Below are 57010 nucleotides of genomic sequence, written 5' to 3'. Positions count from 1 at the left end.
GGCGCAGCTCGACGAGTACGACGTGTGGGACCGCTACGACGCGGACCGGGACGGGAACTTCGACGAACCGGACGGCTATCTCGACCACTTGGTGATCGTCCACGCGGGCAAGGACCAGACGTGGGGCGGCGGCAGGCAGGGCAAGGACGCCGTGTGGGCGCACCGCTGGTTCGCGTACTGGAACCAGGCGGGCAGCGCCGGCCCGGAGGGGAACAAGGCCGGCGGCACGCAGGTCGGCGACTCGGGCGTCTGGGCCGGTGACTACCTGACCGGCGGCGAGAACAGCGGGGTCGGCCTGTTCGCCCACGAGTACGGTCACGACCTGGGGCTTCCGGACATGTACAGCTCGGACGGTGACAACAGCGTCAACTTCTGGTCCCTGATGTCGTCAGGCTCGTACCTCGCCAAGGGCCGCAACACCACGGGGGACTTCCCCGGCGACCTGGACGCCTGGAGCAAGCTCCAGCTGGGCTGGCTCGACTACACCGAGGCCGACGCGGGTCGCAGGACCCGGGCCGTGCTGGGCGTCTCGGGCTACAACACCGAGGACGCGCAGGCACTGCTGGTACATCTGCCCCCGTCGACGACGTCCACCGATCTGACCGATCCGTACGAGGGCGGCAGCCAGTGGTGGAGCGGCACCGGGGACTACATGGACAACACCCTGACCCGGACGGTGGACCTCACCGACGCCACCGCCGCGGCGGGGGCACGTCTGGACGCGCGGGTATGGCACGACCTGGAGCAGGACTACGACTTCCTGACGGTCGAGGCGTCGACGGACGGCGGCGCCCGGTGGACCGCGCTGCCGGGGACGATCGGCGGCCGCCCGGTGCCGACACGCGGCGTCTCGGGCGCGTCGGGCGGCTGGACCGAACTGCAGGTGCCCCTGGACGCCTACGCCGGCCGGGCGTTCCAGCTGCGGATGCGCGTGACGTCGGACAGCAACACGCACGGCAAGGGCGTCACCCTCGACGACGTCCGGATCACGGCCGACGGCCGGGAGCTGCTGCGTGACGGCGCCGAGCAGGGCGCGAACGGCTGGTCCGCGGTGAAGTGGTCGCGCACGCAGGGCCGCACGGGCGTCGCGGAGCACCCGCGGGCGTACCTCGTCGAGAACCGCCGCTACACCGGTTACGGCGCCTACCTGAAGACCGGCCCCTACAACTTCGGCTGGAGCGCGGACCCGGCGCGGCCGGAGAAGAAGGACACGGTCGAGTTCTACCCGTACCAGGAGGGCGTCCTGATCTGGCTGTGGGACACCGCGTACAGCGACAACACCACCAAGGCGCACCCGGGCGCCGGCATGCTGCTGCCGGTCGACGCACGGCCCGACGCGCTCCGCCACGCGGACGGGACGCTGCTCAACGCGCGGGCGCAGACCTTCGACGCCACGTTCTCCCTCGGGTCGAGCGACGAGATCCTGCTGCACCGCAACGGCGCTCCCGTGGTCGTACCCGAGCGGCCGGGCGTGCCGGTCTTCGACGACCGCACGGGTACGTACTGGAACGCCGACCTGCCGCAGCTCGGCGTGAAGGTCCCCGACACCGGGACCCGGATCGCCGTGGTGAAGGAGGCGAACGGCGGCCGACGCACAACGGTCCAGGTGAGTCCGTCGCCGTGATCCGGTGAGTCCGTCGCCCTGATCCGGCCCTGGGAAGCGGCCCGGTGTCCGGGCGGGTGTTCGCCCCCGCCCGGACCTCGACGGCACCCGCGTCGCCTACGCCACGGGGAACGCCCCGCACCCCACCCGTTCCGGCCGGATCAGCCCGGACGAGGGGAGTGACCCGGTTACGCGCCGAGGGGGCAGTGAGTCGATCTCGAGGTGCTGACCGGCGTCCGGGTTCACTCGGTGCTGCCGGCGTCCTCGGCGAGGACGCGGTGGACGGTGGCGACCGAGGGCCGCTTCACCGGACACGGTCCGGTAGGGGCTCGCGACCTCTCAGAACCGACCGTCCATGAGAATCACCGTCCGCGGCGCCCGTGACGCTCAGTTCACGGTGGGGCTTCGGCGTTCGACGAGGACGACGTCGCGCCATGTGCCGTGGTGGCGGCCGATGCGCTCGCGGGTGCCGATGACGCGGAACCCGGCTCGGCCGTGCAGGGCGAGGCTGACGGTGTTCTCCGGGAAGATGCCGGACTGCACCGTCCAGATGCCGGCGGCGTCGGTGGAGGCGACCAGGGCGGTCAGCAGGGCCAGGCCCACCCCGCGGCCGCGGGCGTCGGGGTGGACATAGACGGAGTGCTCCACGACGCCGGCGTACGCGCACCGGTCGGAGACCGGAACCACGGCGGCCCAGCCCAGAACCCGGCTGCCGTCGAGGGCGACCAGGCGGTGGCCGGGCAGTCTGGCGGCGTCGAACGCCTCCCAGGTCGGGGCGGTGGTCTCGAAGGTGGCATCGCCCTCGTCGATGCCCAGTCGGTAGATCGCCAGGACCTGCGCGGCGTGCTCGGGCTGCATCGGGGCGATCCGTACGCCGGTCGCGGTGGCCCTCACGCCGCTGCCTCGATGCCGAGTTCGGCGAGCAGACCGCGGATCCGTCGCTCGATCTCATCGCGGATCGGGCGGACTGCCGCGACACCCTGCCCGGCAGGGTCGTCCAGCTTCCAGTCCAGGTACCGCTTGCCGGGGAAGTAGGGGCAGGCGTCGCCGCAGCCCATGGTGATCACCACGTCGGAGGACTGCACCGCCTCCACGGTGAGGACCTTCGGCGTCTCGGCGGAGATGTCGATACCGACCTCCTGCATGGCTTCCACCACGGCCGGGTTCACGGCGTCGGCCGGGGCGGACCCGGCCGAGCGGACCTGCACGTGGTCACCGCCGAGGTGGGTGAGAAAGGCGGCGCCCATCTGGGAGCGGCCGGCGTTGTGCACGCAGACGAACAGCACGGAGGGAACAGCGGAGGTGCTCATCGGGTCAGGGCGCTTTCTTCGGTGGGACGGGGTGGACCGGCGGGCTTCCGCCCGTCGCGGGGAACGGCGACGTCGTCCTCGTTCACGGCGGCCGGGCGGCCGAAGCAGACGGCGGCCAGGCCCAGGCCGGCGGCGGCGCCGAGGAGTTGGGCGGCGAGGAACGGTGCCACGGACACGGGGGCGATACCGGCGAAGGTGTCGGTGAACGCCCGTCCGATCGTGACGGCCGGGTTGGCGAAGGAGGTGGACGAGGTGAACCAGTACGCCGCCCCGATGTAGGAGGCGACCGCGACCGGCGCCAGGTGCGCGCGGGCCAGGCCGAGGATGAGCCAGACCAGCCCGGCGGTGGCCACGACCTCGCCCAGCCACAGGTGGCCGGCGGACCGGTCGTGGGTGGAGAAGTGCACCAGCGGCTTGCCGAACATGGCGTCGGCCAGCACCGCTCCCGCAATCGCCCCGACGATCTGGGCGGGCACATACGCCGCGACGTCGCGCAGGGCGGGGGCATCGCCCGTGCGGCGGCCGGTGAACCAGGCGGCGAGGGTGACCACCGGGTTGAAGTGCGCGCCTGAGACCGGGCCGAGCAGGGCGATCAGCACACCGAGGCCGAAGACGGTGGCCAGTGAGTTGGCCAGCAGCTGCACCCCGACGTCGTGGGTCAGTTCGGTGGCCTGGATACCGGAGCCGACCACGACCGCGACGAGCGCGGCCGTGCCGATCCCTTCGACGGCCGCCCGTCGGACCAGCGGCGCCGACGCGCTCACGCCGACACCTTCGCGGCCACGGCAGGGGTCCGGAGCAGGGCGGACAGCTTCGCCAGGGCCTCGGGCCGCACCCAGTAGTACACCCAGGTCCCGCGCCGCTCCGAGCCCACCAGCCCGGCTTCCCGCAGCACCTTCAGGTGATGGGAGATGGTGGGCTGGGAGACGTCGAACGGGCCGATGAGGTCGCACACGCATGCCTCGCCCCCCTCGTGCGAGGCGATCAGCGACAGCAGCCGCAGCCGGATCGGGTCCGAGAGCGCCTTGAACATCCGCGACAGCTCGGCCGCGGCTTCCTCGCCCAGGGGCTCGCGGACCATCGGCGCACAGCACACGGCCTCGTCCTGGCCGAGCACCGGCAGATCAGCTTGTTTCGACATCCCTCTATGTTGACAGTCATCTAATCCGGTGGCAAGCTCGACTGTATCGACAGATGTCGAAACAAGCCGTTTCCGGATGGGAGACCGCCATGTCCCGCGTTCAGCTCGCTCTGCGCGTCGCCGACCTCGGAGCCTCGATCGCCTTCTACTCCAAGCTGTTCAACACCGAGCCCGCCAAGCTCCGCCAGGGCTACGCCAACTTCGCCATCACCGAGCCTCCGCTCAAGCTCGTCCTGATCGAAGGCGAGGCGGGCGAGGACACCCGCCTGGACCACCTCGGCGTCGAGGTCCCCTCCACCGAGGACGTCACCGCCGCCACCGGACGGCTGAAGGAGGCCGGTCTGGCGACCTTCGAGGAGAACGACACCTCCTGCTGCTACGCCCTGCAGGACAAGGTGTGGGTCCACGGGCCCGGCAAGGAGCCCTGGGAGGTCTACGTCGTCAAGGCCGACGCCGACACCCTTCAGAAGGCCGACACCGCACCCGACGCCTGCTGCGGCACCACCGCCTGCTGCACCCCCGACGAGCAGGCCGTCGACCCGGCCCGGACCCCCGCCGAGGCGAAGGCCGCCACCGGGTGCGGCTGCGGCAGCCGACCGGCGCCCGGCCCGGCCACCCCTCTCGATGACCTGATGTGACGGATCCTGGTCATTGCAGTCATGTCTGATCGGGCGGAACGATCAGGGCATGTCCCGACCGCACCGCGTCGTGATCGTCGCCTTCCCCGAAGGTCAGCGGCGCTTGCCGCCCAGGCTGCGCTTCGGGCGCTTCTCCACGGGCTGGTCGCGGGCCTGGGCCCACAGGGACCTGACGTGTCCGAGGTGGCGGGTCATGCAGGCCTCGGCGGCTTCGGCGTCGCCGACGATCATCAGGTCGAGCAGTTCGAGGTGTTCCTCCGCCGACGGGAGGAGCATGCCGCGCTCGTCGAGGCCGGTGAGGCCGTACAGACGGGACCGCTTGCGCAGGTCGCCGACGGCCTCCACCAGACGCTCGTTGCCGGCCAGGGCCAGGAGCGAGAGGTGGAAGCGGCGGTCCGCCTCCAGATAGCCGATCAGATTGTGCTCACGGGCGTTGGCGACGATCTCCTCGGCGATGGGGCGCAGTTCCTCCAGCTGCTCCCGGGTCGCCGCCCGGGTCACCCTGCCGATGGTGGGGACCTCGATGAGCGTGCGGAGTTCCGTGTACTGGTCGAGGTCGCGTTCGCTCACCTCGGTGATCCGGAAGCCCTTGTTGCGGACGGGCTCGACGAGTCCCTCGCGCGCCAGGTCCAGCATCGCCTCGCGCACCGGTGTCGCGGAGATGCCGAAGTCGGCGGCGAGTCCGGGCGCGGAGTAGACCTGTCCGGGGAGCAGCTCTCCCGCTATCAGCGCCGCCCGCAGTGCGTGGGCGACCTGGTCACGCAGCCGCTCCTGGGCCGTGATCAGGTTGCGCTGCTTCAGATCGCCCATGATGGTCCTCCGGTGTTCGCGGACCACCAGCGTACAATGTCACGTTGCGCCGCCGGCGCCCGGCCACCGCTCGTACAGCGCCGCCGCGACCGCCAGATCCTCCCAGGCCATGCCCACGCTCTTGAAGAACCGCGGGCGGTCCTCCGGTGCCCGGACCCGCCCGGTGACGAGCTCGGCGAGGGTGCCGGTCGCATGGTGCGCCCCGATCGCTCCCTCCGACGCGGGAATCAGCAGATCCCCCGCCTCGCGCAGCGCGGCGGACCGGGCCTCCACGAAGACCGCCGAGCGGCACACGAGTTCGGTGTCGGTCTCCCGCGCGTCCGGTTCGTGCGAGCCGACCGCGACGACCGTTGCGTGGTCGGCGACGAGCCGCCCGTCGAACAGGGGCCGGCGCGCGGTGGTGCAGCAGACCACGAGGTCGGCTCCTGCCACGTCGTCCGGCACCCCGGGGTTCGCGGAGAGTCCCAGTCTCCCCGCGTGCGCCAGCAGCGGCGCGGCGCGTTCCGGGCTGCGGGCCACCACCGTGACGTGTTCCAACGGCCGTTCCCGGACCAGTGCTTCGAGGTGGCCATGGGCCTGCGGGCCGGCCCCGAACAGCACGAGGTGCCGGGCCCCGGAGCCGGCCAGGTGGCGTACGGCCACGGCCGACACGGCGGCGGTCCGCAGGGTGGTGAGCGCGGCCGCGTCCAGCAGGGCGAGCGGCATCAGTGTCGGCCCGTCGAGGAGGAGGTATCCGCCGGTGATACGGGGCAGGCCATGCTCCGGGTTGGCGGGGGCCACCCCGGCGATCTTGACACCCGCGTAGCGGTCGGTGGCCGCGGGCATCAGCAGCAGCTGCCCCGCCGGTACGGCCGTCTGCGTGCGTGCCGGGCAGTCCTCGGGATCCGGCCCGTCCCGCAGGGCGGCTTCGACGGCGTCCGCCGCTCCGACGGGGTCGAGGAGCCGGGCGACGGCGGCCGCGTCGATGCCCGGCGGTGCGGCCCGGAGGTCCGGGAACGGGGCGGTCACAGCAGGAATCCCTGGGCGAGACCGTCGTGCGGGTCGAGGAGGAAGGTGTGCTCGCCGGTGCGGTGGGCGCTGCCGGTGACCTCGGTGACGGTGCCCGTCCCGTCCCGGCCGACGACCCGGCCCCTGAAGACGGTGCCGACGACCGACTCGTGGCGCAGGGTCGTCTCCGGTCCCACGGTGCCGTCCTCCGCGAGGAGGGCCAGCCGGGCGGAGGTGCCCGAACCGCACGGGGAGCGGTCGATCTGTCCGTCGGCGAACACGGTGACGCTGCGCTGCGCGGGCCCTTCGGAGGTGCCGGGCAGCTCCTCGTACAGGATCACGCCGTAGATGCCGGACAGCAGCGGGCCGTCGGGGTGCCGGGTGGCGGGGTGCCCGGCGAGGGCGGTACGGATCTCCGCGGCGGCGCTCACGAGCCGGGGCAGGGCCGCCCGGTCCACCGCCAGGCCCAGTCGGTCCGCGGGCACGCTGACGTAGCACGCGCCGGCATGGACGATGGCGGCGTCGGCCACGCCGAACGTGGTGACGACGGGGACCCCACGGGCCGTCACCCGGGCCGGGACGTTGCGGAACGTGACGGCGCTCGTGCGGCCGTTCTCCCGGTGGACGGTCGCCGAGACGCGTCCGGACGGGACGTCGACGCGCACCTGGGCGGCCCCGTCGTCGGGGGCGGCGACGAGGCCGCTGTCCACCGCCCACGCGCCCAGCGCCATCGTGCCGTGGCCGCACGCGGTGGAGTAGCCGTCCTTGTGCCAGAAGAGCACGCCGAGATGGGCGCCGTCGTCGTCCGGCGGGACGAGGAACCCCCCGTACATGCCCGCGTGGCCGCGGGGTTCCTGGACGAGCAGCCGCCGGACGTCGTCGAGCGGTCCGGGACGGGGCGCCGTCCCGGACCCGCCGGCCCCGATGGCCGTGGCGCAGCGCTCGGCGACCGTGTCCCCGGGCACCGGCGGGAGCCCGCCGGTGACGATCCGGAAGGGTTCCCCGGCGGTGTGGTAGTCGATGGCGTGGACCTCGGTCACAGCAGGAATCCTCCGGGGAACGGATCGTCGGGATCCAGGAAGTACTGGGCCGTACCGGTGATCCACGCCCGGCCGGTGACCGTGGGCACCACGGCGGGCAGACCGCCGACCGTGGTCTCGGCGACCAGCCGCCCGGTGAACTCGGTGCCGATGAAGGACTCGTTGACGAAGTCCTGCCCGAGCGGCAGCTCGCCGCGGGCGTGCAGCTGGGCCATACGGGCGGAGGTGCCGGTGCCGCACGGGGAGCGGTCGAACCAGCCCGGGTGGATGGCCATGGCGTGCCGGGAGCGGCGGGCGTCCGAACCGGGGGCGGCCAGGTAGACGTGCTTGACCCCGCCGATCTCCGGGTCCTCGGGGTGGACGGGGCGGTCGGTGGCGTTGACGGCGTCCATGACGGCGAGTCCGGCGGCGAGCAGTTCGTCCTTGCGGGCGCGGTCGAAGGGCAGCCCGAGCGCGTCGAGCCGGACGAACGCGTAGAAGTTGCCGCCGTACGCGAGATCGTAGGTGACCGTGCCGAATCCCGGGACGTCCACCTTGCGGTCGAGGCCGACGCAGAAGGCGGGCACGTTGGTGAGCGTGACGTGTTCCGCCACGCCGTCCCGGACGCTCACGTCGACGCTCACCAGGCCGGCCGGGGTGTCGAGGCGGACCGTGGTGACCGGCTCGGTGACGGGCACCATGCCGGTCTCGACCAGGACGGTGGCCACGCCGATGGTGCCGTGGCCGCACATCGGCAGCAGCCCGGACACCTCGATGTACAGCACGCCGTAGTCGGCGTCCGGTCGGGTGGGCGGCTGCAGGATGGCGCCGCTCATCGCCGAGTGGCCGCGCGGCTCGTACATCAGCAGGGTGCGGATGCGGTCGAGGTGTTCGATGAAGTGCAGCCGGCGCTCGGCCATGGTGGCGCCCGGGATGACACCGACGCCGCCGGTGATGACCCGGGTGGGCATGCCCTCGGTGTGCGAGTCCACCGCGTGGAAGACGTGACGGGTGCGCATGGAGTCCCCTTCTCGTGCGTACGTGGCTTCGGCTTCCCTGCGGCGGCCTACTTGTGGCCGTCGGCGAGGACCTTCTCGGTGGCGGCGCGCACGGCGGCCTCCTGTTCCCCGGTGAGCGCGAAGCGCGGCGGCCGGGTGGGGCCGCCGGGTCGGCCCGCGATGTCCATCGACAGTTTGATGGCCTGCACGAACTCGGTCTTGGAGTCCCAGCGGAGCAGCGGGTGCAGCGACTTGTAGAGCGGCAGCGCCGTGCCGAGGTCGCCGGCGACGGCGGCGCGGTAGAGGGTGGCGCAGGACTCGGGCAGCGCGTTCGGGTAGCCGGCGATCCAGCCGACGGCACCGGCCAGAGCGAGTTCCAGCAGGACGTCGTCGGCGCCGATCAGCAGATCGAGCTCGGGGGCGAGTTCGGCGATCTCGTAGGCGCGGCGGACGTCGCCGCTGAACTCCTTGACGGCGACGATGCTGCCGTCGCGGTGGAGCTGCGCGAGGAGGGCGGGGGTGAGGTCGACCTTGGTGTCGTACGGGTTGTTGTACGCGACGACCGGCAGCCCGGCGCGGGCGACCTCGGCGTAGTGGGCGCGGACGGCGGCCTCGTCCGCGCGGAAGGCGTTGGGCGGCAGCAGGAGGACGGAACCGGCGCCCGCCTCCGCGGCCTGGTCGGCCCAGCGCCGGGCCTCGGCGCTGCCGTACGCGGCGACCCCGGGCATCACCCGGTCGCCGTCACCGGCGGCCTCGACGGCGGTGCGCACGACCTGGGCGCGCTCCTCGTCGGTGAGCGTCTGGTACTCGCCGAGCGAGCCGTTCGGGACGACGCCGTCGCAGCCGTTCGCGATGAGCCAGGCGACGTGCTCGGCATAGGCGTCGAGGTCCACGGACAGATCGTCGCGCAGGGGGAGGGCGGTGGCGACCATGATGCCGTGCCAGGGGCGGGTGCGGACCGCGGAGGGGGCTGAAGTCATGACGGAACTCCCTATGTGAGGTGTGACATTTTACAGATGCCCGTGGATGCCACAAGAAGGCGACGGGACGGAGGACGGGCGGCGGGATCGGGGCAAGGGGCGGAAGCGGATCGGCGGGTGAGGCCGGTCCGGCGAGCGGGACCGGACCGGCGGGCGGTGGATCGGACCGGCGGGCGGGACTGGACCGGCGGGCGGTGGATCGGACGGACGGGCGGTGGACCGGACCGGCAGGCGGGACCGGACGGGCAAGCGGTGGACCGGACGGGCGGGCGGTGGACTGGACGGGCGGGCGGGCGGGCGGCGGCGGACCGGACCGGCGAGCGGTGGACTGGACGGGCGGGCGGTGGACTGGACGGGCGGGCGGGCGGCGGCGGACCGGACCGGCGAGCGGTGGACTGGACGGGCGGGCGGGCGGTGGATCGGACCGGCGAGCGGGACCGGACCGGCAGGTGGTGGATCGGGCCGGCAGGTGGGACCGGACCGGCGGACGGTGGATCGAGCCGGCGAGCGGGACCGGACCGGCGGGCGGTGGATCGGACGGACGGGCGGCGGACCGGACCGGCAAGCGGTGGACCGCACAGAAGGCAGGAACGGAAGCCGGGAACGGAAGGCAGGAACGTCGGGGCGGCAGCGGAAGAGCGGGGGCAGGATCCGAGCGGATCGGAGCGGTGGGCGGGACCGGATCAGTCGGCCGCCCGGGGCAGATCCGCGAGGTGGCGCAGCGGAACCGGACAGGACAGCGGGCGGCGGTCCGCCGCCGGCTCCTCCCCCGCCAGGCAGGCCACCGCGGCGCCGCACATACGGCCCTGGCACCAGCCCATCCCGGCACGGGTCAGCAGCTTCACGCTCCGGGCGTCACGGGCGCCCAGTTCGTCGACCGCCTCCCGGATCCGGCCCGCCGTCACCTCCTCGCAGCGGCAGACGTCGGTCGTGTCGTCCAGCCAGTCCGTCCAGCCGGTGCCGGGCCGGTGTGCGGCGGCCATGGCGTCCGCGAAGGCGCGCAGCGCCGTCCGGCGGCGCACCAGCCGGCGGTGGCCCGGGGGTGGCAGGGCGCCACGGAGCGCCTGCGCGACCGACGCCGCGGCCAGCTCCCCCTCCGTCAGGGCGAGTTCGGCGCCGCCGACGCCCCCGGTCTCGCCCGCGGACCAGATTCCGGGCACGGAGGTGCGCCCGTCCGCGCCGGCGTCCAGCGCGAGGGTGCCGTCCGGGGTGCGGTGGACCGCGCAGCCGAGGCCGGTGGCGAGTTCCAGCTGCGGGACCAGCCCGTGACCGACGGCGAGCGCGTCGCAGGGGATGCGCCGGGAGGTGCCGGGCACCGGCCTCCAGTCGGGGCCGAGCCGGGTGACGGTGACCGCCTCGACCCGTCCGGTGCCGTGGGCGGCCGTCACGGCGTGCCGCGGGAGCAGCCGGATGCCGTGCCGCAGCAGCGCCCCGCCGTGCACGACCCCCTCGGTGAGCTTGCCCGGGTTGCGCAGCAGTGCGGGCAGGTCATGAGCGTACGAACGGTAGTGCGCGGCCTCGACGACGGCCGGTACCCGCGCCCCGGCCGCGGCGAGGGACCCGGCCACCGCGAGGAGCAGCGGCCCGCTGCCCGCCACGACGATGCGCCGGCCGGGCAGCACCAGGCCGGACTTCAGCATGGCCTGCGCCCCGCCCGCCCCGACGACCCCGGGAAGGGTCCATCCGGGGAACGGCAGTTGGCGTTCGAAGGCACCGGTCGCCAGCAGGACGGCGCGGGCCCTGACGGTGGCGGGGTGCTCCTCGGGCCCGACCACGGCGTGCAGCCGCCATGCGGCGTCGCCGTCGCGGGCCACGGTCCACACATGGTGTGCGGCCAGGTGGTCGACGCGTCCCGTCTCCTGATGGCGCCCCAGCCGTGCGTACCGTTCGGCGAACGCGCGCCATTGGTGGTGCAGCGCCTCCGGCCGCCGCGCCCCCAGTCCGGGCGCGGGATGCCGGTAGAACTGCCCGCCGGGCCGCTCACCCGCATCGACCAGGGCGACCCGTAGCCCCAGGTCCGCCGACCCGACGGCGGCGGCGAGCCCCGCGGGCCCCGCACCGACGACCGCGAGGTCATACACCGAGTTCGGCACGGCCCGTTCCCTCCTGGGTGGTGATGGTGTCGCCCGGTCGGGCGGGGACGATGCAGGCCCTTTGGTTGGCGCGGCCGTTGATCGTGGCGAGGCAGTCGTAGCACGCGCCGATGCCGCAGAAGGCGCCCCGCGGGCTGCCCGTGGTGCGGGTGGTGCGCCAGGCGAGGATGCCGGCGGACCAGAGGACCGCCGCGACGGTCTGTCCGGGGAGCGCGGTGAGGGTCCGGTCGTCGAAGGTCACGTCGAACGCGGGGCCGGGCTGCGCCTCCACGAGGTCGGCGGGTCCGGGGCGGCGCGGGGCACGGGTCATGCGTCGGCTCCTCGGTCGGCGCTGAAGCGGTCCGGGCGGAAGGGGGCTGTGTCGAGTGCCGGGGTCTCGCCCCGGAGCGCGGCGGCGACGAGGAGGCCCGTCGCCGGGGCGAGCCCGATGCCCGCCCCCTCGTGCCCGCAGGCGTGGTGCAGACCGGGGACCCTCGGGTCCGGGCCGATCGCCGGGAGGTGGTCGGGGAGATAGGGCCGGAAGCCGTGGTACGTGCGGATCGCGCGTACGTCCGCGAGGACCGGGAAGAGCGCGGTGGCCTGCACGGCGAGGCGGCGCAGCGCCTCCAGGGACAGCGTGCGGTCGAAGCCGACCCGTTCGCGGGTGGCGCCGATCAGGACCGGACCGGCGGGGGTGCCCTCCACGACGGCGGACGACTGGAGCCCCGCGGAGCCGCTGGCGACGTCCGCGATGTAGTCCGCGGCGTACACCTTGTGCCGGACCACCCTCGGCAGGGGTTCGGTGACCAGGACGAATCCCCGGCGGGGCATCACCGGCAGGGTGGTACCCGCCCGTTCGGCGATCTCCGCACCCCACGTCCCGGCGGCGTTGACCACGGCCGGGGCGAGCAGGTCCCGTCCGGGGGTCCGTACGCCGCGGATCTCGCCCCGCGGGCCGCGCAGTACGTCGGTGACCTCTTCGCCGAGGTGGAGCCGGACGCCGTGGCGGCGGGCGAGGGCCAGCAGTCCGGCGGCCGCCCGGGCGGGCTGGACCTGGGCGTCCTGCGGGTAGTGCACACCGCCGGCGAGGCCGTCGGCGAGGTGGGGTTCGAGATCGTGGAGCCGTTCGGCGGGGACGTCCCGGGCATCGACCCCGGCGCCGCGCTGCCCTTCGGCGAAGGCACGCAGTGCGGCCAGGGCGGCCTCGTCGGGTGCGACGACGAGGCCGCCTTTCGGCTCGTACTCGGTCTCCGGCGGGAGCTCCTCGGCGAGTTCGCGCCAGAGCCGGGCGGACGTCAGCGCGAGATCGAGCTCGGGGCCCGGCTCCTTGTCGGAGACGAGCAGATTGCCCTCCCCGGCACCGGTGGTGCCGCCCGCGACGGGACCGCGGTCGACGACGGCGACGGAGAGGCCGGAGCGGCCCGCGTAGTAGGCGCAGGCTGCTCCGACGACACCGGCGCCGATGACGACGACGTCATGGGACTGTCTCTTGGCCACAGCAGTAATATGTCACATGACATCGCCGCGGCCAAGGGGTCCCGCGCAAGTCACCGTCCTCAGCTGCGCAGCGGCCCCTCACAGGTGTACGGGGAGGTGCCGGCCCGGCGGTCACTCCAGATCTCGACCTCGCCGAACGAGCAGTTCATGTCCGCGAGGTTGTTGGATGCGGCGCCGGCCCGGTCGAGGAGGAAGTAGTCGACCGTCTCGGACATGTCCTTGAAGACCAGGTCGGCGTTCCCGGCGTCGGTGAGGTTCGCGGTGATCCGCCCGGTGCAGACGAACCGGCGCTTGCCCGGGTCGCCGTTCTCCTTGCAGACGGGGTCGCTGTGGGTGGCGGAGGTGAAGGAGGAGCGGACGGCTTCGAGCGAGGCGTCCCTGAGCCGTTCGTTGGGGGTGTACGTGGTGTTGGGCACGAACAGCCGGTCCACCTGCGGGATCTGCGCGTCGAGGAACGCGTCGTAGGCACGCTGGACCCCCGCGTCGCGGCCGAGCCGGGTCCGCCAGGCGTCGAAGGACGCCGGGTCGTCGGCCCGCAGGTGCCGGTACATCTCCCGCAGCACGGAGGGCCGTTCGGTCCACAGGAACTCGAAGAACGTGCCCGCGTAGCTGTAGAAGCGGAAGCCGTCGCCGTCGTAGGTGGCGTGCAGGATCTGGTCGACGGTCATCCGCGGGCGGCCGCCGGCCGTGTCGTTGATGACCGAGCGGACCAGGGACTTGCGCACGGCGATGCCGTCGGCCCGGGTCGACCCGTCGAAGAACTCCGCGGTCCCCTCGTCCATGGCGGTGGTGCGGTCACCGGAGTACCACGGCCCCTCGCCGAAGTAACCCGGCACGGCGAAGCGGCCGTTGAGGTAGTGGACGTACTCGTGGCGGAAGAGCTCCTCCAGCGTCAGCGTGGAGTCCTGCGGGACCCTGCGCTGGAAGGTGTAGAAGGTGGCGCCGCGCTCGATGTAGATGCCGCCGTTCGCGGTGTCCATGCCGGTGAGGATGGGGTGGTAGGTGTCGTAGTCGGCGCGTGAGGCGTACAGCACGATGTTCAGGGTGCTGTTGGTGTCCCCGGCCAGCGGCTCCTCGGTGCCCAGCACGCGGTGGAACTGCGCCTTGACCTGCTTGCTCGCGTAGTAGAGCTGGTCCACGGTCGCCCGGTCGAGAGCGGTGCGGACCCTGATGGCACCGTTGTCGTACGTGTACGTGTACGGGAAGATGCGCCGCTCGATGTCGCCCTTGCAGACCTGGTAGGGCTTGCACGCCTCGAAGAAGTTGAGCCAGGAGACGAGTTTGGCCCACGGCTGGCTGCCGGTGCCGAAGTTCCGTTCCGCGGGCCCGAGGAGTGCCCCGAGCTCGGGGACGATCCGGGACTTCAGGGCGTCGATCTGGCCGAACCGCCCGTACTCGCCGAGGGCGTCGCGCACGACCCATTCGTTCGGGGTGCCCTTGAGGTGCGTGTATCCGGCGAAGGCCTTGAACGCGTCGCGGTAGGACGCGTTCTGCGTGACCACGTTGTGGAACGCGGTGTCCCGGTTGCCCGGGTAGACGCCGAGGTAGTTCACCGAGAGCGCGGCGAGGGCCGCGCCGCCCCAGGAGGGGTCCTTGTAGGTGGTGGTGTGGTACCGGTCCATCGTGGCCAGCACCTTCTTGATGAGGGCGAGCTGGCTGTGCCGCAGTCCGGGGGCGCTGCCGATGTACAGGGCTTCGCGCAGGGTCTCGGCGTTGGTGCGGGTGACGTCGAAGGTGCGGGAGGCGGTGCCGAACGCGTTGATCGCGCGGCGCAGCACCTCGGTGGTCGGGACGTCGGTGATGTCGATCTCGGTGCGCGAGAAGTCGTGGTACGCGACGGCGTGCAGATAGGTGAACATCTCCAGCAGATGCGTGCCGTTCCGGCCGTCGTGGTTCCGGGCCAGGGAGGAGATGCGGCGGCCGACGGCCTGGACGTGGGCGTCGGACATGACCGGGACCAGCCGGGCGTCCCAGGTCCAGACGAGGTCGCGCAGACAGCCGTCGGCGGTGACGGCCGGATCGGCGAGGAAGTCGGCGAACTGCTCCGGGCCGAGCCCGGTGATGCCGTCGAGGGTGCACGGGACCCCGGCCGCCGTGCGTGCCGTGCCCGTCCGGACGGTCCGGGCTGCGGTGCCGGGCGCGTCCTTCTGACGGCCGGGTATCCGGCCCTCGGCCAGCCCGCCGGGGGCGGGCGCGGGCTTGGCGGCGGCCCGGGGGGCGCGGGCGAGCCGGTCCACCTCGTCGAACGGGTTCGTCCCGTGGGCGGCGCCGGGCCGGCCCGCGTCGGCGGGGCGGGGCGCCGGCTTCGCGGCGAAGGTGGCGGGGACGGCGTCCGGGGCGTCGGCCGCCCGGACGGTATGCGCGGCCGTGACGAGGAGGGTCGCGGCGAGGACGGCGGCGAGAGCGGGTGCGCGCACAGAACTGTACTGGGACACCGGGGACTCCAAAGTGGGGGTCAAAGGGGGGTGGTCGGCGGTGCTGAGCAGGAACTGCACTGCTGCGCGGGGTGGTTGGGGCGTACTGTCGGCCCCGCGATGTGACCCGTAACATAGTAATGTGAAATTTCACTGACAACCCCTGTGCGTCTCCCATTTCCCCGGGCGTCACCGAGCCCCGCCCTCCCCCAGCCGTGGAGTCCAGATGACCGAGAACACCCCGCGCCTCGCGACCGGCAGCCATGACCTGCCCGTCTCCGCCGGACTGGCCGCCTTCATGAAGGAGTCCTGGGCGCCGTCTCCGCTCCCCCACGACCGCCGGGTGCCGGCCCACGCCATGACCCCCGCCCGCCGCGCACGGCTGTCCGCACGCTTCCCCGGGGAACGGCTGATCGTCCCGGCCGGCGAGCCGAAGGTCCGCTCCAACGACTGCGACCACCGCTTCCGGCCGCACAGCGCCTACGCCTGGCTCACCGGCCTGACCGGGGAGGACCAGTTCGGCCACGTCCTGGTGCTCGAACCCGACGGACCGCACGGCCACGAGGCGGTGCTGCACGTCCGCCCCCGTTCACCGCGAACCGGCGAGGCCTTCTACCGCGACCGGCGGCACGGCGAGTTCTGGGTCGGACGGCGGCCCGAACTCGCGGAGGCCGAGCAACTCACCGGCATCCGCTGCATCGCCCTCGACGAGGACGCCCCGCTCCCGCCCGGCCGAGACGCCTCACAGGACGTCGAACTCGCCTCCGCCCTCTCGGAGTTGCGCCTGATCAAGGACGCGTGGGAGATCGGGCAGCTCCAGACCGCCGTCGACGACACCGTCGCGGGCTTCGAGGACGTCGTACGCGCCCTGCCGCGCGCCCTCGCCCACCCGCGCGGCGAGCGCACCCTCGAAGGCGTCTTCGCCATGCGGGCCCGCGAACAGGGCAACGGCACGGGCTACGAGACCATCGCCGCGTCCGGCGCGCACGCATGCGTCCTGCACTGGACCCGCAACGACGGCCGGCTCGACCCCGCGGAACTGCTGCTGTTCGACGCCGGCGTGGAGACCGACACGCTCTACACGGCCGACATCACGCGCACCGTCCCGCTGTCCGGCCGCTTCTCCCCGGTCCAGCGCGAGGTGTACGAACTGGTCCTCGCCGCCCAGGAAGCGGGCATCGCCGCCCTGCGCCCGGGGGCGAGCTTCCGCGACTTCCACCGCGCGGGCATGCGGGTGATCGCCGAGGGCCTCGCCGAGTGGGGAGTCCTGAAGAACGCCGACGGCGATCTCCACCGCCGCTACACGCTGTGCAGCAGCGGGCACATGCTCGGCCTGGACGTGCACGACTGCGCCAAGGCCCGCGCCGAGACCTATCTGGACGGCGTCCTGGAGGAGGGCCAGGTCCTCACCGTCGAACCGGGGCTCTACCTCCAGCCCGACGACGAGACGCTGCCCGCCGCCCTGCGCGGCATCGGCGTGCGCATCGAGGACGACCTCGTCATCACCGCCGACGGCGCACGCCTGATGTCGGGCGCCCTGCCGCGGACGGTGGCGGGCCTCGAGGAATGGATGGGAGCCCTGCTGCACGGCTGAGGGCCGACGGCCGCACCGTCGTCGGTCACGGCGGACCGCCTGTCCGGTTGTCCGGGCACGGGGCGGCCGCGGTCGCGGGCGCCCCGGTGTCCGCGACGGCCGGCCTCCGTGCGACGTGCGGGCAAGGGCATGTGCCGGTCGGGCAGACGGACAGGACGGTGATGGGACCTTTGGCCGGGCTCCCGTGAAGTCACGGATGCCCGACCGGTCACGCACGGCGTGGCTCCGCCCGGACAGCCGACGGATCCCGCCAAGGACAGCCGAAACACCATGGGTCAGCCCCCGAGCGTAGCCACGGCAATCATCACCGTCAGTCCAGCACCGCGAACCCGTCCAGTTCCACCATCGCCTGCTCGTCCCAGAGCCGCGTGGTGCCGATCACGGCCATGGCCGGGTAGTCGCGGCCTGCCAGCCGGTGCCAGATGCGGCCGATCTCCCGGGCGTGCTCGCGGTACGCCGCGACGTCCGTGGCGTAGACGGTGACCCGTGCGAGGTCGGCAGGAGTGCCGCCGGCCGCTGCGAGGGCGGCGAGGAGGTTGCCGAGTGCCCGCTCGAACTGCTCGGGCAGTGTGCCGCCGACGACGGTGCCCGTGGCGGCCAGCGCCGTCTGCCCGGCGAGGAACACGACGCGGCTGCCCTTGGCGACGACGGCGTGCGAGAAACCGGTGGGCGGGGACAGGTCGGGCGGGTTGACGCGCTCCGCGGTCATGCGTACAGCTCCTTCGCGATGATCGTGCGCTGGACCTCGGTGGCGCCCTCGTAGATCCGGGGCGCGCGCACCTCGCGGTAGAGGTGCTCCAGCAGGTGACCGCGCCGGAGTGCGCGGGCGCCGTGCAGCTGGACGGCCGCGTCGACGACGTACTGCGCGGTCTCGGTCGCGAACAGCTTCGCCATGGCCGCGTGCCCGGCGACACCGGCCGCTCCGGCGTCGTACGCGGAGGCGGCCGCGTAGACCAGCAGCCGGGCGGCCTCCGTACGGGTGGCCATCTCCGCCACCTGGTGGGCCACCGACTGGAGTTCGCTGAGCGGACCCCCGAAGGCGGTGCGACGGGCGGTGTGTTCGACGGTGGCGTCGAGCGCTGCCTGGGCCATGCCGACCGCGAAGGCACCGACACTGGGCCGGAAGAGGTTGAGGGTGTCCATCGCAACGCGGAAGCCGCGGCCGGGCTCGCCGAGGACGTCGTCCGCGGCGACCGGTACGGCGTCGAAACCGAGGGTGCCGATCGGGTGCGGGGACAGCATGTCGAGCCGCGAACCGGTCAGCCCCGGCCGGTCGGCGGGGACGAGGAACGCGGTGATCCCGCGGGCTCCCGCGCCCTGCTCCGTCCGGGCGAACACGGTGTACAGATCGGCGTCCGGCGCGTTCGAGATCCAGCACTTCTCGCCGGTCAGCCGCCACCCGCCGGAGCCGTCCGGATCAGCCCGGAGGGCGAGGGCGGCGGCGTCGGAGCCGGCGCCCGGCTCGCTCAGCGCGAAGGCGGCGACGGCGCGCCCCGCGACGACCTCGGGGAGCCAGTGCTCCCGCTGCTGCCGCTCACCCGCACGGGCGATCGAGTGGGCGCCGAGTCCCTGGAGGGCGAGCGCAGTCTCGGCCTCGGTGCAGGCGTACGCGAGTGATTCGCGCATCAGGCACAGGTCGAGCGCCCCTGCGGTGAACAGCCGTCCCAGCAGGCCGAGTTCCCCGAGCGCGGCAACCAGGGGGCGGTTGATGCGGCCGGGCTCGCCCTTCTCGGCAAGGGGCCGCAGCCGTTCGGCGGCCAGGGCGCGGAGTTCACCGCACCAGGCGGTCTGTTGCGGTTCGAGCGAGAATGCGGGCATGTCGACCCCTTCTCCTGTCGCACGCTTATCGCGGACAGTTGACTGTCGTCACCATCACGATACGCTCCAGGCACGACCGCACGGCACCACCGGAACACACCCCGCCGCCACCGCGGCGCGGTATCCGTACCGCCGCAAGGGGGCGAACCCGCCATGGAGCTCAAAGCCTCGGCTCACGTCGACACCTTCCCGCGCGACCATCTGCCGCCCGCCGACCAGTGGCCATGTCTCGTGCACGAGCTGCCCGAACTGCGCTACCCCGACCGGCTGAACTGCGGCGCGGAACTCCTGGACCGCACGATCGAACGCTTCGGGGCGGACCGCCCCGTGTTCCGCACCGCGAGCGGCGAGGTGTGGACGTACGGCCTGCTGAGGAGCCGGGTCGACTCGATCGCCCACGTCCTGGTGTCGAGCCTCGGCGTCGTACCCGGCAACCGGGTGCTGCTGCGCGGCCCGACCACGCCCTGGCTCGCCGCCTGCTGGCTCGCCGTGATGAAGGCGGGGGCGGTCGCGGTGACCGTCCTGGCGCAGGCGCGTCCGCGGGAGCTTGCCGTCGTGTGCGGGATGGCCAGGGTCAGCCACGCGCTGTGCGACGTCCGGTCCGTCGACGACCTGCTGAAGGCGGAGGTGCCGGGCCTGCGCATCCGTGTGTTCGGCGGCGACGGGCCCGACGACCTGCTGGAACTCGCCGCGGACGGCCCGGACCGGTTCCCGGCCGTGGAGACCTCCGCCGACGACGTCGCGCTGATCGCGTTCACCTCCGGCACCACCGGCCGGCCGAAGGGCTGTATGCACTTCCACCGCGATGTGCTGGCCGTGGCCGACACGTTCTCCCGCCACGTCCTGCGGCCGGGGCCCGACGATGTCTTCGCCGGCAGCCCGCCGCTCGGGTTCACCTTCGGACTCGGCGGGCTGCTGGTCTTCCCGATGCGGGTCGGCGCCTCGGCCCTGCTCCTCGAACAGGCCGGCCCGGGACAGCTGCTCCCCGCACTGGCCCGCCACCGGGTGTCGGTGCTGTTCACCGCCCCCACCGCCTACCGCGCGATGCTCGACGAACTCGACGGCCATGACCTCTCGGCGCTGCGCCGCTGTGTCTCCGCGGGCGAGAACCTGCCCGCCGCCACCTGGCAGGCATGGTACGAACGCACCGGACTGAAGATCATCAACGGTATCGGCGCCACCGAACTGCTGCACATCTTCATCTCCGCTGCCGACTGGGCCATCCGGCCCGGCACCACCGGGATCCCCGTCCCCGGCTGGCAGGCCCGCGTGGTGAACGCCGACGGCACACCCGTACCCGACGGCGAGCCCGGGCTGCTCGCCGTCCGCGGGCCGGTCGGCTGCCGCTACCTCGCGGACGAACGGCAGCGCGACTACGTACGGGACGGCTGGAACGTCACCGGGGACACCTACGTCCGCGAATCGGACGGCTACTTCCGCTACGTCGCCCGCGCCGACGACATGATCATCTCCGCCGGGTACAACATCGCGGGCCCCGAGGTCGAGGACGCCCTGCTGCGGCACCCCGACGTGGTCGAGACCGCGGTCGTGGGCCGTCCCGACGAAGGGCGCGGGCAGATCGCCGTCGCCTACGTGGTGATGCGCGACGGGGTGGCACGGGACCAGGCGACGACCCGGGAGCTGCGCACCTTCGTCAAGTCGGTGCTCGCGCCCTACAAGTGCCCGCGCGACGTCGTCTACCTCGACGCGCTGCCCCGGACCGCCACCGGCAAGCTCCAGCGGTTCCGGCTCAGGGGCCTAGAGTGATCACGTGGCCGAGCAGCACACCCCCCGTTCCCTGATCGTCACCCTGTACGGCGCCTACGGCCGTGGTCCCGACGACAGTCCGCTCGCCGTGGCCGAGCTGATCCGTCTGCTGGGCGCAGTCGACGTCGACGCCCCTTCGGTCCGCTCCTCGGTGTCCCGGCTGAAGCGGCGCGGTCTGCTGGTGCCCAGCCGCACTGCCGACGGGGCCGCCGGCTACAGCCTCTCCCCCGACGCCCGGCAGCTCCTGGACGACGGCGACCGACGCATCTACCAGCGCATCACCCCCCATCTGGAGGACGGCTGGGTCCTCGCCGTGTTCTCCGTCCCGGAGGCCGAGCGGCACAAGCGGCACCTGCTGCGCTCCCGGCTGGCCCGGCTGGGGTTCGGCACGGCGGCCCCCGGCGTGTGGATCGCACCCGCCCAGCTGTACGAGGAGACCCGGCACACCCTCCAGCGGCTCCAGCTCGACCCCTACGTCGACCTGTTCCGCGGCGCGCACCTCGGCTTCGCCGCGACACCCGAGGCGGTGGCCCGCTGGTGGGACCTCGCGGCGATCGCGAAGGAGCACGAGGAGTTCCTCGGCGTGCACGAGCCCGTGCTGCGCAGCTGGCAGTCGGGGCGGGCCGTCACCCCGGAGGACGCCTACCGCGACTACCTCCTGGCCCTCGACTCCTGGCGCCGCCTGCCCTACCTCGACCCCGGTCTGCCCTCGGAACTCCTGCCCGAGGGCTGGCCCGGCGGACGCGCGGCGGAGGTGTTCGGCGAGCTCCACGCACGCCTCCGGGACGCGGGCGCGGAGTTCGTACGCTCGGACATCTGAGCCCGGCCGCCGCGCGCCCGGCTGCCTCGCGGCCGACGGCGCCGCTCCCGGCCGACTGACGTGCGTACGTTCAGCCGGTGCATCCCTCCGTACCGAGCCCTGCCCCTGCCCCTGCCGACACGTCGGCACCTGTTCCGGTGCCGGCACCCGCTCCGACGCCGGTTCCGGTTCCGACCTCGGCTGCCGTCCGGCTCCGGCTGTTGGTGCTGCCGGACCGCGCGGGCTCCGGCGCCAGCGCGAGCCGTGGCTTGGGCGCGTCCGTACGCCCCGTCTGCGGGCGTCGGCTGCCCGCGCGGTAGGGGGCGGGCCAGGGGGCGCCGGGTCCCGTGTATCCCTGTTCCGCCGCGGCGTGGAGCGTCCAGTGGGGGTCGTACAGATGCGGCCGGGCCAGCGCGCACAGGTCCGCCCGGCCCGCGAGCAGCAGGGAGTTCACGTCGTCCCACGACGAGATCGCGCCGACGGCGATCACCGGCACACCGAGCTCGTTGCGGATCCGGTCGGCGTACGGCGTCTGGTACGAGCGCCCGTACTCGGGCTCCTCCTCGGGGACGACCTGGCCGGTGGAGACGTCGATGGCGTCGGCTCCGTGCGCGACGAAGGCGCGGGCGATCCCGACGGCGTCGTGCGCGGTGGTGCCGCCGTCCGCCCAGTCCGTCGCGGAGATGCGGACGGTCATCGGGCGGTCCGCCGGCCATACGGCCCGTACCGCGTCGAACACCTCGAGCGGGAAGCGCAGCCGGTTGGCGAGCGTTCCGCCGTACGCGTCGGTGCGCCGGTTGGTGAGCGGGGAGAGGAAACCGGAGAGCAGATAGCCGTGGGCGCAGTGGAGTTCGAGGAGGTCGAAGTCGCACTGCGCGGCGCGGCGCGCCGCCGCTGCGAACTGTTCGCGGATGTCGGTGAGTCCGGCGCGCTGCAGGGCGCGGGGGACCTGGTTGACGTCCGCGCGGTACGGGAGCGGGGAGGCGGCGACGAGCGGCCAGTTGCCGTCCGGCAGGGGCTGGTCGATGCCCTCCCACATGAGCCTCGTCGAGCCCTTGCGCCCGGAGTGGCCGAGCTGGACTCCGATCGCGGTGCCGGGGGCCTGCCGGTGGACGAAGTCGGTGATGCGCCGCCACGCGGCGGCCTGCCGGGGGGTGTAGAGCCCGGCGCAGCCGGGGGTGATGCGTCCTTCCGGGCTGACGCAGACCATCTCGGTCATGACGAGGCCGGCGCCGCCGAGCGCGCGGGCACCCAGGTGGACGAGGTGGAAGTCGCCGGGGACTCCGTCGACGGCCGAGTACATGTCCATGGGCGAGACGACCACACGGTTGCGCAGGGTCAGCCCGCGCAGCCGGAACGGGGTGAACATGGGGGGCGTGCCGGGCGGGCAGCCGTGGGCCCGCTCGACGGCTTCGGTGAAGACGGGGTCGCGCAGCCGCAGGTTGTCGTGGGTGACCCGGCGGCTGCGGGTGAGGAGGTTGAAGGCGAACTGCCGGGGCGGCTGGTCGAGGTAGCGGGCGAGGTCCTCGAACCAGCGGAGGCTGGCGGCCGCGGCGCGCTGGGTGGACTCGACGACGGGCCGGCGCTCCGCCTCGTACGCGGCGAGGGCTTCGGGCAGGGCGGGCTGTTCCTCCAGGCAGGCGGCGAGGGCGAGGGCGTCCTCGACGGCGAGCTTGGTCCCGGAGCCGATCGAGAAGTGGGCGGTGTGGGCGGCGTCGCCGAGGAGCACGGTGTTGCCGTGGCTCCACTTCTCGTTGACGACCGTGCGGAAGGCGGTCCACGCGGAGTTGTTGGAGCGCAGTGGACGGTTGCCGAGCGCGTCGGCGAAGATCTTGGCGCAACGGTCCACGGAGGCCTGTTCGTCGAGGTCCGGGAAGCCGGCGGCCCGCCAGACCTCCTCGCGCATCTCGACGATGACCGTCGACTCCCGGGGCGCGTACGGGTAGCCGTGCAGCTGCATCACACCGTGCTCGGTCTCGGCGACCTCGAAGCGGAAGGCGTCGAAGGCGAAGTCGGCGGCGAGCCAGATGTAGCGGCAGCGGTGGGTGGTGATGCGGGGGCGGAAGACGTCGGCGTGCGCCTCGCGGGTGAGGCTGTGCACTCCGTCGGCGGCGATGACCAGGTCGTGTTCCGCGGCGAGTGCGGCGGCCGGTGGTGCGTCCGTGCCGAAGCAGAGGACGACGCCGAGGCTGCGGCAGCGCCGCTGGAGGATGTCCAGCAGCCGTCGGCGCCCCAGCGCGGCGAAGCCGTGGCCTCCGGAGGTGAGGGTGCGGCCGCGGTGGACGACGTCGATGTCGTCCCAGCGGACGAAGTCCTCCTGGAGCGCCCGGTACACCGCGGGGTCGGCGTGCTCGATGCCGCCGAGCGTCTCGTCGGAGAGGACGACGCCGAAGCCGAAGGTGTCGTCGGGGGCGTTCCGTTCCCAGACGGTGATCTCGCGTTCGGGGCGGAGCCGTTTGAGGAGCGCCGCGGCGTAGAGCCCGCCGGGGCCGCCGCCGACGACCGCGATCCGTGCCGCGGTGGCCACGGCTAGCGCCCCTGCCACTTGGGGGGACGCTTCTCGGTGAAGGCGGCGTGGAACTCCGCGTAGTCGTCGCCGTTCATGAGCAGCGCCTGGGTCGCGGCGTCCAGTTCGACGGCGGCGGCGAGCGGCATGTCGAGTTCGGCGGTGAGCAGCGCCTTGGTCTGCGCATGGGCGAGCGCGGGGCCTTCGGCGAGGCGGCGGGCGAGTTCCGCGGCCCGTGCCCCGACCCGGCCGTCCTCGGTGAGTTCGCTGATCAGCCCGATGCGCTCGGCCTCGGCGGCGCGCACGGGCTCACCGAGCATGAGGAGGCGGGTGGCGTGGCCGAGCCCCACGACGCGGGGCAGCAGGTAGGCGGCCCCCATGTCGCCGCCGGAGAGGCCGACCCTGGTGAAGAGGAACGCGAAGCGGGCCGTGGGGTCGGCGACCCGGAAGTCGGCGGCGAGAGCGAGTACGGCGCCCGCACCGGCGGCCACTCCGTGGACGGCGGCGATCACCGGGAAGGGGCATTCGCGGATCGCCCGGACGACCTGGCCGGTCATCCGGTTGAAGTCGAGGAGCTGGGCGGTGTCCATGGCGAGGGTGGCGCCGATGATCTCGTCGACATCGCCTCCCGAGCAGAACCCGCGGCCCTCTCCGCCGAGGACGAGGGCGCGCACGGAGCGTTCCCTCGAGAGTTCCGCGAGCAGATCGCGGAGATCCGCGTAGGCGCCGAAGGTGAGTGCGTTCAGCTTCTCGGGGCGGGCGAGGGTGATGGTCGCGACACCGTCGGCCGCGGTCAGGCGCAGATGGCGCCATTCCTCGGTGCGGGGTGCGGAGCTGAGAAAGGGGCTCATGGCGGGGCCTCCATCGGCCGGCTGCTGCCTGCCTCATGAAGCTATCACCTCTTCGTGACTCTCGTCACGAGAACGCGATACGACGTCGGCGGGACCCCCGCGGAGGCCCGTGGCGGCGTTTCGTATCGTTGGTCGCCACGACGGGACCGGACCGGACCACCGGACCGGACCACCGGACCGGACCCGCCGCCATCAGCCGCCCCTCGCCGCCCCTCGCCGAACGGACCCTGCCGTGCCCGCTCCGCCACCCGACGGCCTCGCCGCCACCTGGCGCGCCGCGCTGCCGCACACCACTGCCGCCGTGCCCATGGCCCGCGCCCTGGTGCGCTCGGCACTGACGGACAGCGCGATCCCGGCGGACAGCGAGACGGCGGAGCTGCTGACGGCGGAACTCGTGGCGAACGCGGTGGAGCACACCCCGGGGAACGGACCGATCGAGCTGGTGGTGGAGCTGCGGCCGACGGGCTGCCAGGTCGAGGTCCACGACGAGGACCCGTACCCGCCCGCGGCGCTGAGCCCGTCGGCACGGCTGCCGGAACCCGACCCCTGGGACGAGGGCGGCCGGGGGCTGCTGCTGCTCCTGGCCATGAGCAAGGCATGCGGCCACCGGCGCACGCCTCAGGGCAAGGCGATCTGGTTCACCCTGCCGACGCCCGGCCTCGCCTGAGCGGGCGGTCCGCGCGCCTCAGCAGGCGGTCCGAGCACCTTGAGCAGGCGACCCGGGTGCCTCAGCGGTCGACCCGAGTGCTGTGAGCGGGCGGCCTGTCCGAGCCTGAGGGGCGGGCGCACCGCCCGGCCCCGTACCGCGGCGCCGGACGCTACGCGGCGCCGTCCGCCAGCGTGGCGACCAGGACGGCCTTGATCGTGTGCATCCGGTTCTCGGCCTCGTCGAAGACGACGGAGTGCTCCGATTCGAAGACCTCGTCCGTGACCTCCAGCTCGGTCAGCCCGTGGCGCTCGTGGATCTCCCGGGCGACCTGGGTGCCCAGGTCATGGAACGCGGGCAGACAGTGCAGGAACTTCACCCCGGGGTTGCCGGTGGCCTTCAGCACGTCCATGGTCACCGCGTAGGGCGCCAGGGTCGCGATGCGCTCGCCCCAGACCTCCTTCGGCTCGCCCATCGACACCCAGACGTCGGTGGCGACGAAGTCGGCGCCCTGCACGCCCTCGGCGACATCCTCGGTGAGGGTGATCCGCGCCCCACTGGACTCCGCGAGCCCACGGGCGGCGGCGACGACCTCCTCCGCGGGCCAGTAGGCCCTGGGGGCGACCAGCCGGACGTCCATGCCGAGCAGGGCGCCGGTGACCAGGTAGGAGTTGCCCATGTTGAAGCGGGCGTCGCCGAGGTAGGCGAAGGCGATCTCCTCCAGGGGCTTGTCGCAGTGCTCGGTCATGGTGAGCACGTCGGCCAGCATCTGGGTGGGGTGCCAGTCGTCGGTGAGGCCGTTGAAGACCGGCACCCCGGCGAAGGCGGCCAGCTCCTCGACCGTGGCCTGACTGTCGCCGCGGTACTCGATGCCGTCGAACATCCGGCCGAGCACCCGTGCGGTGTCCTTCACCGACTCCTTGTGGCCCATCTGGGAGCCGGAGGGGTCGAGGTAGGTCGTGGAGGCGCCCTGGTCCGCCGCAGCGACCTCGAAGGCGCAGCGGGTGCGGGTCGAGGTCTTCTCGAAGATCAGCGCGATGTTCCTGCCCCGCAGCCGCGGGACCTCGGCCCCCGTACGCTTGGCCTCTTTGAGCTCGGCGGCGAGCGCGACCAGGCCACGGAACTCCTCGGCCGTGAAGTCCAGCTCCTTGAGGAAGTGCCGGCCTGCGAGTCGGTTCGCCATGATGGCTCCTGGGTCCGGGCGCACGGGCGCCACTGCGGGGAACGGTGAAACTATATACGACTCACCGCATTGCTATACGGCATCACGTTCGATCGGACAGCTCATGCACCGCGGACCTCCCCTCCCCCGGCCCAGCTCGCTGCCGGGGATCTCGATGACCTCGATGCCCTGTTTGCGCAGATGTGTATTGGTCGTGACATTGCGTTCGTACGCGATCACCACCCCGGGTTCGACGGCCAGCACGTTGCAGCCGTCGTCCCACTGCTCCCGCTCGGCGGCGTGCACGTCCTGGGTGGCGGTCAGCACCCTGATCGCGTCCAGCCCCAGCGCCGCGGCGATCGCCCGGTGCATGTGCTCCGGCGGATGGTCCGTGACCTTGAGCTCCCGCTCCCCCGCACCCGCTTCGATCGTGTACGAGCGGAGCATGCCGAGCCCCGCGTACTGGGTGAAGGTGTCGCCGTCGACCATGGTCATCACGGTGTCGAGATGCATGAAGGCCCGCCGCTTCGGCATGTCGAGCGCGACGATCGTCTGCGCCGAGCCGGCGGCGAACAGTCCGCGGGCCAGCATCTCCACGGCCTGCGGGGTCGTCCGCTCGCTCATGCCGATCAGCACCGCGCCCTTGCCTATGACCAGCACGTCGCCGCCCTCGATGGTCGACGGATAGTCGGCCATGCCCTGCGACCACGTATGGAAGGAGCCCGCCTCGGGTGCGGTGAACAACGGATGGTGCCGGTAGATCGCTTCGAAGTGGACACATTCGCGCTGCCGGGCCGGCCAGCGCATCGCATTGATCGAGACACCGTCGTAGATCCAGCAGGAGGTGTCCCGCGTGAAGAGATGGTTGGGCAGCGGCCCCAGCAGGAAGTCGTCCAGGTCCATCACATGGAAGCGGACCGACACCGGCTCCGCGTGCCGCTCCAGGAACTCACGCTTCGTCATTCCGCCGACCAGCGCCTCGGTGAGCTCGGCGGCGCTCAGCTCCCGGAACGCCTCCCGCAGATGGTCCGTGGCGAGCGGCCCGTACTCCTTCTCGTCGAAGACCCGGTCGAGGACCAGCGCCCTCGCCTCGGGGATCTCCAGGGTCTCGCGCAGCAGATCACCGAAGAGATGCACTTCCACTCCCCGGTCGCGGAGCACGTCGGCGAAGCCGTCGTGCTCCTGACGCGCCCGTCTGACCCACAGGACGTCGTCGAACAGCAACGCGTCCTTGTTGCTCGGCGTCAGCCGTTTCAGCTCCAGGTCGGGCCGGTGGAGTATGACGCGGCGCAGACGCCCGGTCTCGGAATCGACATGGAATCCCATGGAGGAAACGTTCCCAGACGCGGAAGGATCACGTAAGGCGCCGAGCGGCGGCCCGCCGGGGACTCCGGCGGGCCGCCGGTTCCGAGGACGCGAGCGGGCCCCATGGAGGACGAGCCGCCGTGGCCCGTCGCTCAGTTCAGACCGAGGACCGCCCCCGGGGAACCCTGCAGCTGCGGAGTCAGCAGCATCAGGTCCGGCATGGCCGGCTCCGGCAGCTCGTACGGGCCGACGGGGGCTGTCAGCGGCGCCGCCACCGCGGCTCCGGGGCCGACGGCCTCGACCGGGGCGGCCGGCGTGGCGAGCCGGGCGTCGCCCGGACCCACGTCACCCAACAGGTCCGGGAGCGGGGCCTCGACCAGCGCCGGAGGCAGCTGGGTGCTCACCGGCAGCTGCGGCACCATGCGGTCCGGCAGCATCCTGCCCTGGTGGAAGCGCGGCGTCTCCGGGACGTCCGGCACGGGCGTCGGCACACCGCCGGTCACCGTGGGGGCCTCCACCGGGAGCGCCCGCTCCAGCTCCTGGAGCGGCACGTCGACGGGCACACTGCCCGCCACGGCGGGCTGGGCCGCCACGGTCGCCGCCACACAGGACACGAGCACCGCGAGGCTTGCACGCGCGGTCATCTTCATAACTGCGTTCCGTCCTTCCGGGTTCCAACGGATACTCCGCCGTCCTGGATGAACGAGCCCGCACGCGAAAGCCCGGCAACATCCCCCCGAGTGGAGCAATCCACGCCACCCGGCCATATGGTCACAACCGATGCGGCCGGCCCCCGGAGCCACGGGCCCGAGGCCCGTCACAGCCGGCGGCCGGCCGGTTCGTCACAGCCACGGATCGGCCGGCCCCTCACCGCCGCAGGCCGACCGACCCCTCACAGCCGCAGACCGACCGACCCCTCACAGCCGCGGGTCGACCGGCTCCGACTCCAGGGCCAGCACGGCGAACACCGCTTCGTGGACGCGCCACAGCGGCTCCCCGTTCGCCAGCCGGTCCAGTGCCTCCAGGCCGAGGGCGTACTCGCGCAGCGCCAGCGACCGCTTGTGGCCGAGGAACCGCTCGCGCAGCCGCCGCAGGTTCTCCTCGCGGGTGTACTCCGGACCGTAGATGATCCGCAGGTACTCCCGTCCGCGCACCTTGACGCCCGGCTGGACCAGCCGCCCCTTGCCGTCCCGGACCACTGCGCCGAGCGGCTTGACGACCATGCCCTCACCGCCGGCCCCGGTCGTCTCCAGCCACCAGTCGACACCCGCGCGCACGCTCTCCTCGTCGCCGGTGTCGACGACCAGACGCCGGGTGACCTGGAGCAGACCGGTCGGGTCGTGCTCCGCCAGGCGGTCCAGCCATGCCAGCTGCTCGTCGTGGGGGACGGCGGCCAGGCTGCGGCCCTGCGCGGCGAGGATCTGGAACGGCGCGAACCGCACCCCCTCCAGACCGTCCGTCGTCCAGCAGTAACGCCGGTAGGCCTCGGTGAACGCGGTCGCGTCGGATGCTCGTTCCCGCTGCCTCACCAGCACGTCCGCCACGTCGACACCGCGGGCCTCGGCCGCTTCGAGCGCCGCCACGGCGCCCGGGAGCGCGGTGCCGGACGCGGCGCCGACCGCGGCGTACTGGGAGCGCAGCAGACCCGAGGCCTTCAGCGACCACGGCATCAGCTCACCGTCGAGCAGCAGCCAGTCCGTGCCGAGTTCGTCCCACAGCCCGGCGGCGGTGACGGCGGAGCGGAGCCGGTCGAGGACCTGCTCGGTCGTCTCCGCGTCGTCGAAGAACGGCCGCCCGGTGCGGGTGTGCAGGGCGCCGGACGCCCCCTCCACACCGAAGCGCTCACGGGCCGTACCGGTGTCACGGCACAGCAGCGCCACCGCACGGGAGCCCATGTGCTTCTCCTCGCACACCACCCGCTCGACCCCGTCGGCCCGGTACTGGGCGAACGCCTCCGCCGGGTGCTCCAGATAACCGTCCTCGCGGGACGTGGCGGTGGGCGCCATGGTCGGCGGGAGGTAGGCGAGCAGCCGCGGGTCCACGGCGAACCGGCTCATCACCTCCAGCGCCGCGGCGGCGTTCTCCTCGCGCACCGCGATGTTGCCCATGTGCCGCGTCTCGACCGTGCGGCGGCCGTGGACGTCCGCGAGGTCCAGCGGACGGCCCTCGTGTCCTCCGGGCGCCTCGGCGGCGAGCGGCTTGACCGGCTCGTACCAGACGCGCTCGGCCGGTACGCCGACCAGTTCGCGCTCCGGCCAGCGCAGAGCGGTCATCTTCCCGCCGAACACCACGCCCGTGTCGAGGCAGATGGTGTTGTTGACCCAGGAGGCGTCCGGCACGGGGGTGTGCCCGTAGACGACGGCCGCGCGGCCCCGGTAGTCCTCGGCCCACGGGTAGCGGACGGGCAGGCCGAACTCGTCGGTCTCGCCGGTCGTGTCCCCGTACAGCGCGTGCGAGCGGACCCGGCCGGAGGTACGTCCGTGGTACTTCTCCGGCAGACCGGCGTGGCAGACCACGAGGCGGCCCTCGTCGAGGACGTAGTGGCTCACCAGTCCGTCGATGAACTCCCGCACCTGCTCCCGGAACGCCGGGTCGGTGGCGTCCTCGCGCTCCAGCTGCTCGATGGTCTCGGCGAGTCCGTGGGTCTGCTGGACCTTCTTGCCCTTGAGCCAGCGGCCGAGCTTGTTCTCGTGGTTCCCCGGCACGCACAGCGCGTTGCCGGAGCGCACCATGCCCATGACGCGGCGCAGCACGCCGGGGCTGTCGGGTCCGCGGTCGACGAGGTCTCCGACGAAGACGGCGGTGCGGCCCTCCGGGTGGACTCCCTCGACGTAACCCAGTTCGGTGAGCATGGTCTCCAGCTCGGAGCTGCAGCCGTGGACGTCGCCGATGATGTCGAAGGGGCCGGTGAGGTGGCGCAGGTCGTTGAAGCGGCGCTCCAGGACGACCTCGGCGGCATCGGCCTCCTCGACGCTGCGCAGGACGTGCACCTTGCGGAAGCCCTCGCGTTCGAGACCTCGCAGCGAACGGCGCAGCTCCCGGCGGTGACGCTGGATCACGTGGCGGGGCATTCCCGCCCGGTCGGGCCGTGCCGCGTTGCGTTCCGCGCACACCTCCTCGGGCATGTCGAGGACGATGGCGATGGGCAGGACGTCGTGCTCCCGGGCCAGCCGGACGAGCTGCCGGCGGGCCTCCTGCTGGACGCTGGTGGCGTCGACGACGGTGAGGCGGCCCGCGGCGAGCCGCTTCCCGGCGATGTAGTGCAGGACGTCGAAGGCGTCTCCGCTGGCGCTCTGGTCGTTCTCGTCGTCGGCGACCAGCCCGCGGCAGTAGTCGGAGGAGACGACCTCGGTGGGCTTGAAGTGGCGGCGCGCGAAGGTCGACTTGCCGGAGCCGGTCGCCCCGATCAGCACGACGAGGGACAGGTCGGTGACGGCGAGCGTGCGCTTCGCCCCGGCCGGGGCGGTACTGGTGGTGCCGGTCATGCGGCCTTCTCCTCCTTCGTGGTCCTGGTGAACACGGCCATCTGGGTCGGCGGGCCGACCTCGGGGTCGTCGGGGCCGACCGGGGCGAACGCGACGGTGTAGCCGTGCCGTTCGGCGACCGGGCCGGCCCAGTCGCGGAACTCCTTGCGGGTCCACTCGAACCGGTGGTCGCCGTGGCGGACGTGTCCGGCGGGCAGGGACTCCCAGCGGACGTTGTACTCGACGTTGGGCGTGGTCACGATCACCGTCTGCGGGCGGGCCGCTCCGAACACCGCGTACTCCAGCGCGGGCAGCCTCGGCAGGTCGACGTGCTCGACGACCTCGCTGAGCACGGCCGCGTCGTACCCCTTGAGCCGCCTGTCGGTGTACGCGAGCGAGCCCTGGAGCAGGGTGACCCGCTGGGCCTGCCGCTCGCCCATCCGCTCCAGGCGCAGCCGGCGCGCGGCGACCGTCAGGGCCCGCACGGACACGTCGACTCCGACGATCTCCGTGTAGCGGACGTCCTTGAGCAGCTCCTGCACCAGCTGGCCCTGGCCGCAGCCCAGGTCGAGCACCCGGCTCGCCCCGGAGGTGCGCAGCGCCGCGAGGATCGCCTCCCGCCGCTGCACGGCGAGCGGCACCGGCCGGTCCTCGGTGTCCTGCGTCTCGTCGACGGCGTTGTCGACGTCCTCGACGTCGAGGTCGTCCGCCTCGGCGAGCCGGGCCAGTTCCAGCCGCTCCATGGCCTGCCGGGTCAGCCCCCAGCGTCGCGACAGATAGCGGCTGGTGATCAGCTTCTGCTCGGGATGGTCCGCCAGCCAGCCCTCACCGGCCCGGAGCAGCTTGTCGACCTCGTCGGGCGCCACCCAGTAGTGCTTGGCGTCGTCGAGGACCGGGAGCAGCACGTACAGCTGCCGCAGGGCGTCGGCGAGCCGCAGCTCGCCCTCCAGGACGAGCCGCACGTACCGCGAGGCGCCCCACTCCGGGAACCGCTCGTCCAGGGCGACCGGGTCGGCCTGCACCGAGGCCCACCCGAGCGGGCCGAACAGCGACCGCACCAGTTCGGCTCCGCCCCGCGCGGGCAGCGCGGGCACCTCGATGCGCAGCGGCATCGGAGCGGCGGCACGCTCGGGCAGGGCGTTGCACACCCCGCGCAGAGCGCTCTTGAACACGGTGCTCAGCGCCACCGACATCAGCGACGAGGCCGCGTACGGCCGGTCGTTGACGTATTGCGCGAGCGCCGCGTCGGGGGCGCCGCCGCGGCCCTTGCCCTTGCCGCGCCGCACCAGCGCCACCGGATCGACCTCCAGCAGCAGCGCGGCGGTGCACCGCTCGGCGGAGGCCTCGGGGTAGAAGACGCGTGCGGCTCCGTGCGCGGTGGAGAACGTCTGCGCCTTGTCGGGATGCTTGTGCAGCAGGAATCCGAGGTCGGTCGCGGGTCGCTCCGGGGTACCGGTCGTACTGATCGTCAGGAACACACGTCCGAGTATTGCCCTCTGCTCCCCCTCCCACCAGGGATTTTCGTCACGGTTCCGAACCGGAGAGCCGGGCCAGCTCGGCGATCCGGGCGGGCCCGACCCGGCAGCAGCCGCCGATGAGCCGTGCCCCTTCCGAGCGCCCGGCCAGCAGCGCCGCCGGATCGAAGGTGACGCCACCGCGCCAGTCGCGTGCCGTGGCGTCCCACTCCTCCCCGCTGTTGGGATAGACCACGACGGGTTTGCCGGTGACGGCCGCGGCCAGCGGCACGGCACGGCAGGCGTCGGCCGGAGTGCAGCAGTTGACCCCGACCGCCACCACCTGGTCGTTCCCGGCCGCTACGGCGAACGCGGCTTCGAGTGGCTGCCCGGCACGGGTCCGGTCGCCCTCGATGCTGTACGACAGCCACACGGGCAGCCCGCAGTGCTCAGCCGCCCGGAGCAGCACCTCCGCCTCGTCCACGTCCGGCACCGTCTCCAGCGCCAGGACATCGGGCCCTGCCGCGGCCACGGTGTCGATGCGCGGCCGGTGGAACCGCTCCAACTCCCGTACGGACAGGCCGTAGCGCCCGCGGTACTCGCTGCCGTCCGCGAGCACGGCACCGTACGGGCCGACCGAGGCGGCCACCCACACCTCGCGTTCCGCCGTGCCGGCGGCCTGCCGTGCCAAGATCACGCTCCGCTCCATGAGCTCCGCCGCCCGCCCGCCGCCGATACCACGCCGCGCGAAGCCCTCGAACGAGGCCTGGTATCCGGCTGTGATGAGGACCTGTGCGCCCGCCCGCACATAGGCCGTATGGGCGGCGGTGATCTGCTCCGGGCCGTCCTCCAGCAGCCTCGCCGACCACAGCGCGTCGGAGAGGTCGCAGCCCTGCGCCTCCAACTGGTTGGACAGCCCGCCGTCCAGGACCACGACGCCCCGGTCCAGCGCCTCGGCGAGCGTGCGGGCGGGTCTCATCGCAACGGCTCCGACTCAAGCCAGCTGCGCGAGGACGTGCGAGGAGATCAGCTCCAGGTGGTCCAGGTCGTCGAGGTCCAGGACCTGGAGATAGACCCTCTGCGAACCGGCCTCCGCGTACCGGCCGAGCTTGTCGACGATCTCGCCGGGCGAGCCGGCCAGACCGTTGGCCCTGAGTTCGTCCACCTCCCGTCCGATGGCGGCCGCGCGGCGCGCGACCTCGCTGTCGTCCTTGCCCGCACAGACGACCAGGGCGTTGGAGTACACCAGGTCGTCCGCCGGCCGTCCGGCGGCCTCCGCTGCCGCCTTCACCCGGCTGAACTGCCGCTCGCTGTCCTCGATCGACGCGAACGGGATGTTGAACTCGTCGGCGTACCGGGCGGCCAGCCGTGGCGTACGGGTCGCACCATGCCCGCCGATGAGGACCGGGACCTTCGCCTGGGCCGGCTTGGGCAGCGCCGGGGACTCGGTCAACTGGTAGTAGGAGCCCTCGAAGGAGAAGGTGTCGCCGACCTCGGTCGCCCACAGTCCGGTGACGATCGCCAGCTGCTCCTCCAGCCGGGCGAACCGCTCCTTGGGAAACGGGATTCCGTAGGCTTTATGCTCCTGTCCGAACCAGCCTGCGCCCAGGCCGAGTTCGACGCGCCCACCGGACATCTGGTCCACCTGGGCCACCTGGATGGCCAGCACCCCGGGCAGCCGGAACGTACCGGCCGTCATAAGGGTGCCGAGCCGGATCCGCTCGGTCTCACGGGCCAGACCGGCCAGGGTGATCCAGGCGTCCGTCGGACCGGGCAGCCCGTCGGCCGATCCCATGCTCAGATAATGATCCGAGCGGAAGAAGGCGTCGAAGCCGAGGTCCTCGGTGGCCCTGGCGACGCGGAGGAGGGTGTCGTAGGAGGCGCCCTGCTGAGGTTCCGTGAAGATGCGAAGGTCCATACATCCATCGTGCACCGTCGGCGTTCCGCCAACCTCGGCCGCCCCGCGCGTCCCTGTCGTCCCGGCGGCCTTGTGCGCCCCGGTCGTCCCAGCCGCACCGCGCAGCCACTGCTCGTGTTCCCTTGGCCGCTCGGGTGAATGCACGGCAACGGGGTTCTGCGGACGACCTCTCCGGTGACCCGGGAGTGAGACAGTCGTCGACTCGGGCGGAGCCGGACCTCCCGGCCCGTGCCCCGGCAGCCGGCAGACGGGCGCCGACCGCTCCGCCACCCTCCCGGAACAGGTAGGCACGGGCCCAGCAGATCACCATGACTCGCGCAGCCGTGACCCGACGGACCTCGTCTTCGCAAGCCGTCCCACCCGTCCCCGCTCCCCCGTCCACCCCATCCACCCCATCCGCCCCAGGCGATCAGCACCAGCCCCAGCAGCCCGCGCAGCGCTCCCCGCGCGCACGGCCCGGACCACCGAAGGGCCTGTTGCAGCAACCGGAAGAGCTGAAGACGGCGACGAACGACGGCCTCCAGCGCCTCGACGCCGGTCTGCGCTCTTCCCGACGCCGTTCGGCGACCAGGGGCGGAACGCCTGCCGACCCGGAAGGCCGTGGCCGACCCGTCGCTCACGACGGTCCAGCCGCCGAGTCCCGTACGACGCCGGGTCTCCGCTCCCTCTCCCGGTCCTTCTCCCGCTCCCGCTCCCGCACCGTGAGTCTTCGCAGCATGGCCCGCACCCGGTCACTCGACTCGTCCGCCGCGTCGATCGCCTCGATGCACTGCCAGTAGAGCCCTTCCTCGTCCGTGGCACAGGCGACACCGACGAGGGCGATTCCCAGCTCCCCCAGCAGACCGCCGAGGCCGGTGAGCGCCGCCCGGATGTCGGTGACCTCCGACAACTGCGCCGCCCTGAGGACACCGATCCGCTGGGCTCCGGGCCCGACCGCCCCTCCGCCGCGCGCGCCCACCTCGCCGAGCGCGCGGGCCTCACCCCGGAGTTCGATCGGGCCCGTGAGAGCCAGTCGGTTTCCGATCGCCTGTGCCAGGGCCTGGGCCTGCCAGGCCTCCACCACGACGTCCTCCGCGACCCTGGTGTACGCCAGAGCCTGCCGGCTGATGCCGATGAGCCGTACCGCATCCATGAGCGCCCCCGTTCATACGACTATCCCTGTACCCAATCCATTACCCAGCGTGAAGGCAAGCAGCCCGGAAAGCCAGGGGAATTCCGAAATCTGTGGACAGTCAATGCGTTGTGGAAAGCTCTCTCACTCCGGAGAGTGACGATGCAGGGGCAGTGCGTCTCATCCCGCATCCGCCCGAGCCGTAGCCCGGTCCGCCCGCGCGTACGTGGCCGGGAGGTGCTTGCACGGGAGGCCAGCCGGGAGGTCCTTGCCCGGTCAGGACTTCCCCGGCAGGTCCGGCCGCTGGTCCTGCTCCTCGTACGACCGGCCTTGGGTTCGTGGGTCCGGCCTCGGAACCGGTCGTAGGTTCGGTCGTACAACCCGTCGTGCGGTCGGCGGCGGGAGCGGTCGTGCGGCCGGTTCTGCCGTCGGCCCTCCGGCCGGGCCGCCTACGGCCGGTTCCGGTTCCGGCCTTCCGGCAGCTCCTCGGACGGCTTTCGGTCCCGACCCCCCGGCGGCTCCTCGGACGGCTCCCCCCGCCGGTCACCCGGACGGTCTTCCAGCCGGCCACTCGGACGGTCCTCGTACCGGCCGCCGTCCGCCCGTTCCTCCGGCGCCGGCCGCTCACGCTCCCCCGGTACGGGGAAGCGCAGTTCGTTCCGGTCGATCTTGGCCGACAGCGCGGCGAGCACGTCCACACCCACCGCCTCGGAGAACTGGAGCAGATAGGCGAGCACATCGGCGACCTCGTCGGTGACCCGGTCTGCCGTCCCCGGGTCCTCCATGACCCGCGCCGACTCCTCGGGGGTCAGCCACTGGAAGATCTCCAGGAGTTCGGACGCCTCCACGCTCAGCGCGGCGGCGAGGTTCTTCGGCGTGTGGTACGGCTCCCAGCGTCGGGCCGCGGCGAACGCGACCAGTCTGCGCTGGAGTTCCGGAAGGTCGAAAGCGCGGTCTGTCACGGCACCAGGTCTACCACCGTGACGCCGTCCGTCTCCCGGGCCGCGTCGGCGTCCGCGACCGAGCCGACCAGCCTGATGTGCCCCCGCGCACACATCGCCGCGGCGAGTGCCACCAGCTCCCGGGCCTGCCTCCGGTCGAGACACCGGTCCAGACCGTCGGCGAGGACCGTGAGGGTCTGCCGGGCGGCCGGCACCTCGGCGACCTGGTCCACCGCCAGCACACCCGGACCGGTCAGCAGCACCAGCGCCAGCCCCAGATACCTCAACTCGCCGTCACCGAGCCGCTCCAGCGGGGTCGCGCCGTGTGCACCCCGCCCCAGCACGGCCCGTACCCTCCCGTCGGGAAGGTCCTCGGCGGTGAGCTCGTTCACCGGCCCCGCGCAGCCGGATCGGGCCGCGGACACCAGCACCGCGTGCCGGCGGGCGCATTCGTGACGGGTGCGCCGCAGCACCTCGGCGAGGTTGTCGCAGCCACGCAGCAGTTTTCCTTCGCCGACCGCCACGGGCCCGCGCATCCGGTGCGGCTGCGGGTCGCACGCGAAGACCGAGCGCAGCGCCACGACCACCTGCTCTGCCGCGGCCAGCACCTGGAGCTGGCCCTCCGTAGTGCCCGCGACCCGCAGCGGCAGCAGCGCCGTCGCGAGGCGGTCGCCGGGCAGTGGGGCCCGGGTCACCCGCACGGCACCGGCGGTGTGCCAGGCGGCCTCGACGGTGGAGCGGCGCGGATCGCGCAGGGCCGTGCTGAGTAATGTGCGGTCCTCGCAGGTCAGCCGCTCGCCGACGATGCGGAGTTCGGGTTCGGCCTGGACCGCGACGTCGAGCTGCACGGGTCCGGCCGGCCCGTCGACGGTGCAGCCGATGCGGAAGCCGCGCCGGCCCTGGGCGTCCGGTCCCGACTGTTCGGGAACGCAGGCGGCGGGGTCCGGGAACACCTCACCGAGGGCCTCGCCCGAGCCGAGGCGGGCCAGCGCCTCGTACGCCCGGAGGACGTTCGACTTACCGCTGCCGCTCGGCCCGGCGAACAGGGTCAGCGGGCCGAGCGTGCAGACGAGGCCCCGGTGCAAGGCGAAGGCGGAGAGACGCAGTTCGGTGACGGTGGGGCGGATGGTTCCGCTGTGCTTGGTGGGTGCAGGCATGGCCGGACGGTATGCAGCCGCCGACGCGCGGAACCGTTCCGCCCCTTGACCTTCCTACGATCGGGGGACGGCCTCCGCGGCCGCTCCTTCGACTGCCGTTCCGACCGGCGCGAGCAGGAAGACATTGCGGTCGACACGGTGCATGCCGCTGCCGAGGCCGAAGACCACTCCGCTGCTGAAGTCCAGGATCCGCTTGGCGACTTCGGTCTCCGCGCTGGTCAGATCGAGCAGCACGGGGATCTGCGCCATCAGGTGCTCGGCGACTTCACGGGCGTCGGCGAAGACCTGCACTCGCAGGACGACCATGCGGCGCTGCTCGGCGCGTTGCCCGTACTCCTGGGGTGCGGCGCGGTGGTCGACCCTGGAGGGCCACTCGTCGCGGCCGCGCAACGGCAGGACCTGGGCGAGGCCCTCCCACTGTTCGTCGGTGACGTCGTACCGGTCGTGCCGGACGTACCTGCTCAACGCTCCACCCCGTCCCGGGCCCCGGGAGCCCGTCGCTATCTGCATACCGCAATTCTTGCGCTCGTCACCCGTTCAGCCGATCAGCGACACGGGTGACGGGCGTGCTCGTTCGCGGACAGTTCAGGGATCGCCCCGCTCCCCGCGACGCCTCCGGCGGGAAGCCTTCCCATCGGAGCCGCATTGAGAATAAACGGCAGGTCAAATGGCTGATCACGGGACGACGACGACTCCCGTCGCCGCCTCCGGGCCGAGTCCGGCCGGGTCTGGCCTGGAGCGTGGAGCCGACAGGAACGGACGGGCACCAGGCCTGCCCGACTCGGGACATCCGGGCTCTCGCCGACGCGCTGGGCCAAGTCGGCTTCCTCATCCAGCCGTGCTTCGATCAACCTCACCAGACCAAGACCACGAAGCCGGTCCAACGACACGCTGCATGGCCCCCTTTGTGGTGCCGGCGTCACCCACGACGCACGCCGCGCCACGTCACCGAACCACCGCAGTCGAACAGGGGAACGCCCGCCGGTAGTCGCTCGGCGACACCCCGACCTGCTTGAGGAAGTGGTGCCGGAGGTTGTTCGCCGTGCCGAGGCCGCTCAGCTCCCCGACCTTCCCGACCGGGAGGTCCGTGGATTCCAGCAGCATCCGGGCCCGTCCCAGCCGCTGCTCGAGGAGCCAACGAAGGGGGGTCGTCCCCGTGGCGGCCTGAATGCGTCGGTAGAACGTCCGCGGACTCATCGCCGCCCGCCCTGCCAGCTCGTCGATCGTCAGCGGCTGGTCCAGGTGGGCGCGGGCCCATTCCAGTACCGGCGCTAGTCCCTGGTCGTCGGTCTCCGGTACGGACAGGTCGATGAACTGTGCCTGGCCGCCGGGTCGGTGCGCGGGGACGACCATCCGGCGGGCCAGCTGGTTGGCGACGTGCGCACCGAGGTCGCGCCGCACCAGATGCAGGCACAGGTCGAGACCGGCGGTGAGCCCGGCGCTGGTTAGCACGTCGCCGTCGTCCACGTAGAGCACGGAGTCGTCGACATGGACCTTCGGGTACCGCTCGGCCAGTTGCGCGGTGTGCATCCAATGCGCCGTGGCGCGGCGTCCGTCGAGCAGCCCGGCCTCGGCGAGTGCGAAGGCGCCGGTGCACAGGGAGACCATGCGGGCACCCGCGTCGTAGGCGCCGCGCAGGGCGGTGATCAGGTCCTGGGGCAGCGGTGCGCCCTCGTCCACACACGAGTCGGGCACGGAGGGCACGATCACCGTGTCGGCGTCGGCGAGGCCTTCGAGCCCGTGGCTCGTCCGCAGTGAGAGGCCCGTTCCCGGCACCGCGCCGTCCTGCGCACGGTCTTCGGTGCTGCACAGACGCAACTCGTACCAGGGGTCGGCCAGGTCGGACTGCTGCTTGCCGAAGACGGTGCACGGAATGCTCAACTCATAGAGGTCCCAAGAGGGGACGGCCATTTCCTCGGTCACGACGACTGCGACAGATCCGGCACCCATGCTCCCGAATGGTATGGCAGGAATTTGGTGGCAGCCGTCACCGGTGTCACTGTCCTCGTTCGCCGTGCGCTGCGAGCGTGGTCGGTACGAGATCGACCAACACGTACTGATCCAAAAGGAGTTATGACATGAATGACGACCGACAGGCCGTTACCGTCATGGGGCTGGGCTCGATGGGCTCGGCGCTTGCCGCCGCCCTGCTGGACAGTGGCCATCCGCTCACCGTGTGGAACCGCTCGGTCTCCAAGGCGCAGCCACTGGTCGACCGCGGTGCCCGGCTGGCCGCGACACCCGGGGAGGCGATTTCGGCGAGCCCGCTCGTCGTCGCCTGTGTGCTCGACTACGAGGCCCTGCACTCCGTCCTCGACCCCGTCGCCGGCGCTCTCGCGGGGAAGGCCCTGGTCAACCTCACTTCCGGCTCGCCGGAGCAGGCCCACGAGGCCGTCACCTGGGCCCGGTCCCACGGTATCGACTACCTCGACGGCGCGATCATGACCACCCCGCCCGGCGTGGGGAGCCCCGAGATGATGTTCCTCTACAGCGGCTCGCCCGCCGTGTTCGAAACCCACCGTCCGACGCTGGCGGCCCTGGGCGACCCCCTGTACCTGGGCTCCGACCCCGGCCTGGCCTCCTTGTACGACGCGGCGCTCCTCGGCTTGATGTGGTCGACCATGACCGGTTGGCTGCACGGTGTCGCGGTGGTCGGTGCGGACAAGACGCCGGCCACGGACTTCACCCCCGTCGCGGTCCGCTGGCTGACGGCGGTGGCCGGGTTCCTGACCACCTATGCACCCCAAGTGGACGCCGGTCGCTACCCGGGAGACGACGCAACCGTCGACGTGCAGATCGCTGCCATCGACCACCTCATACACGCCGCGGCACTCCGGGGCGTCGACAACGCTCTGCCCGAGCTGCTGAGGACCGCGATGCAGCGGGCGAAGGCCGCCGGCCACGGCTCCGACAGTTACGCGAGTCTGATCGAGGTGCTGAGGAAGCCGACGCAGGGCACGTGACCGCGACGCCGGCAGCCGCCAGTAGCCAGCCGCCGGTCGCCAGCCGCCGGTCGCCAGCCGCCGGTCGCCGGTCGCCAGCCGCCGGTCGCCAGCTGCCGGTCGCCGGTGAGCTCCGCCGGTCGCCGGTCGCCGGTGAGCCTTCCGCCGGCGCCGCGTCGGATGGGGGCGGCCGCCGGCGGGGCGGGGAAGCCCGTGAACGGGTCGCTTCGGTCGTTATCAGACGTCTATTGACGGTGAGGTTAGCTTTACCTTATCCATAGATTTGTTGACGGGCCCTCCCTGGTGCCCCATGTCAGGAAGGCACCCACCCATGCCACGCCTCTCCGCCCGAAGGTTCGCGGCTCCGTTGCTCGTGCTCGGTCTGCTCGTGCCCGCGCTCGCGGCCTGCAGCGAAGAGCCCGCCGATCTGGTGATCTACTCCGGTCGCAACGAGGCCCTGGTCAAGCCGCTCCTCGAGAAGCTGGAGAAGCACCTGGGCGCCGAGGTGGAGGTGCGCTACGGCGACAGCGCCGAGCTCGCGGCGCAGATACTCGAAGAGGGCGACAAGCCCGAGGCCGGGATGTTCTTCTCGCAGGACGCCGGAGCCCTCGGCGCGCTGTCGAAGGAAGGCCGGCTGACCGCGCTCCCCAAGGCGACGCTCGACAAGGTCGACGCCGCCCACCGGAGTTCGGCCGGGGACTGGGTCGGCGTCTCGGGCCGGGTCCGCGTCCTCGCGTACCACCCGGGCAAGGTGCCCACCCCGCCGAACAGCGTCCACGACCTGGTCAAGCCCGAATGGAAGGGCAAGATCGGCTTCGCCCCCAACAACGCGTCCTTCCAGGCATTCGTCACCGGCATGCGGATCCTGGAGGGCGACGACGCCACCCGCACGTGGCTGAAGGGCCTCAAGGCCAACTCCCCCAAGGCGTTCGAGAAGAACACCGACGTTCTTCAGGCCGTGGACAAGGGCGAGGTCTCCCTGGGCCTGATCAACCATTACTACTGGTACGAGAAGGCCGCCGAGGAAGGCACCGACAAGCTCACGTCGAAGATCCACTTCCTTCCGAACGGCGACCCCGGCGGTCTCGTCAACGTCGCCGGAGTCGGCCTGCTCAAGGGCAGCGCCGGCAAGCAGGCCGACTACGCGCAGAAGGCCGCCGACTTCCTGCTGTCGAAGGAGGCACAGACCTACTTCGCCGAGGAGACCAAGGAATACCCCCTGGCCGACGGAGTCTCACCCGCCAAGGGCGTGCCCTCGCTCGACTCGCTCCAGGCCCCGAAGATCGACCTGGGCAAGCTGGACTCGCTCAAGCAGACACTGGCCATGCTGCAGGAAACCGGTCTGGTCTGATCGGGCCGGAATGACTGCATCACAACACGACACGGTCCGTCCGGCGGGCGCCCCCGCGCCCGCCGGACGGCGGCCCGCGGGACGCGGGCTCCCCTGGGCCCTGGCCCTTCCCGCCGCGGTGGCCGCGGTCTTCGCGCTTCTCCCCCTCGGATACCTGGCGGTCCGCGCCCTCGAACGGGGACCGGCCTACGCCTGGGGCATCATCACCGCCGAGCGCAGCGCGGTACTGCTCCTGCGCAGTGTCGGTCTCGCCGCGGTCGTCGTCTCGGCCTGTCTCGTCATCGGCGTCTCCCTGGCCTGGCTGACCACCCGGACGAGTCTGCCGGGCGCCCGGGCCTGGGCGGTGCTGGTGACCCTGCCGCTCGCCGTGCCCAGCTATGTCGCGGCCTTCGCCTGGCTCTCCGCGTTCCCCGGGCTGGCCGGGTTCGCCGGGTCCGCGCTGTCCCTGACCCTGGTGAGCTTCCCCTACGTGCACCTTCCGGTCGCCGCCGCACTGCGCGGCACCGACCCCGCCCAGGAGGAAGCGGCCAGGTCCCTCGGGCTCGGACCGGTGCAGACCTTCCGCCGCGTGACGCTCCCCCAGCTGCGGCCGGCCGCGGCCGGCGGCGCGGTGCTGGTCGCGCTGTACGTGTTCTCCGACTTCGGCGCGGTCTCGCTGATGCGGTACGACACCTTCACCCGTGGCATCTACACCTCCTACCGGGCCAGTTTCGACCGCACCCCGGCCGCCGCGCTCAGCGTCGTCCTGGTCCTGGTGACCGTGGCCCTGGTCGCCGCCGAGGCACGCACCCGCGGCCGCGCCCGGTACGCGCGCACCGGCACGGGGACGGCCCGCCCCGCGGCCACCGCCACCCTGGGCCGGGCCCGAGTGCCCGCGCTGGCCTGGTGCGGGACGGTCACGGTCGCCGCCGTCGCCTTCCCACTGGGGATCCTCGGCTACTGGCTCGCCGTCGGCAATTCCGCCACGTGGGACCCGAGCGGGCTGGCCGGGGCCACCTCGACCACACTGGGTGTGGCCGCCGCGGGCGCCGCCCTCACCAGCGTCCTCGCACTGCCCGTCGGAGTGATCGCCGCCCGGTACCGGGGGCGCACCGCCCACCTGCTGGAGCAGTCCGCCTACGCGGGCCACGCCCTGCCCGGCATCACCGTCGCCCTCTCCCTGGTGTTCTTCGCGGTGCGCTACGCCCACCCGCTCTACCAGGAACTCCCGCTGCTGGTCTGTGCGTACGCGGTGCTCTTCCTGCCGGTGGCGGTGGCCGCCACCCGCGCCGCGGTACTCCAGTCCCCGCCCGCGCTGGAGGAGGTCGCCCGCTCCCTCGGCCGCGGCCCGTGGCGGGTGCTGCGCGAGGTGACCGTGCCGCTGGCCGCCCCGGGAGTCGCCGCCGGGGCCGCCCTGACCTTCGTGGTCTGCATGAAGGAACTGCCCGCCACCCTGCTGCTGCGGCCGACCGGTATGGACACCCTCGCCACCCGCCTGTGGACGGAGACCGGCAGCGGATCGTTCGCCGCCGCAGCCCCGTACGCGGCCGTGCTGATCCTGCTGGCCGCCGTCCCCTCCTACCTCCTCGGGAGGCACCGCACATGACCGAACTCCGCATCGAGGGCCTGACCAAGACGTACGGCGGTCCGGGCGGGCCGTCCGTGCTCGACGGGCTCGACCTCACCGTCCCCGCCGGCTCCCTGGCGGCCGTGCTCGGACCGTCCGGCTGCGGCAAGACCACACTGCTGCGGATCGTCGCCGGATTCCTGCGGCCCGACTCGGGCACGGTCACGGTCGGCGGGCAGACGCTCTGCGGCCCCGGGGTGCACATGCCGCCCGAGCGGCGCCGGGTCGGCATCGTCCCCCAGGAGGGCGCGCTCTTCCCGCACTTGAGCGTGGCACGGAACATCGCGTTCGGCCTGACCGACCTCGACCGGACCGAACGCGGCCGTCGTACGGACGAGATGCTCGAGCTCGTCGGACTGTCCGGCTACGGGGACCGGATGCCGCACGAACTGTCCGGCGGCCAGCAGCAGCGCATCGCCCTGGCCCGCGCCCTCGCCCCACGGCCCCGGCTCGTCCTCCTCGACGAACCGTTCAACGCCCTCGACAGTGCGCTGCGCACGGGAGTACGGGCGGACGTACGGGCCGCACTCCAGGCCGGCGGCGCTACGGCCGTACTGGTCACCCACGACCAGCAGGAGGCACTGTCCACCGCGGACGTCGTCGCGGTCGTCCGCGACGGCCGGGTGGCGCAGTGCGACACTCCCCAGGAGCTCTACCGCCGCCCCGCCGACCCGTGGGTCGCCGGATTCGTCGGCGACGCGGTCCTGCTGCCCGGCACCGTGGACGGCGGATCGGCCGCCACGCCCCTGGGCCCGGTCCCGGTGGCCGGCCCCGCGGCGGCCGGGCGCTCGGGCACGGTCCTGCTGCGCCCGGAGCAGCTGCGTCTCACCGGCAGTTCCACCAACGGGTCCGCGGCCCGCGGCACGGTGCTGAACGTGTGCTTCTACGGGCACGACACGATGGTCACGGTCGCCGTCGACGGCGTCGAGAAGCCGGTCGACGTCCGCGTCGCCGGCCCCGTCACCCTCCGGCCCGGCGAGCAGACGGGCCTCGGCGTCACGGGCGAGGCAACGGTCCACGTCTGAGGGCACCAGGTAGCGGCTCGGTGGCTTCCGGCCCGTAGGGCCGACACCCGCCCGTGGGACGTGCCCCGGGGCGGGACAGGCGTCAAGGCGTGAGGTAGGAGTGGAAGACCCCGTCCGGGTCGTAGCGCGCCCGGAGGGTCCGCAGTCGCTGCCAGTCGCCGGGGGTGAAGGACCGCTCGGCGCGGGTGGGGTGGGCGGTGAGGTCGGCCTCGGCGATGTAGTGGCCCGTGCCCAGGGGTGCCACGGCGTCCATCGCCCCGCGCAGCCAGCGCATGTTGGCGTCGTCCGCCGCGGGGTCGTCCCACACGGCGCAAGGGACGACGTAGCTGTCGCCGAGCACCGAGAACGCCATGTCGCGCAGCAGGTCCTCGTCGTGCGACGCGGGTGCGAAGGGGGCGAGGACGAGGGAGCCGGCGGAGGGTGCTCCGGCGACGACGTCACTCAGCCGGGGCAGCAGTGTGGCGAAGCCCGCGTCCGACCAGAGAGTGTCGGCGCCGTACCGGTGCCCCTGGGGCCAGAGATCGGCGCACGCCTTGTAGAGGGCGTCGAAGGACGTCGGTTCATGCGCCTCGTGGAAGAGGGCACGGTCGTCGAAGGGGCAGTTCCGGAGCGGCCCGAGGAGCCGACCGGCGTGCTCCTCCGAGTCCGCGAACGCGGTGGCGGCGACCATGACCGTCTTCGGCAGGGGCCGCTCCTGCGTCATGTGCGGGGCGGCCGTGCCGAGGACGAGAGCCAGCTCCACGGTCGGCAGGAGCTGCTCGGAGGTCAGGGTGGCCCATTCCGCCACCTGCTCGACCTCCGCGAGCGGGAAGGTGTACGTGGTCGACGCCATCGCCCCGGGCATCCGTTGCAGACGCAGCCGGAAGGCGGTGACGACGGCGAAGAAGCCCGGACCCGCTCCGCGAGCCGCCCAGAACAGATCCGGGTGCTCGCGCTCGTTGCAGCGGACCACCTCGCCGTCCGCGGTCACCGCCTCCACTTCGTAGACACTCCGGCAAGCCGGCCCCATGGCACCGGAGTTCCACCCGAGGCCACCGCTGAGGAGGTACCCGCCTACGGCGACCGACCCGCAGTGCCCCGTCGGGAAGGCCAGGCCACGTGCGGCGAACGCCGGAGCGAGGTCCCCGCCGGTGACGGCTGGTTGCACGCTCGCCGTCGCCGACGAGGCGTCGATGTCGAACCGCCGCAGCCGGGAGAGGTCGAGGAGCATGCCGTCGGAGCGTACGGACGACCCGGACCAGTCGTGGCCGCCCGACCGGACGGCGACCCGGAGTCCACGGGCACGCGCCAGCGCCAAGGCTTCCGGGACGTCCCGCTCCGAGGCCACCTGAACGATCATCTCCGGGAATCGCTCGGGCTTGAGCCCGTTCCACACCATGCGCGCCCGGACGGCTTCGTAGTCGGCGTCGCCCCGCTGCACGACGGTCCCTTCCAGACCTGTGGCCTGCCCTTGTTCGCTCATCACGGCTCCTGGACTTGCACCGGCTGCGGCAGCGGATGAAGCTGAGGATCCGGAGGGGTGCGGGAAACGCCGCGATTCGAAATGCGCAGTACAGGCGGAGGCATCCCTATTTTACCGGCTGCCTGGGAGGCGCGCGGCCCGGAGACGGGCGCGCGGCCCGGGGGCGAGCGTGCGGCTCGTGGCGACTGTGGGAAGGGGCAAGGGCCAGTAGTGCACGGCCACGACGGCCGCCGCCACCCGCGGGGCGCTGCCGCTGCCTCACCGCCTCTCGAACGGAGACGTCGACCATGCCCGACAGCACGTACACGCCCGGCACGCCCGTCCTGGAGCCCGCGGCCGCCGAGTTCGCGGCCGCCACGGCCAGTCCGCCCTATCTGTTCGAAATCCCCCCGGCGGAAGGCCGCAAGGCCGTCGACGAGGTGCAGTCCGGCGACATCGACAAACCTGCCGTGGACGAGGAGTGGATCAGCATCGGCGGCGGGCCGACCGGCTCGGTGCGTGCGCGGATCGTCAGGCCGGCCGGAGTCACCGGCCCGCTGCCCGTGGTTGTCTACCTCCACGGGGCGGGCTGGGTGTTCGGCAACGCGCACACCCACGACCGGCTGGTGCGCGAGCTCGCCGTCGGGGTCCGGGCCGCCGTCGTCTTCCCCGAGTACGACCGCTCGCCCGAGCACCGTTACCCGGTGGCCCTGGAGCAGAGTTACACCGTGGCCCGATGGGTCGTCACCGACGGGGCCGACAGGGATCTGGACGCCTCAAGGGTCGCGGTCGCCGGGGACTCGGTCGGCGGCAACATGGCAGCGGCGCTGACGTTGCTGGCGAAGGAGCGCGGCGATCTGCCGCTCGTCCAGCAGGTGCTGTTCTACCCGGTCACCGACGCCGCGTTCGACACGGGCTCGTACCACCGGTTCGCCGAGGGGTACTTCCTGCGCCGCGACGGCATGCAGTGGTTCTGGGACCAGTACACCACCGACGAGGCGGACCGCGCGAAGATCACCGCCTCGCCCCTGCGCGCCACGACCGAGCAGCTCGGCGGGCTTCCCCCGGCCCTCGTCATCACGGCCGAGGCGGACGTGCTGCGCGACGAGGGCGAGGCGTACGCGAACAAGCTCCGCGCCGCCGGAGTGCCCGTGGTGGCCACCCGCTACCAGGGCATCATCCACGACTTCGTCATGCTCGACGCCCTGCGCGGCACGAACGCGGCACAGGCCGCCATCGACCAGGCCACACACGTCCTGCGCCAGGCCCTGCGCGGATCGTGAGTCCGGCGGGCCGCCGCGGCCGCCGGACCACGGGTCCGCGCCGCGGCACGGCCCGTAACGAGCACCGCTGCTGCTGCGGCCGGGCTGCACCAGCCTTGTCCGGCCGGGCGGGAGCAGGCCCGTTCAGTGGCCTTCCGCACCACGGTGGCCGCCCTCGCCCCGGCACCAGGTCCGGTACGCGTCGACCGCCGTGGGCAGCGTGGGGAAGATCCGGTCCTCGCCCACGCTCCCCGTGAGCCCGTACGCGTCCAGCTCGACACGCAGATCCTGCTTGACCCGCGCCATGGCGAACTCGACCCCGCGGCCCTCCAGTTCCCTGCGCACTTCGTCCAGCGCGTCCAGTCCGGTGATGTCGACCTCCACGTTCGCCTCGGCGTTGAGGACGAACCACCGGACCGGGCTCTCCTGCTCGTCCACCGCCGCCAGGGCACGGCGCCGGAAGTCCTCCGCGTTGGCGAAGAACAGCGGGGAGTCGTAGCGGTAGACCACCAGCCCCGGGACGACCTCGGCCTGCGGGTAGTCGTCGACGTCGTGCATGCCCGCCATGCCGGGGACCAGCCCCTGCACGGCGTCGTGCGGGCGCGCCACCCTGGTCAGCAGCTCGGTGATCGACAGACCCACGGCCACCAGCACTCCGTAGAGGATGTCGAGGACCAGCACTCCGAGCAGGCAGCCGAGCGCCAGCAGGAACTCCCGCATCCGGAACGCCGCCAGCCGCCGGAACCCCGCCAGGTCGAGCAGCTTGACGGCGGCGTAGACGACCAGCGCGCCCAGCACGGCCGTGGGGGTGCTCACGAGCAGCTGACTGAGGAAGAGCAGCACGGCCACCACGCCGACCCCCGCAGCCAGCGCGTACAGCTGGGTACGCGCGCCCGCCGACTGCGCGAGTGCGGTACGGCTGGCGCTGCTGCTCACCGGGAACCCCTGGAGGGCGCCGGCACCGAGGTTGGCGGTGCCCAGGGCCAGCAGCTCCTGGTTGGCGTCCGGGCGCGGCCCGCCTTCGGTGGCGAAGGCGCGCGCGGTGAGGATGAAGTCGGTGTAGCCGACGAGCAGGACGCCGACGGCGGGCAGCAGCAGCCCCTGGAGGTCGGCGAGGGGTGGCAGCTCGGGGCGGGGCAGCCCGGCCGGGATCTCCCCGATCACCGGCAGGCCGCGGTCCTGGAGGTCGAACACCACTACCGCCACCGTGCCGAGGACGACGGCCAGGAGCGGACCGGGCACGCTCCGGGGCAGACGCGCCGCCACGAAGAGGAAGGCCAGGGTCGCGGCACTGAAGACCACCGTCGTCGGATCGGCCTCGGTCAGGTTCCCCAGGAAGGACACCAGCTGCGGGAAGAACCCCGATCCCTCGGTCGGGACGCCCGTGAGCTTGGTCAGCTGGTCGACGATCATGATGAACGCGACACCGGCCATGTAGCCGATCAGTACGGGCCGCGACAGCAGGTCGGCTACGAAACCGAGCCGTGCCGCCCACGCCACGAGGCAGATCAGCCCGACCGCGAGGGCGAGCGCGGAGGACAGGACGGCGTACCGGGCGGGATCACCCGCGGCAAGCGGCGCCACGGCGGTGGCGGTCATCAGCGCGGTCGTCGACTCCGGTCCGACCGACAGCAGCCGTGACGACCCGAAGACGGCGTACATCGCGATCGCGGGCAGGATCGCCCACAGTCCCACGACCGGCTGCAGTCCGGCGACGCTCGCGTACGCCATCACCTGCGGTACGAGGTAGGCCACGACGGTGACCCCGGCCACCAGGTCCCCGCGCAGCCAGTCGCGCCGGTAGCCCCTGAGCACGGCGACGCCGGGCACACGGGGTACGACCCGCCGCCACCCGTCGCCGGACCCACCGCTGTGCTCGGACATGGCGTTCACCGGACCGTGGCACCGGACCCGGACTCGGACTCGGCAACGGCCCCGGCACCGGCACCGGCACGGGCACCGGACCTGCGGGCCACGAACTTGCCCAGCTCCCAAAGGAACAGGAGAGCGACGGCGGCCAGCAGTGCCCAGCCGAACTGCTGGAGGTTGATCTCCGTGGTGCCGAGTACGCGGCGGAACCCGTCCATCTGGGTCACCAGCACCGCGAGCACGAACTGGCTCAGCGCGACCCGGTTCATCTGCTTGCTGTCGAACGTGCTCGTGCTCAGCACCGATTCCGTCTCGCTGCGGCACTCGAACGCGGCCACGATCAGGCAGAGCGCGAAGGCGGTGAACGCGATGGAACGGCCGATCTCCGCGCTGTCGAAGCGCGCCTCGCCCAGTTGGATCAGTCCGAGCAGGATGACCGTGATCGCCAGTCCGCTGAGGCCGACCGTGACCATCACGGGGCGGGTCAGGACCGACTCCCCTCGGGGACGCGGCCTGCGCCCCATGAGCCCGGGGCTCTCCTGGTCGAAGCCGAGCGCGAAGCCGAACGAGGCGTTGACCACGAAGTGGATCCACAGGACCTGCGGCGGGGTGAAGGGCTCGCCGGCCGCGATGTTGAAGACGGTGGCCCCGAGGAAGGTCAGGACGAAGGCGACCAGCAGCAGGAGCACGAACCGGATGTACTTGGTGAGGTTGTCGTAGATCTTCCGGCCCTGCTCCACGGCGTAGACGATGCTGGCGAAGTTGTCGTCGGACAGGATCATGCGGCCGGCGTTCTTGGCCACGTCCGTGCCGCTGCCCATGGCGATGCCGATGTCGGCGGACTTGATGGCGGGCGCGTCGTTGACGCCGTCGCCGGTCATCGCCACGACGTTGCCCTTCTTCTTCAGCGTGGCGGCGAGCAGCACCTTGTGCTCCGGCGCGACCCGTCCGACCACTCCGATGTCGTCGATACGGGCGAGCCGCTCGTGCTCCGGGAGCGCGGCGAAGTCGGCGCCGAGGACGGCCTCGCCCGGGATGCCCAGCTGCCGGGCGATCGCGGCGCCGGTGGTGACGTCGTCCCCGGTCACCATGCGGACCCGGATGTGGGCCTGCTGGGCGCTCGCCACAGCGGCCCGGGACTCCTCACGCGGCGGATCCACCATGCCGACCAGACTGGTCATCCGCAGGTCGGTGACCAGGGCGAGCAGGTCGCCCTCCGGGTCGAAGCAGGACGGGTCCAGATCCCGGATCGCGGCGGCCATCACCCGGCGCCCCTCACCGCCCATCCGCTCGATCTGCTCCTCCGCGCGCCGCTCCAGCTCGGCGTCCCACGGGACGGCCGTGCCCGCGGACAGGGCGGTGGTGGCCCGGGCCATCACGGCCGGAGCGGCGCCTTTGACGAAGCACCGCACCACCGGCCGTCCCGAGGCGTCGGCAGCCGAGGTGAAGGCGGCCATCAACTTGTAGTCCGGGTCGAACGGCAGCGTGGCGAGCCGGGGGAACCGCTGCCGGGTGGCCTCGATGTCCAGGCCCGCCTTGTGGCCCAGCACCAGCAGCGCGCCTTCGGTGGGATCGCCCACCACCTTGCCGTCCGCCAGCCGGGCGTCGCTGGCGACCACGTACGGCAGGATCGCGTCCTCGATCCCGGCTGACGAGCCCGCGGCGTGGTGGACCTTCCCTTCGAGGGAGTAGCCGGTGCCCGAGACGGTGTACCGGTCGGTGGGGCTCAGCACTTCGACGGCGGTCATCTGGTTCATCGTCAGGGTGCCGGTCTTGTCCGAGTTGATCGCCGAGGTGAAGGCCAGGGTCTCGACCGACGGCAGTTCCTTCACGATGGCGTTGCGCTTCGCCAGGTTGAGGCTGCCGACCGAGAGGATCGCCTGGGTGACCGTGGGCAGTGCCTCCGGGATGGCGGCGATGGCGAGCGAGACCGCGCTGACGAAGAGTGCGTCCCAGGCCTGGCCTCGGGTGCGGCCCAGGGCGAACATCACGATCATGGTCAGGCCGGCTGCCGCCGTGATCCACAGTGTCAGGGTGTTGAGCTCCCTGGTGAGCGGTGGCTCCTCCTTCTCGGTGGCGGCCAGCATCCCGGAGATCTTGCCGAGTTCGGTGCCGCGGCCGGTCGCGGTGATGACGAGAACACCGCTGCCATGGGTGACCGGTGTGTTCATGAACGCCATGTCGGACTGCTCCCCCGGCCCCAGCCGGGCGTCCGGCAGCGTCCCGGTGTCCTTCGCGGCGGGGACGCTCTCGCCGGTGAGCGCCGACTCGTCGATCTGCAGGGCGTGCGCCTCGACGATCCTTCCGTCCGCGGGCACCTGGTCCCCGGCGGCGATGAGCACGACATCGCCCACGACGAGCCGGTCGGCCGGGATCTCCGACTCCGTTCCGTCCCGCCGCACCCGGGCCGTCGCCTTCATCATCGATTTCAGGGCGTTCATCGCGCTCTCGGCCTTGCCCTCCTGCCGCAGACCCACGACCGCGTTGAACAGGGTCAGGACGATGAGCACGATCGCGGTACTCCACTGCCTGATGACCAGTGAGACGCCCGCGGCGATCACAAGGACGATCTGCATGTAGCTGCGGTACTGGTCGAGGAACCGCAGCCAGGTCGGCCGCGGCTTCTCCTCGGGCAGTACGTTCGGCCCGTTCGCGGCCAGGAGTCCGGCCGCCCTCGCGGCGGAGAGCCCGTCGGCGGGATCGACCCCGAACGCCGCCGCGACGTCCTGCGGAGAGCGCGCGTACCAGCGCTCCGGTGAAGGCGAAGGGGATCGTGGTTCCCCCGCAGGGGTCGGCGACACCGTCATCGTCATGCCTCCGATCGGGACCGCTCTGCGTCCGGTCCACCGGGTACTGTCCCAGGCCCACCGGATCCTGTCCTAGGTCCATCAGGCCCTCTCCTAGGAGCGCCTGGCCCTCTTCTTCCGCCGCTTCGCCCGCCGCTCGGCGGTGGAGGAGCGCTTCGGCTTCGTCTTACGGCGGGCGTGGCGCGGCTCAGCGCCGGGCCGCCCGGCGGGCCCTCCGGTGTCGTCGCCCTCGGCGGTCCGGCCGGTCCCCTCGTTCTCTCCGGCGAGCGGATGGGCGGCCGCGTAAGGATCGGCGGGGGCACCCTCGGGGGCTTCCTCCTCCAGTTCCCGCCTGACGGTCAGCAGGTCCCTGCGGGCGTCTTCGCCGGCCACGGGGTACTGGGGGTCGATCCCCATCAGCGTGTGCGCGAGAACCGCCGCCGTACAGATGCGCGCGAACCACTTCCGGTCGGCCGGCACGACGTACCAGGGCGCCCATTCCGTACTCGTGGCCGACAGCATCTCGGAGAACGCAAGCTGGTAGTCGTCCCACCGCCGTCGCTCCCGGACGTCGGAGGCGGAGAACTTCCAGTTCTTCTCGGGCAGGTCGATCCGCTTCAGGAAGCGAACGCGCTGTTCCTCGTTTGACAGGTTCAGGAAGACCTTGACCACCTTGAAGCCGTTGTCGGTGAGGTGGCGCTCCCAGTCGTTGATCTCCTGGTAGCGGCGCTCCCAGATCCCCGGCCTCCGCGCATCCGCGGGCAGCCGCTGCCGGTCGAGGAGCTCCGGGTGCACCCGCACGACGAGCACCTCCTCGTAGTGCGAGCGGTTGAAGATCGCGATGTCCCCGCGTGCGGGCAGTCTGCGGGCGTAGCGCCAGAGGAAGTCGTGGTCGAGCTCCTCGGTGGACGGCACCTTGAAACTGCTGACCTTCACTCCCTGGGGGTTCACCCCGCTCATGACATGGCGGATCGTCCCGTCCTTGCCCCCGGCGTCGAGCGCCTGGAGGCAGAGCAGCACACCGTACGTGTCCTGCGCGGCCAGCCGCTCCTGGTACTCGGCCAGCAGTGCCACACCCGTGCGCAGGAGTTCGGCGCCCTGTTCCTTCTTCAAGTGGACCTTGTAGCGGGGATCGAAGTCCTTGCCCAGGTCCACGCGCCTGCCCGGCTCGACCCGCAGCGGCTCGATGAGCTTCGCGATCCGTTCGGCCCTGATGTCCGCCATCGTCCTCGCCCTCCGCCCTTTCTCGGTCGCGGCGAACCCGCACGGCCCTGCACACGCGCCCTCGTCACGGCCCCGGTTCGGGCCCCGACTCGTGCGTCGCCTCCGCCGGTGGCGGCCGGAAGGCCTTCGGCCTCCACCACCGGCGCAGCGGGTTGCGCGCCGTGCCTCTCGTCGGGCGGCCCACCGCGCCGCGCTCTTGCGGCATTTCGGCTATCGGACCGCTCTGCATGCCGGCCGCCGCTGCCGGACCGCTCTGCATGCCGGCCGCCGCTGCCGGACCGCTCTGCACGGTGGCCGCCGCTGCCGGACCGCCGACGCGGCGCGTCGCGACGAGCATCCTCCGGACCCGGCGTTCGACCAGGATCGGGACGAAGGTCCTGATCCTCGCGTGGTTGAGTTCCCTGTAGGCCGCGCCGACCATGGCGTCGACGGCGGCCCCGTCGACCGAGGGGTGGGCGGACTTCAGACGCCCGGCGACCTGGTGGATCGCCACGAGTTCGTCCTGCCGCGCCCGTGCCCCGGCGTCCTCGGAGTCCACCGTCCGCGGAGCGGCCCGCGGGCCGGGCTCGTCCGCCGCCTCTCCGGGCGGAGGACGATCGGCGGCGGTCACGGACTCTTCGGGTGTCATGGCCGTATCCGCTCGGCTTCCGGGGCGCCGAGGCGAAGAGCGCCACGACGGACGGGGCCCTGGGACAGCAGGAGAGCGGCGTCGGCGGACAACCCGGGCGCCACCTGCTCCCGGGGCGCCAGGTCCACCACCCGGTGCGCGAATGTCACAGATTGCATGGCCCCTGGCCTCCAGACCCGACGATCCCGGGGCAGCCGTCGACGGGCGGCAAGCCCGCGCTGCCATTCTCCGGCCGAGCGGCCAAGATCGCCCGCCGGGTGCCGGCCCTACCGGAGTGTCCCGGGGCCCTCTCCAGGTCGTGCCACGCCGCGGACCCCCGGCTCGGGGTACTGGTGGCAGAGCCGGGTCACAGGGGTCCGTCCACATCCGCGGCGCACAGGCCCGCGCCCCGCGGGCCGTCGGGAAAGCCTCGCCGGGGTGCACGCGCCGCCGCGCGACCGCGGCCGACGGGCAGCGTCACGAACCTCACTGGCCCGCGGTCCGACGCGTCTTGCGGGGCTGGTGGCCGAAACGAGCCGGGACCGGGTCCGTGCCGCCGCCGGTCCTCACGGCTTCCCTGCGGGAGCCACGGGAAAGGCGCATCCCCGCGAGAGCCACGAGAACTGCAAGGGCCATCGGAACCGTCCCCGTCGAAGGTGATTCGCAGACGTGACCGTATCCTGTGGCGTTGGCGGCTGACTGCTTGCGCAGGGCAGCGGCCGTCGACCGCGCTTCGAGCGCAGGCGGCCCCTTCGGGTGAGAGGGTCGCCGAGTTGCCGAGCCACGTCCGCAACCGGCGTGTACTCCTGAGGTGTCCGTATCGGCAGCCGGGTGCCACCACGCCGGCCGTGCGGTTGGTCAGCCGGGTCTCGACTCGGCGGATACCGGTGCGGTGCGTCCGCGGCAGAACTGCCCCCTCTATCTGGAGCTTCTCGACAATGCGCAACCGGGTTCATCCCCACAGGTCTGCTGCGGCGCTGCTGGCGTCGGCAACCCTCGTCTCGTTCCTCGCCACCGCCTGCTCGGGCGGTGGCGGTGCCGAGGAGACACCGTCCTCGTCCGGGGCTGCGTCGACCGCGCCCGACGCGCCTTCGGGCAAGGGGGCCGGGGGACCGTCCAAGGTGACGCCTCCCCCCGCGCACGCGGGCTTCGACTATCAGCTCGGCGGTCCCTATACGCCTCCGGCCGGGGTGTCCGTCGTGGCCCGTGACCACACGGCGCCGCCCGCGCCGGGGGTCTACAACATCTGCTACGTCAACGCCTTCCAGGCCCAGCCGGGCGCGGAGAAGGAGTGGGATGCCGATCTGCTGCTCCGTGACAAGGACGGCGACGTCGTCATGGACAAGGACTGGGGCGAGGCGATTCTCGACATCCACACAGCCGCCAAGCGCAAGCGGATCGCGCAGAGGGTGAACGCCTGGATCGACGACTGCGCGGCCAAGGGCTACAAGGCCGTCGAACCGGACAACTACGACAGCTACACACGCGTACCCGACGGGCTGCTGACCGCGGACGACGCCAAGGCGTTCCTCTCCCATCTCTCCGCCCACGCACACGGGAGGGGCCTGGCCATCGCCCAGAAGAACACCGCGGAGCTCGCCCCGGCGCGCGAGGAGGCCGGCGTCGACTTCGCCGTGGTGGAGGAGTGCGGCCAGTACGACGAGTGCGGCGAATACACCGCGGCGTTCGGCACCGACGTGATCGTGATCGAGTACACCGAGCGTGGCCTGAAGCAGGCGTGCCGGGGCTGGGGCGACAAGCTCAGCATCGTCCGCCGGGACCGGGACGTCGTGCCCGCGGGCAGCCCGGGCCATCTCCGCAGCACCTGCAGCAATTCCTGACGCCCAGGTCTCATGGCGGCATCTGCACGCGGCGGAACCGCCGTCGGGTTCCTGTCACGTGGGGGACGAGAACGCACACTCCGCCCACACCGTCTTGCCCGGCCCCTCGGACCGCGGGTGCCAGCCCCAGCGGGAGGCGAGCCCTGCCACGACCAGCAGCCCGCGGCCGCCGGTGTCCTCGGCGCCAGGGGTGCACAGAGTCTCCGGCTGGGGCGGTGTCCGCTCGGTACGGGTGTCGGTGACCTCGATCCTGACCGTACGGGTGGCTTCCGTCACGTGCAGGAGCAGATGGAAGTCCCTGCCGGAGACGTGACCGTGCCGTACGGCGTTCGCGGTCAACTCGGCAACGACCAACACGATCGCCTCGTGCGGGCCGGTGCCGTACGTAACGCCCCAGGCGTCCAACCGGTGCGCGGCCAGTCTCCGGGCGAGGCGGGCGCCCCGCGGGGTGGAGGTGAAGCACATCGCGAAGGAGGGAACCCGTGGGGCGTGAGTGCTGTTCAAGTGGTCGGCCTTGCAGAGGGGTTGAGTAATACGGCTGTGGCTGCCGAGGTTGCTCGTCATACCGACAACGGTGTCGCCGGTCGCGTAGCGTGACCAGGGATGACGCACCGACGCGGCCCGTTGTACGCGCGGTGGCGGTACGAGTACGAGACGCGCGGCGTGACGGCGCCACGGGGACTGGCGTTGGGCCGGGAAGGCGGTGGCGGTGACCGAGGGTGCGGACACGGGGGCGGGGACCGTGGTGGCAGGCGACGAGAACGGCGTCGAACAGGCAGCGGCGGACACTTCAGGCCAAGGGGTGGTCACCGCGTTCGGGCAGACGTTGAAGACGCTGCGGGTGCGGGCGGGCCTGGAGCGCGATGAGTTCGGACGGCGGATCGGATACTCGGCGTCCACGGTCGCGTCGTACGAGCAGGGACGGCGGATCCCGTCGCCCAGGACCATCGAGCGGGCGGACGAGGTGCTGGGGGCGGACGGGCTGCTGACCGTGTGGAAGGAGCAGGTGGAACGGGCTCAGTATCCGGTGTTCTTCCAGGGGATGGCGAAACTGGAGAAGGAGGCCGTTGAGCTGCTCGTGTATGACGCCTTGG

General features: G+C 72.4%; 48 protein-coding genes and 1 pseudogene (2 of these 49 only partly in view). 13 read left to right on the top strand and 36 right to left on the bottom strand.

Annotated elements, in window-relative coordinates; translation table 11 throughout:
* Window positions 1–1624: the 3' portion of an immune inhibitor A domain-containing protein gene (locus ACZ4Z5_RS10100; RefSeq protein WP_468259348.1), read on the top strand. 719 nt of this gene lie to the left of the window's left edge; only the last 1624 of its 2343 coding nucleotides appear in the window; its start codon lies beyond the left edge, outside the window; its stop codon occupies window positions 1622–1624.
* 366 nt (window positions 1625–1990) lie between these two features.
* Here ACZ4Z5_RS10100 and ACZ4Z5_RS10095 read toward each other — a convergent pair whose 3' ends face one another.
* Genes ACZ4Z5_RS10095 through ACZ4Z5_RS10080 form a run of 4 tightly spaced genes read right to left on the bottom strand, consistent with a single transcriptional unit; the run spans window position 1991 to window position 4054 of the window.
* On the bottom strand, window positions 1991–2461 hold the full coding sequence (locus ACZ4Z5_RS10095; protein ID WP_468259621.1) for a GNAT family N-acetyltransferase: 471 nt from the start codon (window positions 2459–2461) through the stop codon (window positions 1991–1993).
* Window positions 2462–2493: 32 nt separating this feature from the next.
* The gene (locus ACZ4Z5_RS10090; protein WP_468259345.1) at window positions 2494–2913 is read right to left on the bottom strand and encodes an arsenate reductase ArsC; all 420 of its coding nucleotides are present in this window, start codon (window positions 2911–2913) and stop codon (window positions 2494–2496) included.
* Window positions 2910–3677 (bottom strand): aquaporin, encoded by a 768-nt coding sequence (locus ACZ4Z5_RS10085; protein WP_468259342.1) that lies wholly within the window; start codon window positions 3675–3677, stop codon window positions 2910–2912. The genes ACZ4Z5_RS10090 and ACZ4Z5_RS10085 overlap by 4 nt, the downstream gene beginning before the upstream one ends.
* Complete coding sequence (locus tag ACZ4Z5_RS10080) at window positions 3674–4054, bottom strand: ArsR/SmtB family transcription factor (RefSeq protein WP_468259340.1); 381 nt, start codon at window positions 4052–4054, stop codon at window positions 3674–3676. Before ACZ4Z5_RS10080 ends, ACZ4Z5_RS10085 begins: the two co-directional genes overlap by 4 nt.
* Window positions 4055–4143: 89 nt before the next feature.
* On the opposite strand from ACZ4Z5_RS10080, the gene ACZ4Z5_RS10075 reads away from it, so the two are divergent.
* A complete protein-coding gene (locus tag ACZ4Z5_RS10075) occupies window positions 4144–4692 on the top strand; it encodes an ArsI/CadI family heavy metal resistance metalloenzyme (RefSeq protein WP_468259337.1) in 549 nt (182 codons plus the stop codon).
* Between the two features lie 93 nt (window positions 4693–4785).
* Here ACZ4Z5_RS10075 and ACZ4Z5_RS10070 read toward each other — a convergent pair whose 3' ends face one another.
* The 9 genes from ACZ4Z5_RS10070 to ACZ4Z5_RS10030 form a co-directional block, all read right to left on the bottom strand.
* Entirely contained in the window at window positions 4786–5502 is a 717-nt protein-coding gene (locus ACZ4Z5_RS10070) for a GntR family transcriptional regulator (RefSeq protein WP_468259334.1), read from the bottom strand.
* A 39-nt stretch (window positions 5503–5541) separates the two neighbouring features.
* Window positions 5542–6510, bottom strand: coding sequence for an ornithine cyclodeaminase family protein (locus ACZ4Z5_RS10065; protein WP_468259330.1), 969 nt, complete (start codon window positions 6508–6510; stop codon window positions 5542–5544).
* Complete coding sequence (locus tag ACZ4Z5_RS10060; protein WP_468259618.1) at window positions 6507–7538, bottom strand: proline racemase family protein; 1032 nt, start codon at window positions 7536–7538, stop codon at window positions 6507–6509. Before ACZ4Z5_RS10060 ends, ACZ4Z5_RS10065 begins: the two co-directional genes overlap by 4 nt.
* Entirely contained in the window at window positions 7526–8527 is a 1002-nt protein-coding gene (locus ACZ4Z5_RS10055) for a proline racemase family protein (protein WP_468259327.1), read from the bottom strand. The genes ACZ4Z5_RS10060 and ACZ4Z5_RS10055 overlap by 13 nt, the downstream gene beginning before the upstream one ends.
* A gap of 47 nt (window positions 8528–8574) precedes the next feature.
* On the bottom strand, window positions 8575–9486 hold the full coding sequence (locus tag ACZ4Z5_RS10050; protein WP_468259324.1) for a dihydrodipicolinate synthase family protein: 912 nt from the start codon (window positions 9484–9486) through the stop codon (window positions 8575–8577).
* A gap of 683 nt (window positions 9487–10169) precedes the next feature.
* Window positions 10170–11579: an FAD-dependent oxidoreductase gene (locus ACZ4Z5_RS10045; protein WP_468259321.1), complete on the bottom strand. Its 1410-nt coding sequence runs from the start codon at window positions 11577–11579 to the stop codon at window positions 10170–10172.
* Window positions 11560–11889 carry a (2Fe-2S)-binding protein gene (locus tag ACZ4Z5_RS10040; protein WP_468259318.1) on the bottom strand — a complete coding sequence of 110 codons (330 nt, stop codon included), beginning with the start codon at window positions 11887–11889 and terminating at the stop codon, window positions 11560–11562. Before ACZ4Z5_RS10040 ends, ACZ4Z5_RS10045 begins: the two co-directional genes overlap by 20 nt.
* A complete protein-coding gene (locus ACZ4Z5_RS10035; protein ID WP_468259315.1) occupies window positions 11886–13055 on the bottom strand; it encodes an NAD(P)/FAD-dependent oxidoreductase in 1170 nt (389 codons plus the stop codon). Before ACZ4Z5_RS10035 ends, ACZ4Z5_RS10040 begins: the two co-directional genes overlap by 4 nt.
* 59 nt (window positions 13056–13114) lie before the next feature.
* On the bottom strand, window positions 13115–15490 hold the full coding sequence (locus ACZ4Z5_RS10030) for a collagenase (protein ID WP_468259312.1): 2376 nt from the start codon (window positions 15488–15490) through the stop codon (window positions 13115–13117).
* Between the two features lie 205 nt (window positions 15491–15695).
* Here ACZ4Z5_RS10030 and ACZ4Z5_RS10025 point away from each other — a divergent pair, with 205 nt between their 5' ends.
* Window positions 15696–17063 (top strand): aminopeptidase P family protein, encoded by a 1368-nt coding sequence (locus ACZ4Z5_RS10025; protein WP_468259309.1) that lies wholly within the window; start codon window positions 15696–15698, stop codon window positions 17061–17063.
* Window positions 17064–17373: 310 nt separating this feature from the next.
* Here the strand turns inward: ACZ4Z5_RS10025 and ACZ4Z5_RS10020 are convergent, their stop codons facing one another.
* Together ACZ4Z5_RS10020 and ACZ4Z5_RS10015 are read right to left on the bottom strand one after the other, a co-directional pair.
* Entirely contained in the window at window positions 17374–17772 is a 399-nt protein-coding gene (locus ACZ4Z5_RS10020) for a RidA family protein (protein ID WP_468259306.1), read from the bottom strand.
* Window positions 17769–18881 (bottom strand): acyl-CoA dehydrogenase family protein, encoded by a 1113-nt coding sequence (locus ACZ4Z5_RS10015; protein WP_468259303.1) that lies wholly within the window; start codon window positions 18879–18881, stop codon window positions 17769–17771. The genes ACZ4Z5_RS10020 and ACZ4Z5_RS10015 overlap by 4 nt, the downstream gene beginning before the upstream one ends.
* A 153-nt stretch (window positions 18882–19034) precedes the next feature.
* Between ACZ4Z5_RS10015 and ACZ4Z5_RS10010 the strand changes: the two genes are divergently transcribed.
* Both ACZ4Z5_RS10010 and ACZ4Z5_RS10005 read left to right on the top strand, forming a co-directional pair.
* Complete coding sequence (locus tag ACZ4Z5_RS10010) at window positions 19035–20648, top strand: AMP-binding protein (protein WP_468259301.1); 1614 nt, start codon at window positions 19035–19037, stop codon at window positions 20646–20648.
* A gap of 4 nt (window positions 20649–20652) precedes the next feature.
* Window positions 20653–21468 (top strand): PaaX family transcriptional regulator, encoded by an 816-nt coding sequence (locus ACZ4Z5_RS10005; protein ID WP_468259298.1) that lies wholly within the window; start codon window positions 20653–20655, stop codon window positions 21466–21468.
* 70 nt (window positions 21469–21538) lie between these two features.
* Here the strand turns inward: ACZ4Z5_RS10005 and ACZ4Z5_RS10000 are convergent, their stop codons facing one another.
* Window positions 21539–23974, bottom strand: a complete 2436-nt coding sequence (locus tag ACZ4Z5_RS10000; RefSeq protein ID WP_468259294.1) for a bifunctional salicylyl-CoA 5-hydroxylase/oxidoreductase — start codon at window positions 23972–23974, stop codon at window positions 21539–21541.
* A gap of 2 nt (window positions 23975–23976) precedes the next feature.
* Window positions 23977–24804 carry an enoyl-CoA hydratase family protein gene (locus ACZ4Z5_RS09995; RefSeq protein WP_468259292.1) on the bottom strand — a complete coding sequence of 276 codons (828 nt, stop codon included), beginning with the start codon at window positions 24802–24804 and terminating at the stop codon, window positions 23977–23979.
* 232 nt (window positions 24805–25036) lie between these two features.
* Between ACZ4Z5_RS09995 and ACZ4Z5_RS09990 the strand changes: the two genes are divergently transcribed.
* Complete coding sequence (locus tag ACZ4Z5_RS09990) at window positions 25037–25471, top strand: ATP-binding protein (RefSeq protein ID WP_468259288.1); 435 nt, start codon at window positions 25037–25039, stop codon at window positions 25469–25471.
* A gap of 151 nt (window positions 25472–25622) precedes the next feature.
* Here ACZ4Z5_RS09990 and argF read toward each other — a convergent pair whose 3' ends face one another.
* From argF to ACZ4Z5_RS09930, 12 genes and pseudogenes are all read right to left on the bottom strand, one after another.
* Entirely contained in the window at window positions 25623–26633 is a 1011-nt protein-coding gene (argF, locus tag ACZ4Z5_RS09985; RefSeq protein WP_468259285.1) for an ornithine carbamoyltransferase, read from the bottom strand.
* 72 nt (window positions 26634–26705) lie between these two features.
* A complete protein-coding gene (locus tag ACZ4Z5_RS09980) occupies window positions 26706–27938 on the bottom strand; it encodes an arginine deiminase (RefSeq protein ID WP_468259282.1) in 1233 nt (410 codons plus the stop codon).
* Between the two features lie 131 nt (window positions 27939–28069).
* Window positions 28070–28561: a hypothetical protein gene (locus ACZ4Z5_RS09975; RefSeq protein WP_468259280.1), complete on the bottom strand. Its 492-nt coding sequence runs from the start codon at window positions 28559–28561 to the stop codon at window positions 28070–28072.
* A 273-nt stretch (window positions 28562–28834) separates the two neighbouring features.
* Complete coding sequence (locus ACZ4Z5_RS09970) at window positions 28835–31402, bottom strand: polynucleotide kinase-phosphatase (protein WP_468259278.1); 2568 nt, start codon at window positions 31400–31402, stop codon at window positions 28835–28837.
* Window positions 31399–32859, bottom strand: a complete 1461-nt coding sequence (locus tag ACZ4Z5_RS09965) for a 3' terminal RNA ribose 2'-O-methyltransferase Hen1 (protein WP_468259275.1) — start codon at window positions 32857–32859, stop codon at window positions 31399–31401. Before ACZ4Z5_RS09965 ends, ACZ4Z5_RS09970 begins: the two co-directional genes overlap by 4 nt.
* A gap of 46 nt (window positions 32860–32905) precedes the next feature.
* Window positions 32906–33814, bottom strand: coding sequence for a homocysteine S-methyltransferase (gene mmuM / locus ACZ4Z5_RS09960; protein ID WP_468259272.1), 909 nt, complete (start codon window positions 33812–33814; stop codon window positions 32906–32908).
* A 15-nt stretch (window positions 33815–33829) separates the two neighbouring features.
* A complete protein-coding gene (locus ACZ4Z5_RS09955; RefSeq protein ID WP_468259269.1) occupies window positions 33830–34753 on the bottom strand; it encodes an LLM class F420-dependent oxidoreductase in 924 nt (307 codons plus the stop codon).
* A 616-nt stretch (window positions 34754–35369) separates the two neighbouring features.
* Window positions 35370–35885: a DUF6099 family protein gene (locus ACZ4Z5_RS09950; RefSeq protein WP_468259266.1), complete on the bottom strand. Its 516-nt coding sequence runs from the start codon at window positions 35883–35885 to the stop codon at window positions 35370–35372.
* Window positions 35886–36484: 599 nt separating this feature from the next.
* Window positions 36485–36826: pseudogene (locus ACZ4Z5_RS09945) on the bottom strand (nucleotide pyrophosphohydrolase); the annotation flags it as partial.
* Window positions 36823–37962, bottom strand: coding sequence for an AAA family ATPase (locus ACZ4Z5_RS09940; protein WP_468259263.1), 1140 nt, complete (start codon window positions 37960–37962; stop codon window positions 36823–36825). The gene ACZ4Z5_RS09940 and the pseudogene ACZ4Z5_RS09945, both read right to left, overlap by 4 nt.
* Window positions 37963–38016: 54 nt before the next feature.
* Entirely contained in the window at window positions 38017–38427 is a 411-nt protein-coding gene (locus ACZ4Z5_RS09935; RefSeq protein ID WP_468259261.1) for a cell division protein SepF, read from the bottom strand.
* Between the two features lie 480 nt (window positions 38428–38907).
* Window positions 38908–39912 carry a GlxA family transcriptional regulator gene (locus ACZ4Z5_RS09930; RefSeq protein ID WP_468259258.1) on the bottom strand — a complete coding sequence of 335 codons (1005 nt, stop codon included), beginning with the start codon at window positions 39910–39912 and terminating at the stop codon, window positions 38908–38910.
* A gap of 128 nt (window positions 39913–40040) precedes the next feature.
* Between ACZ4Z5_RS09930 and ACZ4Z5_RS09925 the strand changes: the two genes are divergently transcribed.
* The 4 genes from ACZ4Z5_RS09925 to ACZ4Z5_RS09910 all read left to right on the top strand — a co-directional run bounded on the left by ACZ4Z5_RS09925 (window position 40041) and on the right by ACZ4Z5_RS09910 (window position 44886).
* The gene (locus ACZ4Z5_RS09925; protein WP_468259255.1) at window positions 40041–40925 is read left to right on the top strand and encodes an NAD(P)-dependent oxidoreductase; all 885 of its coding nucleotides are present in this window, start codon (window positions 40041–40043) and stop codon (window positions 40923–40925) included.
* 310 nt (window positions 40926–41235) lie between these two features.
* Window positions 41236–42255, top strand: coding sequence for an iron ABC transporter substrate-binding protein (locus ACZ4Z5_RS09920; protein WP_468259252.1), 1020 nt, complete (start codon window positions 41236–41238; stop codon window positions 42253–42255).
* 10 nt (window positions 42256–42265) lie between these two features.
* Window positions 42266–43840, top strand: a complete 1575-nt coding sequence (locus ACZ4Z5_RS09915) for an ABC transporter permease (RefSeq protein WP_468259249.1) — start codon at window positions 42266–42268, stop codon at window positions 43838–43840.
* Window positions 43837–44886 carry an ABC transporter ATP-binding protein gene (locus ACZ4Z5_RS09910; protein ID WP_468259246.1) on the top strand — a complete coding sequence of 350 codons (1050 nt, stop codon included), beginning with the start codon at window positions 43837–43839 and terminating at the stop codon, window positions 44884–44886. Before ACZ4Z5_RS09915 ends, ACZ4Z5_RS09910 begins: the two co-directional genes overlap by 4 nt.
* Before the next feature lie 82 nt (window positions 44887–44968).
* On the opposite strand, the gene ACZ4Z5_RS09905 is transcribed toward ACZ4Z5_RS09910, so the two are convergent.
* Window positions 44969–46348 (bottom strand): FAD-binding oxidoreductase, encoded by a 1380-nt coding sequence (locus tag ACZ4Z5_RS09905; RefSeq protein WP_468259243.1) that lies wholly within the window; start codon window positions 46346–46348, stop codon window positions 44969–44971.
* A 287-nt stretch (window positions 46349–46635) separates the two neighbouring features.
* On the opposite strand from ACZ4Z5_RS09905, the gene ACZ4Z5_RS09900 reads away from it, so the two are divergent.
* Window positions 46636–47610 carry an alpha/beta hydrolase gene (locus tag ACZ4Z5_RS09900; RefSeq protein WP_468259240.1) on the top strand — a complete coding sequence of 325 codons (975 nt, stop codon included), beginning with the start codon at window positions 46636–46638 and terminating at the stop codon, window positions 47608–47610.
* A 123-nt stretch (window positions 47611–47733) separates the two neighbouring features.
* On the opposite strand, the gene ACZ4Z5_RS09895 is transcribed toward ACZ4Z5_RS09900, so the two are convergent.
* The 5 genes from ACZ4Z5_RS09895 to ACZ4Z5_RS09875 form a co-directional block, all read right to left on the bottom strand.
* Window positions 47734–49473: a SulP family inorganic anion transporter gene (locus ACZ4Z5_RS09895; RefSeq protein ID WP_468259237.1), complete on the bottom strand. Its 1740-nt coding sequence runs from the start codon at window positions 49471–49473 to the stop codon at window positions 47734–47736.
* 5 nt (window positions 49474–49478) lie between these two features.
* Window positions 49479–52271, bottom strand: a complete 2793-nt coding sequence (locus ACZ4Z5_RS09890; RefSeq protein WP_468259234.1) for a cation-translocating P-type ATPase — start codon at window positions 52269–52271, stop codon at window positions 49479–49481.
* A gap of 87 nt (window positions 52272–52358) precedes the next feature.
* The gene (locus tag ACZ4Z5_RS09885; protein ID WP_468259231.1) at window positions 52359–53468 is read right to left on the bottom strand and encodes a polyphosphate kinase 2 family protein; all 1110 of its coding nucleotides are present in this window, start codon (window positions 53466–53468) and stop codon (window positions 52359–52361) included.
* Window positions 53469–53532: 64 nt separating this feature from the next.
* Window positions 53533–54096: a three-helix bundle dimerization domain-containing protein gene (locus ACZ4Z5_RS09880; protein WP_468259228.1), complete on the bottom strand. Its 564-nt coding sequence runs from the start codon at window positions 54094–54096 to the stop codon at window positions 53533–53535.
* Entirely contained in the window at window positions 54093–54254 is a 162-nt protein-coding gene (locus tag ACZ4Z5_RS09875; RefSeq protein ID WP_468259225.1) for a hypothetical protein, read from the bottom strand. The genes ACZ4Z5_RS09880 and ACZ4Z5_RS09875 overlap by 4 nt, the downstream gene beginning before the upstream one ends.
* A gap of 759 nt (window positions 54255–55013) precedes the next feature.
* Between ACZ4Z5_RS09875 and ACZ4Z5_RS09870 the strand changes: the two genes are divergently transcribed.
* Window positions 55014–55916, top strand: coding sequence for an endo alpha-1,4 polygalactosaminidase (locus tag ACZ4Z5_RS09870; RefSeq protein WP_468259222.1), 903 nt, complete (start codon window positions 55014–55016; stop codon window positions 55914–55916).
* Between the two features lie 54 nt (window positions 55917–55970).
* Here the strand turns inward: ACZ4Z5_RS09870 and ACZ4Z5_RS09865 are convergent, their stop codons facing one another.
* Window positions 55971–56480: an ATP-binding protein gene (locus tag ACZ4Z5_RS09865; RefSeq protein ID WP_468259219.1), complete on the bottom strand. Its 510-nt coding sequence runs from the start codon at window positions 56478–56480 to the stop codon at window positions 55971–55973.
* A gap of 178 nt (window positions 56481–56658) precedes the next feature.
* On the opposite strand from ACZ4Z5_RS09865, the gene ACZ4Z5_RS09860 reads away from it, so the two are divergent.
* Window positions 56659–57010 carry the start of a helix-turn-helix domain-containing protein gene (locus ACZ4Z5_RS09860; RefSeq protein ID WP_468259615.1) on the top strand. 494 nt of this gene lie beyond the right edge of the window, so the window shows 352 of its 846 coding nt (coding positions 1–352); the start codon lies at window positions 56659–56661; its stop codon lies beyond the right edge, outside the window.

Source organism: Streptomyces sp. NPDC030222 (assembly GCF_055573115.1).
The sequence above is the reverse complement of the archived record's forward strand: the minus strand, read 5'-3'. Positions and strand labels throughout refer to the sequence as shown.

Coding starts and splice junctions, on each gene's coding strand:
- ACZ4Z5_RS09875 (WP_468259225.1), bottom strand. CDS start 54,254: ATGCAATCTGTGACATTCGCGCACCGGGTGGTGGACCTGGCGCCCCGG.
- ACZ4Z5_RS09905 (WP_468259243.1), bottom strand. CDS start 46,348: ATGAGCGAACAAGGGCAGGCCACAGGTCTGGAAGGGACCGTCGTGCAG.
- ACZ4Z5_RS09920 (WP_468259252.1), top strand. CDS start 41,236: ATGCCACGCCTCTCCGCCCGAAGGTTCGCGGCTCCGTTGCTCGTGCTC.
- ACZ4Z5_RS10025 (WP_468259309.1), top strand. CDS start 15,696: ATGACCGAGAACACCCCGCGCCTCGCGACCGGCAGCCATGACCTGCCC.
- ACZ4Z5_RS09950 (WP_468259266.1), bottom strand. CDS start 35,885: ATGGATGCGGTACGGCTCATCGGCATCAGCCGGCAGGCTCTGGCGTAC.
- ACZ4Z5_RS10080 (WP_468259340.1), bottom strand. CDS start 4,054: ATGTCGAAACAAGCTGATCTGCCGGTGCTCGGCCAGGACGAGGCCGTG.
- ACZ4Z5_RS10015 (WP_468259303.1), bottom strand. CDS start 18,881: ATGCCCGCATTCTCGCTCGAACCGCAACAGACCGCCTGGTGCGGTGAA.
- mmuM (WP_468259272.1), bottom strand. CDS start 33,814: ATGAGACCCGCCCGCACGCTCGCCGAGGCGCTGGACCGGGGCGTCGTG.
- ACZ4Z5_RS09975 (WP_468259280.1), bottom strand. CDS start 28,561: ATGACCGCGCGTGCAAGCCTCGCGGTGCTCGTGTCCTGTGTGGCGGCG.
- argF (WP_468259285.1), bottom strand. CDS start 26,633: ATGGCGAACCGACTCGCAGGCCGGCACTTCCTCAAGGAGCTGGACTTC.
- ACZ4Z5_RS09930 (WP_468259258.1), bottom strand. CDS start 39,912: ATGGGTGCCGGATCTGTCGCAGTCGTCGTGACCGAGGAAATGGCCGTC.
- ACZ4Z5_RS09925 (WP_468259255.1), top strand. CDS start 40,041: ATGAATGACGACCGACAGGCCGTTACCGTCATGGGGCTGGGCTCGATG.
- ACZ4Z5_RS09895 (WP_468259237.1), bottom strand. CDS start 49,473: ATGTCCGAGCACAGCGGTGGGTCCGGCGACGGGTGGCGGCGGGTCGTA.
- ACZ4Z5_RS10010 (WP_468259301.1), top strand. CDS start 19,035: ATGGAGCTCAAAGCCTCGGCTCACGTCGACACCTTCCCGCGCGACCAT.
- ACZ4Z5_RS09870 (WP_468259222.1), top strand. CDS start 55,014: ATGCGCAACCGGGTTCATCCCCACAGGTCTGCTGCGGCGCTGCTGGCG.
- ACZ4Z5_RS09890 (WP_468259234.1), bottom strand. CDS start 52,271: ATGACGATGACGGTGTCGCCGACCCCTGCGGGGGAACCACGATCCCCT.
- ACZ4Z5_RS09915 (WP_468259249.1), top strand. CDS start 42,266: ATGACTGCATCACAACACGACACGGTCCGTCCGGCGGGCGCCCCCGCG.
- ACZ4Z5_RS10090 (WP_468259345.1), bottom strand. CDS start 2,913: ATGAGCACCTCCGCTGTTCCCTCCGTGCTGTTCGTCTGCGTGCACAAC.
- ACZ4Z5_RS10070 (WP_468259334.1), bottom strand. CDS start 5,502: ATGGGCGATCTGAAGCAGCGCAACCTGATCACGGCCCAGGAGCGGCTG.
- ACZ4Z5_RS09910 (WP_468259246.1), top strand. CDS start 43,837: ATGACCGAACTCCGCATCGAGGGCCTGACCAAGACGTACGGCGGTCCG.
- ACZ4Z5_RS09900 (WP_468259240.1), top strand. CDS start 46,636: ATGCCCGACAGCACGTACACGCCCGGCACGCCCGTCCTGGAGCCCGCG.
- ACZ4Z5_RS10020 (WP_468259306.1), bottom strand. CDS start 17,772: ATGACCGCGGAGCGCGTCAACCCGCCCGACCTGTCCCCGCCCACCGGT.
- ACZ4Z5_RS10055 (WP_468259327.1), bottom strand. CDS start 8,527: ATGCGCACCCGTCACGTCTTCCACGCGGTGGACTCGCACACCGAGGGC.
- ACZ4Z5_RS09955 (WP_468259269.1), bottom strand. CDS start 34,753: ATGGACCTTCGCATCTTCACGGAACCTCAGCAGGGCGCCTCCTACGAC.
- ACZ4Z5_RS09880 (WP_468259228.1), bottom strand. CDS start 54,096: ATGACACCCGAAGAGTCCGTGACCGCCGCCGATCGTCCTCCGCCCGGA.
- ACZ4Z5_RS10095 (WP_468259621.1), bottom strand. CDS start 2,461: ATGCAGCCCGAGCACGCCGCGCAGGTCCTGGCGATCTACCGACTGGGC.
- ACZ4Z5_RS09885 (WP_468259231.1), bottom strand. CDS start 53,468: ATGGCGGACATCAGGGCCGAACGGATCGCGAAGCTCATCGAGCCGCTG.
- ACZ4Z5_RS10050 (WP_468259324.1), bottom strand. CDS start 9,486: ATGACTTCAGCCCCCTCCGCGGTCCGCACCCGCCCCTGGCACGGCATC.
- ACZ4Z5_RS09940 (WP_468259263.1), bottom strand. CDS start 37,962: ATGCCTGCACCCACCAAGCACAGCGGAACCATCCGCCCCACCGTCACC.
- ACZ4Z5_RS10040 (WP_468259318.1), bottom strand. CDS start 11,889: ATGACCCGTGCCCCGCGCCGCCCCGGACCCGCCGACCTCGTGGAGGCG.
- ACZ4Z5_RS09865 (WP_468259219.1), bottom strand. CDS start 56,480: ATGACGAGCAACCTCGGCAGCCACAGCCGTATTACTCAACCCCTCTGC.
- ACZ4Z5_RS09995 (WP_468259292.1), bottom strand. CDS start 24,804: ATGAGCCCCTTTCTCAGCTCCGCACCCCGCACCGAGGAATGGCGCCAT.
- ACZ4Z5_RS10075 (WP_468259337.1), top strand. CDS start 4,144: ATGTCCCGCGTTCAGCTCGCTCTGCGCGTCGCCGACCTCGGAGCCTCG.
- ACZ4Z5_RS09980 (WP_468259282.1), bottom strand. CDS start 27,938: ATGGGATTCCATGTCGATTCCGAGACCGGGCGTCTGCGCCGCGTCATA.
- ACZ4Z5_RS09970 (WP_468259278.1), bottom strand. CDS start 31,402: ATGACCGGCACCACCAGTACCGCCCCGGCCGGGGCGAAGCGCACGCTC.